Below are 57,671 nucleotides of genomic sequence, written 5' to 3'. Positions count from 1 at the left end.
TTTAGCTACTGTTTTGTATGGGTGTAACAAAGGTTCATCACCATCAATTAGTAAGATACCCTCATCCTGTAATCCAACTAATATTTCTGCTTTCGCCTTTGCTATACCTGCTCTTGATCCCAAGTTTTCAATATGTGACTCACCAATATTTGTAATAACTGCAATGTTTGGTTCTGCAATTTGACTTAAACGTTCCATCTCATGAAAATGATTCATGCCCATTTCTAAAACAAGCATCTCTGTGTCAGGCTTCATTGATAAAATAGTTAATGGGACACCAATATGATTGTTTAAGTTCCCTTTTGTTTGATGAGTTTGAAAAGATTCAGACAGGACTTTAGAAATAATATCTTTCGTCGTCGTTTTCCCATTTGATCCAGTTACTCCAATCACAGTTGGATCTACTGACTTTCGATATGCATGCGCTAATTGTTGAAGTGCAGATAACGTGTCAGAAGCAAAGAACACAGGAAAATCCGTTGGTAAAAATTCAGGCAACGGTTCATCCTTTTGCCAAATAGTAGCAATAGCACCTTGTTCAATTGCTTTATCTATAAAGCTGTGACCATTAAAATTTTCCCCTTTTAATGGCACGAACAACGCATGATCCATTTTCCCTCGACTATCTGTAGAGACTTGATTGATTTTAAATTGATCTTCTGCAGCCCCCTGTGTTTCAGGAAACAACTCCAACAGAAATGCTGTTGTAAATAACATAGTGATGACTCCTTATTTATCAATTTATATGTTTTCTTTTCTATAAATACTGTTTAATTGCTTCTGTTGCAACTGCTCGATCATCAAAATCTACAATCTCAGTTCCAATAATTTGATAGGTTTCATGCCCTTTTCCAGCAATTAATATCATATCATTTTCACTTGCGGATGTAATGCTTTTTTTTATCGCTTTTTCACGATCTATAATCACTTCATAATTCGTAGCCTCTAACCCTGTTACCATATCTGCAATAATACTATCTGGATCTTCCGAACGCGGGTTATCAGATGTGTAAAAAGCGTAATCGGCATATTTACTTGCAATTTGCGCCATTAATGGACGTTTTGTCCTATCGCGATCTCCTCCGCAGCCAACAACAACATATATTTTACCTTTTACAAATCCTTGCATCGTCTGTAAAACATTCTCAAGCGAATCCGGTGTATGCGCATAATCAACTATAACTCCAAAAGGTTGACCTGCTAACACCGGTTCAAACCTACCACGAACTCCTGTCGTATTTTCTAGCGCTTCTTTAACAGTTTCTAATGGCACACCTGCCAATAAACTTGCTGTTGCAGCAGCTAACATATTGTAAATACTAAACTTACCTATTAATTTGCTTTTAATAGTTATATTTCCATAAAAAGTTTCTAATATAAATGTCGTGCCATTTGCTTCTAACTTAATTTGAGAAGCAGAAACATCTGCTTTTTGTTCAATACCATATGTAACAACTGGTTGTGTTGTAGCATGAATAAAATTCTCACTATACGCATCATCAAGATTTATAACAGCATATTTAGGATTATCCGGGTCATAGCGATTCCCTAATTGTCGGAACAGTCGACTCTTCGCTTGAAAATAGCTTGGCATATCACCATGATAATCCAAATGGTCTTGTGACAGATTGGTAAAAATAGCTATATTGAAATCACATCCATTTACTCTCCCTATCTCTAAAGCATGAGAGGAAACTTCCATAATTGCTGTTTTAACACCTTGATCGACCATATTCCGGAAACTTTTTTGTAAGAAAGATGCTTCAGGGGTTGTATTACTAACCTCATGGATTGTATCTGCAATTTTCATTTGGATGGTTCCTATACTACCTGTCACGCGTTTGTCGAGTTTAAAAATATCATCCAATAAATTGGTTACACTTGTTTTCCCATTTGTCCCAGTCACACCGATTAATTGTAAGTCATTAGTTGGCATGTCATAATAGCTATTCGCTAGCAACGCTAATATTCTGACTGTATCACGCACATAAATAACAGGAATATTCGTTTCATTAAGGGCTTTTTGGGCTACTATTGCACACGCACCATTTGCTTCAGCTTGTTTAACAAAATCATGACCATCTACAGTATAACCTTCAATACAAATAAATAAATCTCCGCTTTTAACTTGTCGTGAATCAATTGTTAATCCATTCATTGATATATCGCTTATAGCTTGATTCACTTGATAAGTCGGGAGAATAGCTAGTACATCTACTAATCTTTTCAATGGTTTCATCCTTACTATGAGTTAAAATTAATTTTATGTAAGATACTTCCTAAAATAGGAAATATCAATTAGAAATGAATCATTACTATTATAACAAAGATTTGATTCATATTCATGAAAATTTACGTAGCTAGTTAACAAGCCGTTTTCTAAAAGACTATTGTTGACAATAGTATATAAACTCCGTCGTAAAAAAACTTTATTTCCTAACGTCGTTCCGGCAGAATACTTCGCTTTCCGCAGGCACGGCCTCAACTAATTTTTAGAAGAAGAGCGCTTCTAAAAATGGATTTTCGGCTCGCGCTGTTCCTGCAGGAGTCGAAGTATTCTGCCTACATTGGATAAAACGTACTTTGGAACGCGATTACTCGCCCCATCAAAAACATTTGCTGTTCTCACAGTAGTTTCCATGTATTTTTATATGTGGTGTAGTGGATTATCATTTAACTTTATTAAATCAAACAAACGCAACTAATTTTCAGATGTTGATTGGAGCTTAGGGTCAGTTGACTCCAGCGGGAAAAGTAACATCTGAAGATCCACTCGGAAGTGTTCTTTACTTCCGAGTTAGCTGAAGAGTTACCCGCGGAAAGCGACTGCCCCTACGCGTAAATCAAAGTTAATCTTACGACAGAGTTTCCATCTACTGCGTAATATACATTGGTTTAATTGTACGACTCGAGATACTTAGTCTGAGAAGTAAAGTCTTATTGTTTCGCCTTGTTTTAATTTTGTTCCCGCTTTCGGTGCTTGATCTATAATAGTGTCCCCTTCACCTGATGCTTCAATTGACAAATTAACCATATATTGGTGTAAGTCATTACGGGATACTCCGATTAAGTCAGGTACTTCTACAGGTGGTTGTTCTGGCCACTGGTAATCTTTTTCTAACCCTTCAGTACGTCGTTCGACCCCCATTGCCGGCATGCTGTCTTCTATAATATTTCCTACAATTGGTGCTACTACAACCCCACCAAATTGAACTGTGTTTTTGGGGTTATCTATCGCGACATAGACGACAATTTCAGGATCATCAGCCGGAGCAAATCCGATAAAAGAAACAATATGATTATTTTCCATATAACGACCGTTCTTACCTACCTTTTGTGCAGTACCTGTTTTCCCACCTACACGATAGCCATCTACGTAAGCCCCTCTTCCTGTTCCTTTAGCCACAACGCTTTCTAATGCTTCACGAATTTCAGTGGATGTCTCATTAGAAATCACTTGGTCCTTTAATACAGGTTCAATGGTTTCTACACTCTTTTGTGTAATCGGGTCTATCCATTCAGAAGCTAGGTATGGTTGATATAAATAACCACCATTAACGGCAGCTGATACAGCCATCACTTGTTGAATAGGGGTAACAGAAACACCTTGACCAAAAGAAGTAGTTGCGAGTTCTACTGGTCCAACTTGATCTAGTTTAAACAAGATACCATTTTCTTCACCAAATAAGTCTACTCCTGTTTTTTCACCAAAACCAAAATCTTTTATATATGAAAATAGTTTTTCTTTACCAATATTTTGACCTAGATTAACAAAGCCAGGGTTACAGGAATTTTGTACTACTTCTAAGTAGGTCTGACTTCCATGTCCTCCACTTTTCCAACAATGAAGTGTTGCACCATCCACTTTTATTGCACCATTATCAAAGTACTCATCCTCAGTTAGATCAACGACCCCCTCTTCAAGACCCGCTGCTAGGGTAATGATTTTAAATGTTGATCCAGGCTCATAAGTGCTCCATATTGGTAAATTACGATCATAAATACTAGAGTCCACTTCTTGATAATTTTCAGGGTCAAAATTTGGTCTAGATGACATTGCTAATATACCACCAGTATCTGGATCAACAGCTATTGCAAGAGCACCATCTGGATTATAAGTTGCTTCTGCTATATCCAATTCTCTTTCAATAATAGTTTGAACTTTTGCATCAATCGTTAATTGTAAATCAAGTCCATCAGTCGGGGCTTGATACGTGTCTGCCAAGTTAGGCAATCTTTTTCCTTTTGCATCAGAATAAAAAGATAAACTACCTTTTTCACCACTTAAGTTATCATCATAATATAATTCTAACCCCATCAAACCTTGGTTATCAATACCACTAAACCCCAGTACATGTGATAGGTATTCTCCATTTGGATAATAGCGTTTAGAATCCTCTGCAATATAAACACCGTCTAAACCTAAAGTTTGAATAGCATCAGCCTGTTCTTCAGAGATCTTTCTCCCAGCAGCAAAACGAACAATACTTGTTTGTTTAGTTACTTGTTCTAACATTTCCTCTTTGGTAATTCCTAATATTTTACCAAGAGCGTTTGCAGTTTCTTCTGGGTTAGTGACTTGTCTCGGAACAACCATCACAGTTGGTGCAGAGACATTTTCTGCTAAAATCATGCCATTCTTGTCCAGAATTTTTCCACGTTCCGCTTCAAAAGCAATGTCTCGACTCCATGAAGCTTGAGCCTTCTCCATTAATTCAGCACCAAGCACAAATTGTACATAGCCTAAGCGAATTGATATAACTACAAAAAAAAGAAAGGCAAAAAGAAATACAGTGACTATTCGTTTCCGCATCGTTACATTTGATACACGTTTCATGGTTCAACTCCTTAAACCCTAATAAACTTGTATCTAGTATATGAATGTGTATAACGAATAGAACACTGTATCTTTTTTAGCCTTCTTCTTCTGGAGAATCCTCTTGGGTTCTATCGATTGATTGATCAGGTGGAGAAAATTCAACTGTTACCTTCGTGTCTTTATTAATTGTCGAACCCTTCTCTATACTTTGGTTTACCGCATAACCATTTCCGCTAATTTCTACATTAAACCCAACTAATTCGCTAAGTTCTAATAAATCGCGAACAGACCAACCTGTTATATCAGGCATGGTAGGATTAGTCGTTGTAAGTAAAACACGTTGATTTGCGACTACTCTGTCTCCTATATCGATATTTGTTTTATTTATCTTAGCACCATCACCAATAACTGTAACTGTTAAGCCTTCATTGACTAATTGCTCTTTTACCTGAGTTGTTGCTCGCCCTATTACATCTGGAAATGTATATGTGCGAACAGCATTCTGTCTTTCTTTATCAGGTTGAATATTTAAATAATGCAAACTATTTTCCATTACATTTTTAAAAATGAATGAAACCGGAGCAGAACCAGCTTCTCCTGGTTCCAGTTTAGGCTGCTGTACCGTAATATACATAACTAGTTCAGGATCTTCCTTTGGTGCAATACCTAGAAACGAAAAGATATAATCACTTTCTCCTTCTAAATAACCACCCTGTGAAAATTGAGCTGTACCCGTTTTACCGGCAACAGAATAATCCGATAAATTATAAATATTGTGTGCTGTACCATGTTCAGAAGTTATAACTGTTTCTAGTGTATCTAAGACCTTCTGAGCAGTTTCTTCAGAAATTGGATTTCCAACTACTTCTGATTCTGTCTCTTCAACAATTTCTCTTGTTTGATTATCGACAATTTTTGATATAACATACGGTTTCATCATAACGCCATCATTTGCAATTGCAGTGGCAGCTTGAATTAATTGAATTGGTGCAACTGTTAATCCCTGCCCATAGGAAGCAGTTAGTTTTTCAATTGGCCAATTATAGAGTAAAATTCCCGCTTGTTCTCTAGGAAGATCAATACCTGTCTTTTGATCAAAATGAAATGCCTTTAAGTATTCTAAAAATATATCTGTTCCCATTTTTTCCCAAACAAGTTTTGATACAGCAACATTTGAGGAACGTTGAATTCCTTCTTCATATGTAATCGTGCCCCAGTCTCGGTTGTAATCGTGAATTGGTTTTGTTATCTCATCAATCTTATATCTGCCTGACTTGTATTCCTCATTTGGGTTATATACGCCCTCTTCAATCGCCGCGGCCAAGGTAAATGCCTTCATCGTAGAACCAGGTTCAATCGGAGTAGATACAACATCATTATACCAATTCTCAACCTGACCAAGATTATTTGGATTATAACTCGGGCGATTGCTCATCGCTAATATCTCACCCGTTTTGGGATCAATTACTGTGGCTGTTATCCGTTCTGGGTCATATTCTTCGACTACTTGTGACATCGCATCTTCCAAGAAGGTTTGGATTTTTTGATCCAACGTCAAGTAAACATCATTTCCGTCCTGCTCTTTTTGAATTACTTCATTAGGATCAAGAAGCTTCACATTATATTTATCTCTTTCGTAAGAAATGGAACCATTGGTGCCCTGTAGGTAATTATCCAATTGCGCTTCAATTCCTGTTAGCCCCGTTATAATAGAATCATCTTTTTTCTGAGCAAGCCCAACTAATTGAGATGCAAATGTTCCATTCGGATAATAGCGTTTTGCTTCCTCATCAAAATTTACACCCGGAAGATCTAGTGCTTCAATTTTTAGTTTTGTTTCTTGACTTAACTGACTTCCTTCAGTACCAAATTCAACTTGGAATCTATCCGAATCAATCCCATTTTGTAGTGTGGTTTCAATATCCGATACTTCCATTTCTAAAATAGGCGCTAACGCTTCTGCTGTAGCTTTTACATCAGCTACGTGATTCAGCTTTTTTTCCGGGTTTGTAGAATAGGTTTCGTCGACAATGGCAAATAATCGGTATGTAGCACGATCTTGTGCAAGTTCCATACCATTCCTGTCATAAATTGTCCCACGATCAGCTTTTATCGTGAAGTTATTAGTGCGACGATTATCAGCCCATTCTTGTAAATTAATACCCTGAACTTCACCAACTGCCTGTATGTATAAAAAACGTCCGGATAACGTTAAGAATATCCCAACAAATAAAATCATTAATACATTAGTCATCACGAGTGTTGTTTTATTTTTTTTCACTTCGTAATCACATCCTTCAAACTATTCTACAAAACTTGTTGTTTGTATTACCTTAGTATTTTGAATTTTTAAGCCATTTTCTTTTGCAATACGAAGAATGCGATCAGGATTACTATATTCTTGTACTTGATAACTCAAATTAGCATTTGTTGTTTCTTGTTTACTTATATTACTTTCCAAACTTTGAATATTTCGATTTAATGTATCTACCTCTGAGCTAAAAGAAACAACATAAATAAGTGCTGCAGCAGTAATTAGTGCAAACATAACATATAGAAATTTTTCACCTGGTGTAATCCAACGTTTATGGACATGTACCTTTACTTGTTTCTTCGGTTCAGGCTGACGATTTAATTCTCTATTACGTTCAGGTATTGCTTGCTGCCAACTTCTTGCTTCACTTGTATTCATGCTTGTCCCCGCCCTTCTTCATAAAAAAACTGATTGTTCCAAGGTTTCACTTTTTCAACAATTCGAAGCTTTGCCGATCTAGCACGGCGATTCCGTTCTAACTCATCCTCATTAGCCGTAATTGGCTTTTTCGTGATTTGCTTAAATGGTGGTTGACTCGTCTCTGGTATTACTGGAATGTTCTTTGGAAGTGGTGGTAGTGCACTCCACTTCTTAAACGCTTGTTTGCATATACGATCTTCTAGCGAATGGAATGTAATGACAGCAACCCTACCACCAACATTTACAACTTCTGCAGCTTGGTGCAGCACATCATAAAAGGCATGCAATTCATCATTCACTGCAATACGAATTGCTTGAAAAACCCGTTTTGCAGGGTGTCCTCCAGTTCTTCTTGTCGCTGCTGGTATTCCCGTTTTAATAATCTCTGCCAATTCAAATGTTGTTTCAATTGATTTTTCTGATCGAGCAGCCTCAATCTTACGAGCGATTTGTTTGGAGAATTTCTCCTCTCCATATTTAAAAAAGATACGAACTAACGCTTCATATGACCAAGTATTGACAACTTGATAAGCAGAAGTAGGTTGTGTTTGATCCATCCGCATATCTAGAGGTGCGTCATGTTGATAACTAAAACCTCTTTCACTGTGATCCAATTGTGGGGATGACACGCCTAAATCAAATAACACACCATCCACTTGTTCAATTCCTTTCTCTGCTAAAACATCTTGTAAATATCTGAAATTTGAATGTACAAACAAGACCTTATTATGATAACCTTTAAGCCTTTCTTTAGCAGCTGCTAAAGCATGTTCATCCTGATCAAATGCGATTAGTAAGCCATCTTCATCTAATTTTTCTAGAATCTTTTCAGAATGTCCACCAGCCCCTAATGTTCCGTCAACATATATCCCATTTGGGCGAATATTTAAACCTTCTACAGCTTCTTGCTGCAGCACACTATCATGTTCAAACATCTCTGTTCACCTTCTTTTCTTTAACTGTTAACTTGTCCCATTATGTAAACCTTTATTTTTAAAAATCAATATCCATCATATTCTCTGCAATTTCTGCAAAGGATTCTTCCGATTCAGTTACATAACCACTCCAAGCTTCATTTGACCAAATCTCAACTCGATTTGACACCCCGATTACCGCGCATTCTTTATCTATTACCGCATATTTGCGTAAAGCAGCAGGGATATTTATTCTACCCTGTTTATCGACTTCACATTCTACTGCTCCAGAAAAGAAGAAACGCGTAAAAGCTCGCGCATCTTTTTTTGTTAGTGGTAATTTTTTTAACTTCTCTTCTAAAAGGCGCCATTCGTTCATTGGATAAGCAAACAAACATTGATCTAGCCCGCGTGTAATCACAAAAATTTCACCAAGATCCTCGCGAAATTTAGCAGGAACAATGATACGACCTTTGGCATCAATATTATGTTTGTATTCTCCCATAAACATACAGATCGCCCACCTTTTTTTTCATCTTACCACATTCCCCCACATTCCTCCACTCATTTTTGAAATTATTTGAATTGTTTTCCTACCGCACTGCGTATTAGCAAATAAACCACTTTCACATGTGTTTAAACGTTCGTTTTTAAGCCATAAAAAAACACGAAAACAGTAGTGTTTTCGTGTTTTTTTCAATATGCTACTTAATAAGTGGTGGAGAGTGGGTAACTTTATAATTTCACCACGTAATGATCATGCTCGAAGGAATAGGTGTGATCAACCATTTCATTAATCCAACCATAACCATGTTGATTTATAATAGAAATAACGTTCCAACATCGTTCTTGCAAGCCATTTCCAGGGCGTAATTTTAAATGCAGTTCGTCAAACACCTCTAATGTTTTGTGATGTTTTATCTCTACATTTTTCTTCAGTGCTTCTTCTAAAAAGTCTATATGCTGATGGATATAGCTTAGGTTTTTCTTTGCAACTTCTTCCAGATCTGGTCCCATTGTCTTTGCAATATCCCTTAACGGTTGATGTATCTGCTCAATTGCAAGCTTAGTCTGTTCCGCAATAGAATCTAATGGCGGATTTGATTGAGCAGCTATCCAGTTCACCTTGTCCTCGAAAGCTCCTCGCTCCATAAGTTTATTTATATCTAAAGCATAGCGATTAATATTTTTTTCACTTTTACGGTCTAACATTGTAAAAGATAATCTTGGTAATACTGGTGGCATTTCAAGATCTAATGTATGAAATGCCGGCTTCAGAATCGACCAATAACCTAATTCACCTGGCCCAGCCATAAAAGCGAGGGTCGGAAACAAACACTCTTGCATAAGCGGTCTTGTTACCACATTATTACTCAACCGAGCAGGTGCCTCTTCGGCAATCGCTAATAGCTCATCAGTTGTAAATTGACATTCTTGATTTTTACCTTCCCAAGTATCAGGACCAGTTTTAACTAAAAGAATGCGTTCTCCATTCAAATGATAAAACAGATGCCCATCTCCTTCATTTACATCAACCGAAACGCTATAACCCGCTTGTCGCACTGCTTGTAATTGTTGGTATACGGCAGAACTTATTTCAGGTTGTTTTTTAATCATTTCTTGAAAATATTTTTTCTCTAATTGACGAACGGACGCATTACCTGAATCAATTAAAACAAGACCTTCCCCTTTAAATAATAGACTAATAAAAGAAGCAAAAAAATCAACGTATGTATCCGATTGACCTAGCGCTTGTTTTGTTTGTTCATATATTTCTTTCGTATTAATCGTTTCATTTAACTGACTAAAGAGCGTATCTAACCATTCACTAGTTATTACGTGATCAATTGGTAGTTCTGATACTGACCTCTTTTCTGTAACACGTTGAGAAATAGTATGCTTTTTCATTCTATTTTGTTCCGGGAACAAAACATGATTAATTTCTGCAAAATCATGATCTTCACCAGCAATCCAAAATACAGGAATGACTGGTTGTCCTAATGCCTTTTCTTGTTTTTTCGCAAATGCAATAATGGAAATAATTTTATGTATCGTATAAAGCGGTCCTGATAAAAGGCCAGCTTGCTGCCCACCAATAACCACAACACTATTTGGATCATTTAAGCGTTCAATGTTAGTAAAAACTGTTTTGTCTGTATGCCATTTTGCATTTAGGTTTTCTAATGTACTCACTAACGTCTGTCGATTGTAGTTTTGCTTTTGTAATTCAAGTGCACGCTGCTTCATTGCACCCATTTCAAAAGGATTGTAGTCAAATTTTTCAATAATTGATTTTTTTTGATGATAATAATCATTTATTAAGTTACTTCGCGAGATTGATATCGGATTTATGTACACAAGTACCTGCTCCTTTGATGATTGATTGTGATTGTATAGGGTATCTTTTAAAAACTGTAATTTCGTTAACAGTACGTACTATTTTTTTAAAATAAGGCTCTTTTCGAAAACATTGTCGCTTGTAAAAATTCGGACTTGATATAAAATGCGCATTAGTGAAAATTTCTTACCCGCTACACAAGTGAAATGGACTCGCTTTCCGGGGGCAGGGATTTATGATGGGGCGAGTAATCGCAGCCCCACGGCTTCAGCTAACTAGGAGGCAAAAACCACCTCCTAGTGGATCTTCAGCTCGCGCTGTTCCCACAGGACAAGGAATGCTTCAATGAATTAACATTGCACGCAGAAAATCGGTTTGTATTTTCAAGGAGTCTCGACCATTTCACTTGCTCCGCTAGATAGCGTATCTTTTTTCATATAGATTAATGTATTTGTTGCTAAATTAACTTGTAATTAAACATAATAAAGCACTTTACACTCTTCTTAATTTAGGATTACACTAGCGTATCAAATGAAATTGGTGACACTCCAGCAGGAACAGCGAATGTTTCCGATGGGGCGAGTAATCGCAGTCCCACGGGCCGAAAATCCATTTTTAGAAGTGATCTTCTTCTAAAAATTAGTTGAGGCCGTGCCTGAGGAAAGGGAACCAATTTCATTTGATTAGCGGTTTAGAAGAGCAAAGAGTTAATGTGCAGTTTATAAAAATTGTGTCATAAACAATAACTTTTTAAAAGAGCGTTAAATAACGATATTATTTTCCATATGTATATGTTCGGAAATTCGATCTTTTATTATCATAACAGAAACTATTTAGATAGGGTAGAATACAGCACCATTAGATGCTGGTATACTTATACTCCTTCCATTTCTAACGCCTTTATCGCATGATAATAATTATTTATCAACGGTTTAGGGTTATCACTATGTTGCAACAAATAACCTAAGATACCATCTATTTCTGTTTTTCTGTTATTTTCTATATCTGTTTTCATTGATGAATCATTTTCAGTTGTTTTTTCAATAATACCGCGAATGCGTTCCCATTGTTCTTGCTCATTTAATTTTAATTCATTCGCTACTTCCTTACAGAGTGATTGTGCCAGATATAATAGATGTGGGTTGCTAAGTAGCGCACCATTTTTCACTTGGAAAACAGCAGTTATTGGATTGATTACACTGTTAATGATTAATTTATTATGTAACATATGTCGCCAATTACCAGTAAGAACAATTGGAAATTTATTATCAGACACATGATTATTAAGATGTTCGAAATCCTTTTGATCACCTTTAAATAAGGCAAGGTTTAGTTTCCCTTCACCTGTATATCTCACCGTTGTAGCATTAACTTTTCTTGCTGCATGTTCACAAGTTCCTATTATAATTGTATTAGAATAATCGAAATGATCTAGTGCATCAATATGACTCATTCCATTCTGTAAAAATACTAATGTAGAACAGGAGTGTTCAAGCTTTGGTAACAACTTTTCTACATCATATTGTTTCACACAAATAAAAATAAGTTCTTCTTGTTCTAATTCATCTATTAATAATGCGCGAGGATTATATGTATTTTCTTCAGGTAGACAAATAATTCCTTTTTGGTTTATTTGATTTTTTTGTACTTCGTTCCTAACATAAAGTGTTACATCATGGGATTGCTCTGTTAATAATCCAGCTAGTAACAAACCAATTGCGCCTCCGCCGACTACGCCAATCTTCATTTTTACACCTCAACATTATAACAGCATTAGTTTTATAAGATTTTCTTTCTTTTAAATCATATAATAATGCTGTTTATTCGTCTAGTCACAGGACTTAAAACCAAATGAGAGACCTTGCAGGTTAGCTACAAGGCCTCTCATTCAGTATGTTAATTTGTCAAACCCACCCCATAATTTTTGCATTTCAGCAAGGGTTTCTTCATATTTAGCAACTTGTTTTTTTAATGCATTATTTTCTTCTACTAGAGAATGTAGTTGTTGATAATCAATTGTCTTCCTTTTTTCAAACACATCATAATTTCCCTTAACCTTTTCTAAAATAGAAATAGCCGCTTCCAATGTTAGTTGATGATTCATTTCATCAGCAGGAGCATAATTTATTTCACTAGCTTGCTTTTTTCGTTCTTTTTTTGCTGCATCTATTTCTTGTTGGTATTGCTTCCGAATGGATGCATTCCACCGAAAACCACAAGCAGCTGGAGTTCTTGCTAATCTTTTTCCAACCTCTTTGAAGGCTTCTAACTGGGTTTTACCATCATGAATGTAACGTAAAACAGTTTCTGCAAGTAAAATATCCTCATCATTTGTCCAAGCATCTTGCCTTATCGCACTCATTTCATTCCCCCTCCTAGTACATTTACTATTAATGTATGCAAACGCTAGGGGTACTAGAATAGAATATGTTTAATTTAATACCATCAAAACCCTTTTATTCTGCAATTACAAATAATTCAATACAAACATGAAAAATTTAAGAAATCGACGAATTTTAGGGCGGGCAGATAACGTTAATAACGGTCAAACGAAGAACATCTGATCACATTTAGGATCAACCTTTGTCATTAAATGTTCCCTCTATACAGCAAAAAGATGACAGAGAATCTCTGTCATCTTTTTGCTTATAGAAAGCATGAAATTTGTTTCATAACTTTCTACGTCTACCCTATTGTTCTACTACTTGCTTCCCATCATATTGTCCGCATGATTTGCAAACATGGTGAGGTTTAGTAAGTTCACCACAATTGGAACATTCAATCATTCCAGGTACATGTAATTTTTTATGAGTACGACGTTGGTTTTTGACTTTTTTAGATGTTTTTCTTTTTGGTACTGCCATGTCTTACACCTCCTTCACTAGCGAAACGAAAATCTTTTCCTTATCCTATTAACACATAAGGTAAGGAAGTGGCCTAAATGTACACTTTACCTTATTGATTTTCTTTCTTGTCATTATCTTCAAATAAAGATTGTAATTTTTTCATACGAGGATCAATCGATTCCTCTTTTTTTTCTTCAGAGACTACTTCCCAACCTTCACCGGCTGTTAATGCATGTTCTCTTAATTGTTCTTCACTTGCATAAACACGAAAAGGTATCTCCAATATTACATTTTCCTTTATATAAGGCTCTAAGTCAAGCACTTCTCCTGAAATAGGATGAATTTCTGACTCATCTTCTGCATTATAATACGGATTGGTGGAAAAAACCTCTACTGCTTCCAATTCAAATGGATATTCTACATCTATTAACGTCCGCGCACACGGTAAAATCATTTTACCTTTTATCGTAAATTGGCAAGTGATTTGATCCCCTTGCGCTGTCGCAATTCCTTCAACTTGCACAGGATCGATTTGTCGAATATCATTATTCCATGTTTCAATTTCTGAAATATCAACTTTCTCATCAAATTGAAATACATCAGAATGAGCTATTTTTTGAATGGAAATTTTCATTTCTATCACCTCAAGGCACAAAGTTTATTGTAAAAGGTATTTCACCTTTTGTCAACATTTTTTCTTTACAGTAAGTTTTTGTAGTTTTTTTCGATCAAAGCTATGGTACAATACTATCCAGAAGGAGTGGAATCTATGCAAGCATGCGGTATTATTGTAGAATATAATCCCTTCCATTACGGACATCAACACCACCTAAAAAAAGCAAAAGAAATATCAGGCGCAACCTGTATTATTGCTTGTATGAGCGGTAATTTCTTGCAAAGAGGAGAGCCTGCTATCATCGATAAATTTAAACGGACGCAAATGGCAATTGATCAAGGTGTCGATATTGTCATTGAGTTACCTTATGCACACACCGTACAACACAGTGATCAGTTTGCATATGGCGCAGTCAATCTCTTAAATGAATTAGGTGTTTCTTCGATTTGTTTTGGTAGTGAACAAGGAGATATATCCTCATTTTTTAAAAGTTATCAAGCTTATCAGGAAAACAAAGAAGATTTTGATTCAACCCTAAAGCAAGAGTTAGCTTTAGGAAAATCATTTCCTTTGGCTTCCAATGTTGCATTTGAAGCTATTGGATTAGGACATACCAACAACTCTCTTGATCTTAGTAAACCAAACAATATATTAGGATTTAGCTATGTGAAAAGCATTCATGCAATAGACCCATCAATTAAAGCTATCACAATTAAAAGGTTACAAAGTTCCTATCATGACCAAACGATTACATCGCCTTATGCGAGTGCAACTAGTATTCGTCATGAGTTAATCAAGCAACAAGCTTTTACTGCAACAGTAAGTCCAACTTTACCAGCTAGCTCTAAACATTATTTGGAAACATATAAACACGAAACAGGAATTTGGCATACTTGGGAAGCGTATTTTTCTTTACTCCAATATCGTGTACTAACTATGTCAGCTGAAGAATTACAAATGATCCATGGTGTAGATGAAGGTTTCGAACACCGCTTGAAAAGAACAGCTAAAGACGTCATGAGTTTTCAAGAGTGGATTGACATATTAAAGACAAAGCGTTATACACAAACCCGCATACAACGTATGTTTGTTCACTTATTGACAAATACATCAAAAGCAGCAATTCATTCTATACAGGTTGATAAAAAAGCACCCTACATCCGTTTACTCGGTATGTCACAACAAGGCAAAGACTATTTAAATCAAACGAAAAAAAATAGAACTGTTCCTATTATGACACAACTTAATCGAAATATCCCAATGATGATGACCTTGGATGAACGCGCAACTGATGCTTACTATGCAGTTATCCCAAGACATTTGAGGAAGCAATTACGCATGCAAGAATTTCAACCTCCATATCAAACATAACAACTTTAACATTAAATGCGAGCAGACATATTATTAATGCCTGTTCGCATTATCTATTTTACTGCAAGGTTTGTAAGTACGTAAGCGCATCCTGGAAAGTATCAACAGGAACAATCTCCATAGAAGTACCGATTTCTTCTGCAGTTTCAACCGCAATTTGATAATTCGAGTCTTCTATTCCATTTTGATAAGGTGCGAAAAATACATTGCATCCTTCTTCATGCGCTGCAACTACTTTTTTGTCTATTCCGCCAATTGGCAAAACATCACCTTCATAGCTAATTTCTCCTGTACCAGCAATTTGATAACCATTTGTTAAATCTTCCTCTGTTAATTGGTCATAAATCTCTAATGCAAACATCAATCCAGCACTAGGGCCGCCAATATCACCACTAGAAAAGGATAACTCTGGATCTACGGTTACCTCACGATTCGTTACAAGTTGTATTCCTATACCAATTTTTTCTGGTTTGTTCGGAAAAGGTGCTAAACTAATTGTTTCCGTCAAATACTCTTCTTCTCTTTCAATTGTAACTGTTATGTCCGTTCCTACTTCTTCCTCTTTTACTAAGGCAATCAATCCTTCTGCGTCTTTAACAGACTGATTATCAACCTCTGTAATCTTATCACCTGTTTGCAGTTTACCTTCAGCTGGCATACCATCTACCACTGAAACGACATATACGCCTTCATAAGAAATCTCAATCTCTTCACCTGCTGCTTCATATGCTACAACTTTTGAAGCTTGTTGTGAGCTTTCCATCATTTGTAATTGAACTTGGAAATATTCCTCTCGGCTAACCCCTTCAGGAAACACATCTTCTAATCTCTTAATGTCATGATAGGGGTTGAACATCGCCCAAAGGTAACCTATTGGTGTGGCTTGACCACCACTTACTGTCACAAGATGCATATCTCCTTCACTTTGATACCCATCATCAACTTGGACAACAGGGTTTAATGCATCCGCACCTCCTGGTTTATATATGTAATATGGCAATTGATAGGAAACCAGAAAAGAAAAGCTAATTATTAAAGCTAGGTAAGTAAAAAATTTCTTTTTATTCCACGTCATTTTTTTCCCCTCTTGTTGTTTATTTTTTCTCCTACTTTTGAGTATTTACCGGTCACGTTATTAGGAAAAGTAGTGTGTCGTACTACATTTATTTTATGTAAATAAATGAAAGATAGACTTTTTCCTTAATGTTAAGCATAAAAAAAAGCCTTGCTCGCGTATATTGATATAGTAGCTTGGACTAATAAACTACATTCATTTTACTATTTATTGAAATAGATGTACAGCAAAGAAACAAGAACTAGGGGGCAGAACATTGGATTCTAAATTTAAATCAGCTTTTTTAGCACTTATCGCATTATGGGTAGCTATCACACTAATATCTTTTCCAGAGAATACATTAGAAGCAAGTTTACGTGGCGTAGACATGTGGTGGGGAACTGTATTTCCTTCATTGCTTCCATTTTTTATAACAGCAGAATTATTAATTGGTTTTGGTGTTGTGCGTTTCATCGGTGTACTATTTGAGCCAATAATGCGCCCTCTATTCAATGTACCTGGTGTAGGAAGTTTTGTTTGGGCAATGGGAATGGCTAGTGGGTACCCATCAGGTGCCAAACTGACAGCTAGACTTAGACAAGAGAATCAATTATCGAAAATAGAGGCTGAACGGTTAGTTTCTTTTACAAATGCATCAAATCCATTATTTATTATTGCAGCTGTATCAGTTGGTTTTTTTCATGACGCAACACTAGGGTTTTTATTAGCTGTTGTACATTACACTAGCAATGCATTAGTGGGTGTTTGTATGCGGTTTTATGGAAGAGACAATGAAAAACAACAAAAAGGCGAGAAACGAAAGGTTACACTTAAAAAAGCTTTTCTTGAATTACATGAAACACGTTTAAAAGATAAGCGACCATTTGGTAAAATTTTTGGTGATGCGGTTATAAATTCTGTTCAAACATTATTAATGATTGGCGGATTCATTATTATGTTCTCTGTATTCACTTCTCTTTTACGCGCAGTCGGTATTGCTACATTTATCTCAGGTGGCTTTGCGGTTATACTGGAGGCACTATACCTTCCTAGCGAACTTGCCTTACCAATATTTTCAGGGTTATTCGAGATCACTACAGGTGCACAATTAATTTCTAATACCAATTTAGATAGTCTATTAGCACAAGCAATTGGGTTAAGTTTTATTTTCGCTTTTAACGGATTCTCTGTTCAAGCACAAGTTGCAAGCATTCTAGCTGAGACCGACATTCGCTTTCTCCCTTACTTTTTCGCACGTATTTTACACGGAATATTGGCAAGTGGATTAGTAATCTTGCTTTTCCCTTATTTATATACAAATCAAACGGATAATCCAACTATTTCTATACCAGCATTCTTAACCATTGAACCCACTTCTTCGTTCTCTTTATACATATTCTTACAAGAAACAGGCCCTATTATTACAATATCTACACTGTTCATCGCCAGCTTAATTATGATGCACAGATTAAAAAGCAATTTTAGATAGAATATAAAAAGCTAATCACCTGATTAGCTTTTACCAAATTATCTATACTTTTTTTGTAATGCTTCTTCAACTACTTTAGGAACTAAATCCGATACATTAGCTTGATACTTGGCTACTTCTTTTACCATACTAGAACTTAAAAAAGAATATTGATTATTTGTCATGATAAAGAATGTTTCAACATCCTCATTTAATTTGCGATTCATTGATGTTATTTGTAATTCATATTCAAAGTCACTAACTGCACGAAGACCTCGAACAATTGCTTCCGCTTTTTTTTCACGAGCGTAATCGACAAGTAACCCACTATGTGAATCAACAGAAACATTAGGCATATCTGCAGTTGCTTTCTTAAGCAATTCCATCCGTTCTTCTACAGTGAAGAGCGGAGACTTCGATTGATTATTAAAAACCGCTACCACAAGGTGATCAAATACTTTCGCACCTCTTTGTATAATATCTAAATGCCCATATGTAACAGGATCAAAGCTACCTGGACAAATCGCAAGCCTACCCATTTCTTTCTTCCTCCTTTTTATATAGCGTTACAGCTGTTGTACCCCCATAAGTTTCTGATTTCACCTTATTAAAACCAGCATGTTCATCAGGTAATGCTTGCCTTGCCTCGTGTTCACAAACAATTATCGTTTTCTCAGTTGTTAGTTGAAATGTTTGTAAACCTTCTAATAGCTTTTCATACGAAACCTTTTGATAAGGAGGGTCTAAAAAAACCAGATCAAACAACAACCCTCTTTTTCCAGCCGCTTTTAATGCACGAAATGCATCAGTACGAAATACTTCAGCACTGCCTTCTAAATCTAATGTTTTTAGATTCGTATAAATAGTTTGAATTGCTTTAGGTTGTTGGTCGACAAAAATTGAGTGATCTATCCCCCTACTTAATGCTTCTATACCCAAGCCGCCACTTCCTGCAAAAAGATCTAAACAATTTCCGCCTGAAAAAAATGGGCCAATCATTTGAAATAATGCTTCTTTCACCTTGTCCGTAGTTGGACGAGTAAGTTTATTCGGGACAGCCTGTAATCGATGACCTTTATATGTACCTGCAATAACTCTCATAAAACGACACCTCTAATTCCTATTAATCGACTACTATCGTATCATATAATCTATTTTTCACAAACATTATTGCTATTTATCCCTCACCTCAATAAATAGTTGATGTTTATCTTAAAAGGGGACTAGGTGCAGTATTAACAAAGTTTGAAATAATGGATTCAAGTGCGATCGGCATTTGCCTCGACACTTATAAAAATTCAATTTAATCCACGTATAGAATTTACTTTCTCGTCCATACTAGGCTAGTGAGGTGGCTAAACTAGACTTTGGTTACTTCTTGAAGACGGAGAAGGCTTACGTTTCCCCATAAGTTCTTCCTCCGGTTTCTCCTCTCCCTTTGCCTTTTTGGTTTCTATGAAATCAAAAAGGGCCTGCAGACAAAAATCTGCAGGCTTTTTTTATAAGTATTTTTATAAATTAGATACCCATTTTGTACTCATATTCCTTTTCTTTTGCATTATCTTTTTGAGCATTTTCGTACTCTGTTTTGATAAACGGTTTAAAAGAATGCTCTACTTTTGTGATGAATGGAAGCTTTTGTAGTTTTACTAACTTATCTTCCGCTTCTTCTTGATCCACATACACAACAGCATATTTTAGATTTCTTGAAACGTAAATTAAATGACCATATCGCTTAATTTGTTTCATGTTTTTCATATGTTGAAACCAAACAATTAACCCTTGTCTTTTTATGCGCATGTTGTTAGTCCTCACTTACTTATATGATATCTTCCTTAATTAAAAACAAAATTAGATATGATGCTTAACAACCGCATGAGCCGCCAGAACCACAACCACTATCTGTTAATAGAGCACCATCTTTTGGTACTTTAACTTGTTTACTGACACTATAAGCAATACGTTCGCTAACTTCATCTAATAAACCTTGTAAGCTTCTTTCTGCTATTTTAAAAGCAGCAACTTTATCATTCATGTCCATCTCACGCTTAGTTGTACGAATGGTCTTCATAACAACACTGTAATCGGGATGATAACGACCAAATCGCTGAACTTCTTCATACTTTTCCTTTTCATCGTGAAAAGCTGTAATAAGGCTTTGAGCTTCCGTATCATTTGCTAATGTATTTTTTGCGTCTATATAATTAAACATGACATCTGACTTTAAGATCATTTGACCAATATATTCAGATTCATCTAATAAATCAACTACTTCAGTTGTAGCTAACAACATCATCACCTCCACTTAGAAATATCATACCAGTAATACTGTAAAAAAAAAAGGCTAAGCGCTAATCTTTCATTGCACTTGCCATTTGAAATAACATAGCCATCATTTGCATTTGATCTGAAACTTTTTCTACTCGTTGTGGAATTGTCCTTCCGTGGAATCGTTTTGCCTGTTTTTCAAACAAATCTAGTTTACTTGGATCTCTAGTTAATGTCCGGTACCACGATGGTTCATGTCGCAAATAAAATAATAGCATTGGTTTTGTCCTCAAATAACTATACACAGATGGATCCATATTTACCTCCTCTAATCTTGGTTAAAATAAAAAGGACGTCTCATTGGTGGTGGGTTCGTTGATTTAGAGGGAATTTGTTTTTTGACATCTTGATATTGTGCTACTAACGATTGAATATTTGTTATTGCGCCGTTTAATTGTTCAATATGACCTTCCATTTTATTGAGGTCTACTTTTTCCATCATTCCTGCCACCTGTTTCATCCAATCTTTATTTTTCTTGTTTTCTCCTGTGGAGGTTTTGTTAGATGTTTGATCATCTGAAATTTGACGATATTTTTCCCAACTTGGATCATCCTCGCCTAGCAAGACCCACTCTTCGTAATAATGCTGCCATTTATGATTTCCATTTCGAACTTCCTTAACCAAGCCTGGATGATCTTGAACAAATGCTTTAAATTTCTCAACATTTGGATGCAATTCAGGATTAGACATAATCGTATCACCTCTTATCCCTATTCTCTATCAGAATAGCTTATGTCTGAATAGGCTAAATGGTGACTTATCATCATATCCTAATGTTTTATTGTTTATTGTTTTAAAAAGTTTTGAGTATAATAATCTTGATATACACCCACACCTAAATCCGTGTAATCAGCTTTAATTAACGCTTGTCGATGCCCTTTACTATTTAACCATCCTTCTACAGCAGCAGGACCATCTATGTGCTGGGCAGCAATATTTTCTCCAGCAGCTTTATAATATGTATGATTTGACTCTAATCTTTCTTTTAAACCATCACCAGTTTGTGAGTAATGGGAGAAATAATTATTAACCGCCATATCCTTGCTGTGTTTGTAGGCAACTTCCCGTGCTTGTTGATTCCAAGTTAATTGTTTTTGGTTAAAACGTTTTCTAATAACATTCGTAATGTCAAAAATCTGCTTTTCTGCACCTGTTTCAACAATTCGCCATTGCTTGGTTGAAATTATAGGCGGCTCAGGTAATTCCCCACGATAATAAAGTTCATAAGGTTGTTGTACCAATAAGATATCTTTTGTCATTAATCGAAATGATGACAATCTGTCAGTATGGGAGTCAAAGTAAAATTGAATAAACAGATTTTCACTAAGCTGTTTTAACGGTTTAATTTCTTTATCCAAATCCGTTAATTTAAATGTATATGTAGAAAAGGAAACGTTATCCTCAAATTGATAGTGATCTTGCAACTCTCGGTAAGAAGCTCCTAATTGGATCGGGTCAAAATTATATGCATCACCAGTAGCAAATACAGTAACAATTTTGTCTTCCTTTATGCCAAATTGAATATAATAATCAACTTCATTTTGATATATCCACCATGTATAGCCATAACCGCTTAGATCTTTACGTATCGGTTCACCATATTCCTCCTGCAAACTACCTGTCGTTCGGTCAATCCAATCTAAAAAGTTTTTTTCATGCCCCTTTTTTTCCACTGGATTTTGGGAAGAAAGCTTCAAATCCTTTGCAGATTCGTTTTGAATCAACCATAACTCTATGTTAGATACTATTTTATCTGTTCCTGACTCTCCTTGGATTATGTATATTAAACCAAAGATCATCAAGAAGAGAAAAAGTATATTTTTCAGCATATTCATGCAAACTTCCCCTTTATGTACATCCAGAAGATCACTGATCATTGTATCTCCTTATCCTCATTATAGTTTGCACCTATCTACATGAAAAGACTCTTTACTAAAATAAGTAAAGAGTCCTAATTCTTTATAATTAATGAACTTCAGGGTGTTCAGATATCTCTTCTAACGCATGTCCTGCAGCCAAGTTTGATTTTTCTTCTAAAGCTAAATCACCTAAAGCCACGATACCGACTAGCTTTTTTTGTTCTACAATTGGCAAACGACGAATTTGATGCTCTGCCATTATTGCACTTGCTTCTTGCACGCTTGTTGTTGGCTCTGCAGAAACAAGATGATCCGTCATCACTTCATTAATTTTTGTTGTTCCAGGCTTATCTTTTGCATATCCTCTTACAACTAAATCTCGATCAGTTACCATACCACGCAATTCTTGATTTTGCTCGCAAACAGGGATAGCTCCGACGTTATTTTCCGTCATCTTTTTTGCTGCATCTATTAACGAATCATTGGACGTACAATAAACAACGTCCTGAGCCATTATTTCTTTAACTGTTTTCATATGTTTTCCTCCTTTTCGATCATTAATGATGAATGACCTTTTCATCACTTGTTATTATGACCGAATTTGTTGAAAACTTGCAGATTGTAAAGAAACAACTTGCATGAAATTTGCACCAAATTATAATAAGTATTATTATTAAATTAATATTTTATTTTAAATATTTAGCTATTCAAATAAACTGCTTCGTGCTATATTTTGTATATAGATTAAACACACAGATGGTCATTAGGAAGGGGTTTCATAAATAAATTGTTCCGTTATATTACTAAACGTCATTGGATATTTATCTTATTACTATTGTTAGTTGCTTTAGCTGGTATTTTTATTTTACCGGTATCTATTCCTTTAATCTTAGCTTTTTTTACTGCGTTATTTTTGAATCCAGCAATACGCTGGTTCCAATTCCGATTTAAAATCAGCCGGAAGTACGCAGTAACTATTATTTTTGTTTTGTTTATCGTACTTGCAGGTGTGATTGGAACTTACTTTGTCACAAAATCTTTCACCCATATTGTAAATTTTGTTGAGAATGGTCCTACATATATCAATCAAATCAATGAACAATTACTTGAATGGCAAACTGATTTAGAGGATGTTATGGAAGATTTACCAGAGGAATTTATTGAACAAATTAATGATGGCATTGCAAATAATGTCACTTCATTAAGTGACACTATTAAAGAACAGTTACAAGTGGAAAAGTTAGCTGGTATGGTTGCTGCTATACCGCAATATTTAGTTAGCCTAATTGTATACTTAATTGCTTTGTTTTTATTTATGATTGAATTACCACTTTTAAAAGCAAGTTTTTATAAATACTTAACAGAGGAAACAGCTGAGAAAGTTCGATTTATGAATGCACGATTATCGTATGTTGTATTAGGTTTTCTAAAAGCACAGTTTTTAGTTAGTATTTTTATTGTTATAGTCACTTTTCTTGGCTTATTGTTAATTGTACCGCAATATGCTTTTATCATGTCCTTGATTATTTGGGTTATTGATTTTATACCAATTATAGGTTCGATTGCAGTGTTAGGTCCTTGGGCGCTCTACATGTTTATAACTGGTGATGTTGTTATGGGAACCCAACTTACAGTTCTTGCTGTAATATTGCTCATAATTCGTAGAACTGTAGAACCAAAAATAATGGGACAGCATATCGGTTTGTCCCCTTTGGCAACATTAATTGCCATGTATGTTGGTCTGCAGTTAATAGGGTTATTAGGATTTATTTTAGGCCCATTACTTGTTATAGCCTTTAATTCTGCTAAAGAAGCAGGCATTATAAAGTGGAAGTTTAAATTATAAATTAGTAAAGAGCTTGGAGAAATCTCCAAGCTCTTTTTTTCTTAGAATAAGTTATATTGTTCACATCGTATTGACTTAACATTTTTTTCGAATTTTATAATATCTCCAGTCACCAATTTGATTTGAAAACCATTTTTTCGCAAGATCTGCTGCGATACTTTATTTAATCTTCCACACATAGCTGTGACCTTGTCAATCTCTTTGTTATTAACTAGCCATTCACACACATATCTAACTGCTTCAGTAGCAAATCCTTTGTTTCTGTATTGAGGATATATGCGATAACCAATCTCTGTCGTTCCATCAGTTTTTTTAAAGTTAAATTCACCAATAATTCTATTTGAGTCTTTCTGCTGGATCATACAAGGGCCATAAGTATACGTAAGATTATTGTTAACCAACCTCTCATAATGTAAAGGAAGCATAATCTTTATCGCATCTGACGGCCAATTGGGCTCATTTGGAATGTCATATAAAGTATGAAATCTTTCTTTTGATTGTAATAAATGCACAGTATGATCCAAAGAAAGTGATGTAATATAGATCTGTTTTCCACTAATTAGCATCACAATCACTCCTAAGCAAAAATGTACGACGTCAATTTCTCATCATTTATAAAAACCTTGTACTATTGATTAATTACTATATCATAATAGTTCTTGTCCAAAATTTGTGTTGAATAATAATATTTTTCATTCACCTTAGCAGAGATGAAATCGATATAGGCTTGATCTGGATTCTCACCAGAATTTGACATAAACTCTCCTGTTGTTGCATTATACTTCCCTTTTACAGTAATAAAACTTTTATCTTCAAACAAAACAAGTGGTTCTTTATTTGAAAATACATCTCTTCCCATTAATAACCTTGAATCATACTCTAAACCTAAAAGATTTGAAACTGTTGGTATAATGTCCAAGCTAGATACCGGTTCATCTATCACCACTTCTTCCATTCCTTTAGCATATATAATTAAATCACTCTTATAGATGCCAAAGTTTCTGTCAACAGATTTACCAGTTAACTCATCAATTGTTTCATATTCAAGCCCGTATGGATAGTGATCAGCACTCAAAACAAATAATGTATTATCCATTACACCAGCTTCTTCTAATTGATTAATTAAATACTCTAATGCTCGATCTAATTCAATTTGGGTTGCTACATACGCTTTTGCTTGACTTGAATAATCCAAGTGGTCAACTTTGCTTTTGTTTTTTAGTGCCATATTATTTCCACCAAAGTTATACTCCAAGTGACCACTCATCGTCATATAATAGGCATGAAATGGTGCATCATTAACATATTCATCAACCGTTTCCTCCATCATTTCAAGATCTGATCCAGGCCATATCTTCTTTACGTCTAATCCATTTCCAATTCCTTTGTATTCATACCCCATGTTCGGATGGGATAAATCTCTATCATAATAGTTAAAAGTGTGATTGTGATAAGCTACCGTTTTATAATCAAGCCTTTTAAATTGATTCCCCATCACAAAAGGAAGATGATTTTTACTTGATTCAGAAAAGCTCCATACACCCTTTTTAGGAATTAAACTTGTAAGAGCGACATACTCCCCATCAGATGTTGAAACACCCCATAAAGGCACATAAAAATCAGTGAATTGATAACCTTGATTGCTCATTTTATATAGAGTTGGTGTTAACTCTTCACTAACAGCATATGGCGCAAAACCTTCTGCTGTAAGCATGATTAAGTTATACCCTTTAAATTTTCCAGTATATTCATTTTTCTCAGTTGGTTTTACATTTTTAAAATACTGATGCATCATTCGAAGCGTTTCATCTTCTGTATTCTCTATAAGTGCGTCAAAATCAATGTCTAACACATTATATTCAGGCTCTATTTCAGGTTCTGTTTCTTTAGATTCATTATTATTTCCATCGTCAACCTCAACATCTTCTTCTACTTCCTCAGAAGGGACGTATGTATTACCAACTGCTATTGACGGTGGCTCTATAACAGGAGACCAATTGGTAAGTTGTCTTTGCAAATCAAGACGCATCGTTGTTAGTAAGCCCAATTTCTCAACAGAAAGAACGGGAGAACTACTATTATAATATAAATCATAAGCACTATTTTGCTTTTCATCTTCATATGTAATAACGAATAAACCTAATAAGTGCACAAAAATGAAAGAGATTGCAAAAGCCACACTATATACGATAGGAATTCTTTTATTGGATAGAACCTTTTTGCCAAACACGACAAATAAAAGAGGCGGTATAAATAGTATAAGTATCCAAACTATATTACTACCTATAGTATTTAATATCGTGTCAAAAAAACCTAAAGCTTGTCCCACGTTAGCGGCAGAGTAAAAACTATAAAATGTTCTGAATACATCATGATACACTAATTGGCTAGCGTAGATAATACCAAAAAACAATAAAAACAAACTGCCCAATAATAACTTAACCTTCTTTTTAAATAAATTGCTAATTGCCACAAAAAGAAAAGAAATTGACAAGGAAAATAACGAAAATACAAGAGCACCTCTTGAAAAGACATGGATTACATGTTCTTCAATAGCAACTCGTAAAATAAGTTCCATGAAAAGTAATGATAAAAAAATGTAACTCATATAAACAACTATATTTCGAATTGTATTCACCACCTCAAACTTAAAATTGTCCAGTTCAGCATTTTAAAAGATTTTGTAAACTTTATTAGATTATAGCACTCTTCTATTCATTAAAAAAAGCCTTTTTCTATTTTAAGAAAAAGACCCGTTTTAGATATTAAAGTTGCTATTTAAAAACCTAATATTGCTTTAATCATACTTGTTGTCTCGCCACCATCAAAGAAAACGTATAATAATAAATATACGATTAAACCACTAATAGCGGTAAAAAACCAAATGATACTTGTTATCGGTCCAAGTTTTTCATGCTTCTTAATCTTTCGTCGAAAAGCCAAGGTGAGCGTAACTATTCCAAAAACGGCACCAATTGTTGCCAAATTAATATGAAAGATTAAAAAGATGGTATAATACAGTTTTAAATCATCAGGACCACCAAAACTTGTATTTCCAACAAAAATGGTTCTTGATGCATAAATAATAAAAAATAAAATTGCACTAATAGCAGCGGCAATCATTGCGTATTTATGTGCTTTGTATTTCTTTTTAACAATTAAGATCCAACCAACTGCAACTAGAATCGCACTTAACATGATAAAAACAGTACTAAGTGTAGGTAAAAAAGGCATACGAAGATTCTCCTTCTTGTTTATTTTTCAGATCATATTACAGCTGGTAACGTAAAAATAACCATACTAACAAATATAACGGTTAGATATAACAAAGAATAAACAAATAGTTGATTCGCCCATCTTAAGTCATCTTTTTTATTAAAATCTTTAAGCGCAAGTCCGAGCCAACCAACATTTAACCCACTAGCTAGTAACATAAAACCAACGCCTAGTGAACTTAAAAATAAAGGTAACGGGAACAAACAAATAATATACATGACAATCTGACGTTTCGTAACCGCAAAACCATGAACCACAGGAAGCATCGGAACATTAGCAGCACGATACTCTTCTGTTTTTTTCATGGCTAATGCCAAGAAATGTGGCGTTTGCCATACAAACATAAGAGCAAATAAAGCAAGAGCTGGTAATGAAAGCTCAGGTTCTATTGCTGCCCAACCTATTAATGGTGGAACAGCACCAGATAAACTGCCAATTGCTGTATTTAAGGTGTACCTTCTTTTCGACCACATTGTGTATAACACAACATAAGCAAACCAGCCCAAAATACCTAACAAAGCTGCTTGCCATGTAGTAAATAATAATAAAATAACGCCTAGAATAGACAGAGCTACCCCTAACCCTAGTATCACAGGTAATGGTATTGACCCGGTTACAGTTGGACGTTGTTTTGTGCGTGACATGACCGGATCAATATCGCGATCATAATAATTATTCAGAATACATCCACCAGCAATAATACCTGCTGTCCCAGCTAAGGTAACGAGTAATAACAACCAATGGTTCTGCACTTGTAAATTATTATAAAATAATGCAACCCAAAACCCAGCAAATGCCGTCATGACATTGGATTGAATTATACCAGTTTTAAATAATGCTTTTAAATCGGATGAAATGCTTTGCCTATCTTGAACATCAATTTTTTGAAATACTTCTGTAGACGTTACTTCCATTTTACTCATCCAAAATTCACATCCCATCCATTTGATATGAAATAGTTTTAAATCACAAATAGGAAATAGTATTTTTTTTCGTAATACAAAAAAATTACCCTTATTAGTTTTAGCAAATAATTACGAAATTTGCAAGGTTTTTATACCTTTTAGTGTAATAAGTTGATTGTAAAGTCTTACTATTTTTTGATAGTAAACATTCAGGCTTGATAGAAAATCCCCATTAGTAAGTAACATAAGTTACTGAACCGCTTCCCCGCTCTGTCAGCAAGTGGTTTTGATGGGGCGAGTAATCGCAGCCCCAAATGGATTCCCTTTCCGTGGGCACTGCTTCCGTAGCGAGTTAACTTAATACGTAGTTTATTTAAATTTAGTCTCAACAATCTTTATTAATTAAATCTAGTTCCAACAGAACCGAATTTATTTTCATCAAAGTTAGGTTGATAATCTTTTTCGGAAGCTGGGTCAATTGTTGCTCGTTTGGCATGCCGGGCGACATTATTAAGAATCCCCATAGAAATCATCAATACTAATAATGATGACCCGCCGTAACTGACAAATGGTAAAGTAACCCCAGTAATAGGTAATAAACCACTTATTGCGCCTAAATTAATAAAAGCTTGTACCCCAACCATCGAAGAAATCCCAATTGCCAACAAAGAACCAAAGCTATCTTGACAAATTTTAGCCATATATAATCCCCTTAACACAATAAGTGCTAATAGACCAATTACAATTACTACACCTATAAAACCTAATTCTTCTGCAATAACGGCCATAATAAAATCATTGTACCCTTCTGTTAGGTACCCTAGTTTTTGCACACTTTGACCCAAACCTAATCCATCTAACCCGCCTGTACCTATCGCAATATACGATTGGATTAATTGATAACCCCCGTCTTCAGGATCAGTAAAAGGTTGATAAGCTCCTGTAAATCTTGATAAACGCTCTGATGTGAATATATGTGCCCCAGCTACTATAAGAAAAACTGCGCCCGCTAAAATTAAAATGGATAAGTGTTTAAATTTGATGCCGGAACTAAAAATAACAGAGCAAGCGATAAGAAATATGATCGCTGCTGTACCAATATCTGGTTGAAAAAAGATTAACCCTAGCAAAATACCCGTCATTATTAGTGGTGGTAAAACCCCTGAACTAAAATGATCGAGATAGCTTTGTTTCTTTGAATATACGGATGCTAAATACATAATCAAACCAATTTTAACAAACTCAGAAGGCTGAATTGAATAAGATCCAACTGAAAGCCATGATCTTGCCCCTTTTATAGGTTCTTCAAACAGAACCATTACTAACATGATAATCAACCCAAAAATAATGAACTTCATTAGTTTTTGGTAATGACGATAATTAAAAAAACAACAAAAAATAAACAAAACTAAACCAATAATAAACCATTGTATTTGTTTCATCATGTAATAATCTGGTGGTTTTTTATCCATAACAGCAATAACCATGCTTGAACTGTATATCATGACAATACCAAAAATAGTTAAGATCAGTGGTGTAAATACAAGTATAAAGTCGAATGTTTTTAATTTATTTTTCATTATTTCCCCCCTTGTGTTCATATGTTTGAAATAAAAAAACCTTGCCGATTTGGCAAAGGCTTTATCTAGAGTAGATGCACACACAAATCCATGTTCCTTATGTTTGCTGTGCAGCTTCATGTAGTAAATTCAATTGTCTTTCTAAACTCTCTAGAAGTTTCTTACCATCTTCATCTTCTATTAAGTTTAAACGAACTGCAAAATCAATTTCCCTTGATAAACCGTACATTTGCGTATCTAAGACTTCTTCATATAGTGGACATTGAGGCATTGTCAAATTGTCCATCTGAACCTTAATAAGCTTCAGAATTTTATCAGCATCAGCCTTTAGAAGGGCATAGGCTTTCTCGGTATCATTAACAGCCACTTCAGGTATCAAAGTAAATCCCCTCCGTTAAACAAACTTCTTTATTCCATATTAGCGTTAATAGTGAAAAAATGCAAGATGATTAGATAGATTTCCTTCGTATTTAATTCAAAAAAATTTCAGTAACTCCTATTCGTTTTTAATAATTTGCATAACTTTATTTATTTTACAAAAACTAAGCAATAATTAACCTTACTAAAGGAGGAATATACAATGAAACTGTTCACCATGATCCTATTATCTTTCATATTCATACTAGGTGGTTGTCAAGCAAATAATGAAGAAAAAAATTTAGTTGAACAAGGAAATGAAAATGATGATCACATTCTTCAAGTTAGAGATTCTGAGTTAACTGAAGAGACTCATGCATCAAACCAAGAAATAGCGGAACATTTAGCGAGCTTAGCAAATAGAGTACCAGACGTTGAAGGGGCAACTGCAATAATTGCTGGACCCTATGCAGCGGTTGGGATTGATGTTGATGAGAAGTTAGATCGTTCAAGAGTAGGTACAATAAAATTTGCAGTTACAGAAGCATTACAGGATGATCCGTACGGTAAAACCGCAATTGTTATTGCAGATGCAGACGGAACAGAACGCATAAGAGCAATGGCTAGAAATGTCCGTTCCGGTGATCCAATTCATGGTATTACAGAAGAACTGGCAGCAATTATTGGGCGTTACATGCCAGAATTTCCTATAAACACACCAAAAGCAACCGATGAAGAAGATTTAAATAAAAAGACAATAAATGAGAAAGAAGAACAAAAACTAGAAGAAATTGAAGAAGAACAATCAAATCATCACCTTAATAATGAAGAATAGACAGTGTCTATTCTTCATTTTTCACTTTATTATAGTACGTAACCCCGTATTGGGAGCCTTCGTCAACCATTTTGGCGTTCTCTGGATTATCAGTCTCTGGCTTTCCAGCCTCTTCAATTGGAAATCCTTCTGATTCATCAGATGATGTAATTGACTTAGCTGTTTTTTTAAATTGATCAATATATTGTTTCCGTTTCCCTTTATCTGTAAATAAATAAGCAGCAATTCCTGCCATAGCAACTCCAGAAATAATCCTTTTTTTCATTTCAACCAACCTTTCGTAATAATCCTCATTTCTAAAATTTTACCCTTTAACTGATTTCTTTAAACACTGGTTTTCCTGTCCAATAGTGGATAATAACATGAATACACCATTGCTTATTTCAAATAATTTATCAATTTATGTAAAGCTATGTTACACTATTACTGTATATTTAAAAAATATCATGATGAAATAGAAATCAGATATAACTATAGAGGTGGTAAGATGCAAGTAAAATGTCCAATATGTGATACAGTTGATACAATTGATACAGATTCACCATTAGCAAAACGACTACGTAATCGGCGCAAACATTTATATCTATGCCCAACTTGTTCAGACCGGATTGGTGAAAACACTAAAAAAAGGCATGCGACTGGTAATTTTAAAATTTTTAAGGAAAAGAAACAAGAAGATCCTTATATCCAATAGTGGATATAGGATCTTTTTTCTTCTAATAAAGTTCAATATAGTTTTTTATAATCTCTTTGGTTACTTGTTTGTTCCCTGAAAAAACTGTGTTTTCGGTTATAAAATTTAGTGGGCTTCCATCAGCCTGCGTTGTCTCCCCACCAACTTCATTTACTAAAATCACACCCGCCGCAAAATCCCACGGATATAACTTCATTGAAATATAACCATCCAAAATACCTTCAGCTACGCCCGCGAACTCTAATGCAGCAGACCCATACGATCGTGTCCCTCTCACTTTCCGGACAAGCTCTTGAACTTTTTTATGATTAATTCGTTTGTTTTCCCCACTCCATGTACTATTAATCAATAGTATACTGTGTTCTAACGTAACGCCGTTATCTAGTTGTGGTAATTGTACGTCATCTTTGTATGCGCCTTGTCCTTTTTTCACATGATATAAAACATCTTCCATGACATTATAAATAAAACCTATTTCCCCTACCCCATCTTGGTATATACCAACTGATATAGCGAAGTTTCTTTTTTGATGAACAAAATTCATTGTCCCATCAATTGGATCAATGATCCAAACCGTGCCATCCATCGTCTCTAATTTGTCGCCAAAACCTTCTTCAGCCAATATATTATGGTTCGGAAAAGTAGATCTGATTTTTTTGGTGAAATATTTTTCTGTATTTCGATCCATTTGTGTTACTAAATCGTTTGGATTTGATTTAATATCAACTGTCAATGGTTCATCAATTACATCACGTATCTTTTGACCCGCTTCCAAAACCCACTCTTTAGCATATGTATATATATCATCTCTTGCTTTTACGTCCAAATAATTACCTCCCATTCATTTATAGTTTTGTTCATAATAGCAGAAAAATACATGAAATGCATCCATACGTGCAGATTAATACAAGAGTTCCTTATTTTGTGCTAAACTATAAACTACACAAAACAGCAAGAAAGGTGGTATATTATGTCGTTCAATGGCTTTGAAAAAAGAGACTTTGAGACATTTCAAATTGATGGTTTGGAAAATAGAATGGAGGCAATTCAAAAGAGAATTCAACCGAAGTTCCACGAGATTGGTGCCGAATTGACCGAACATCTATCAGCAACGATGGGAAATGAATTCTTCTTACATATTGCAAGACATGCACGCCGCTCAGTTAATCCACCTAACGATACATGGTTAGCAATTGCGGAGAACAAAAGAGGTTACAAAAAACATCCTCATTTTCAAGTAGGATTATTTGATGACCACATTTTCATCTGGCTTGCTTTTATTTATGAATTACCAAGCAAAGAGAATATCGCAAAACAATTTCTAGATCAACTTACAGATTTAAAACAGTTACCTAATGATTTTGTCTATTCTTTAGACCATATGAAGAAAGATGCTTCCCCTATTACTGACCTTTCAGAAGAAGACCTAGAGCGTTTTCGTGACGTAAAGAAAGCTGAGTTTTTAGTAGGGCGTCATATTGGGGTATCCAAAGCAACCAACCTAAGCGGTGAGGCATTTATAGAGCGGGCAAAAGATACATTTGATACATTGGCACCCTTCTATCGTGCTGGCTTATCCGCGATATAGGATTAAAATAAAGCTATCATGAAGTGAAACTCCTTTTAGGATTTCACCTCATGACAGCCTTTTTAACGTTTAAATATTAAAACGTCTGTTTACAAAAAAACTTTATTATTTAACTACAATTATTTGTATTTAATCTTTAACTTTTCTCCTTGTTTCAACTCTTGCGCTCTTTTAATTGTTTGGTAGATCGAAAACCCAGTTTCTTTTTCAAACTTCTTCCCAATTTGCTTCTCTTCACTTTTGGATGGTACGATTTGTTTGAATTTGGTATAAGCTATTAGTAGGTCATCTCTTCTTATTCCATCTTCATGTGCTTTCTCAACAAGTGATAAAAAATTTACAACCTTAATTATTTCGTCTGTACTCCATGAATCATCAATCGGGTAACTATATTGCAACTCTTACCTCTCCTTTTCTAAATTAATTAAAATTCATAACTAGCTATTTCTGCTTTATTTTGCTATAATTCTTGTGTTTTCTATCTATCAACACTACTTATATAAAGAGGAGTACCATCTATGTATGCACAAACAGATACACCTTTATTTACAGGTTTACGCGAACATGCCGACAAGAATCCAGTCCCATTTCATATACCCGGTCACAAAAAAGGTGCTGGTATGGATGCAACCTTTCGTGACTTTTTAGGCGCTGACGCCTTAAGCATTGATTTAATTAATATTGAGCCATTAGACGACCTTCACCATCCACATGGTATGATTAAACAAGCACAAGATCTAGCTGCTAGAGCCTTTGGTGCTGATTATACCTTTTTCTCTGTTCAAGGTACAAGTGGTGCAATTATGGCTATGGTATTAAGTGTATGTGGTCCTGGTGATAAAATTATTGTACCACGTAACATTCATAAATCAGTAACAACTGCACTAATTTTTGCAGGTGCTATCCCCATATTCATTCATCCAGAGCTAGACAAGAAGCTTGGTATTGCACATGGCATTACCCCAGAAGCAGTTGAAAAAGCTTTGCAAAGGCACCCAGATGCAAAAGGGGTATTTGTGATTAACCCTACTTACTTTGGGATAGCTGCTGATTTAAAACGGATCGTTTCAATTGCGCACAATCATAACGTTCCTGTATTGGTAGATGAAGCACATGGCGTTCATATACACTTTCACGAACAACTGCCATTATCCGCTATGCAAGCAGGTGCAGATTTGGCTGCAACAAGCGTCCATAAGCTAGGTGGATCTCTAACACAAAGCTCTGTTCTTAACTTAAAAGAAGGAATTGTATCACATGAGCGTGTGCAAAGTGTATTATCTATGCTAACAACAACATCAACATCCTATATCTTATTGGCTTCATTAGATGTTGCGCGTAAACATTTAGCAACCAGAGGGAAAGAACTATTAGATAAAACAATTGAATTAGCTGAACAAACTCGTAAAGAAATAAACACAATCCCGCATATTTACTGTGCAGGTTCAGAAATGTTAGGTAGTGAAGCGACTTATGATTTTGATCCAACTAAGTTAATTATTTCAGTGAAACAACTTGGTATAACTGGCTACGATGTCGAAGGATGGTTACGAAAACACTACAATATTGAAGTAGAGTTGTCTGATATGTATAACATTCTCTGTATCATTACACCAGGAGATACTATAGAGCAAACAAATCTATTAGTACAAGCATTACGTCACTTAGCTGAGACGTATAGTAAATCCGCTACAGCCAAGCAAATAGATGTGACCATACCTGCTATTCCTTTATTAAGTTTAACGCCTCGTGATGCATTTTATGCGGAAACAGAAAGCATTTCCTTAAATGAAGCAGCAGGTCGCATTAGTGCCGAATCAATTATGGTTTATCCCCCTGGCATTCCAATCTTTATTCCCGGGGAAATCATTACAGAAGAAAATTTGATCTATATCAAACAAAACATAGCGGCAGGTTTACCTGTTCAAGGTTTAGAAGACGATACACTTGGATCCATCCACGTTATTAAAGAAATGAAACCAATCACATAATAAAACAGAGCTGAAAATCAGCTCTGTTTTATTTTTTTGATCGCATCAGGATCCACCATTTCATAACCTTTTTCTCGAAGCCCTGTCACAATTTCTTCTAATGCTTCTGCTGTCCATTCCCGATCATGCATTAAAAGGTTTGCACCTGGCTTAAGTAATGAATAAGGAACATCAACTTCAGGTCCTTCACCAGTAATCATTGCAGTTGCTAATTTCTCAGCATCCATATATGGTTTAAAGTAATCATAGCCGTATGTCCAATTCATTACGACCATACCTTGCTCTTCTGCAATTTTTGTAGCATAATTCGTATTTGCTCCATGTGGTGCTCGGAAGAATTGTGGACGTTCGCCAATAATTTCCTCAATTAAATCGCTTAAGCTAACAATCTCTTCACGTTGCTGGTCTTCACCAACCTGTTTTAGATTCTGATGGCTATAAGTATGATTACCAATAGCGAACCCCATTTCATGAATCTCTTTTAGAATTTCTTTTTCCTTATCTGTATCTAGAAAATGTGCATTCACAAAAAAGATTGCTTTTGCATCAAGTGACTTCAAAGTTTTAGCCATTTCTAGCGCATTGCCGTCTGGTGCATCATCAATGGTTAATAACACTACTTGATCGTTAACATCATCTGATAGCGGTTCAACACTCCAATTATTTGGATTGATCTGATATTGTACTTCCACTTTTTCAGGCTCGTCCACTTCAATTGGTTCCTCTTCAACTTCATTGTTCTCTTCATTTTGTTGATCTGTTGTTTCATCATTTGTAACTTCTTCAGTCACTTCAGTTTCTTCTGGGACATTTTGTTCTGCATTGTTATTTTCTTCTTGCTTTTCACTTTCATTACTGCAACCTACAAATAAAAATAATACACTTACTAGAATTATCAATAATATCTGCTTCATATGCATGCCTCCTGTTGTTATCCTTGTCCACTATTATACTGGAAAAGACTAAAAAAATCTTTCTATTTATAAAATATTTACAAATAGAAAAAGTCTGCGTTTTAAAAACACAGACTCTTTCATGTACTTACTTATTCACAACGTGTATTGGTGTTCCCATTGCTACTTCAGCAGCTTCCATTGTGATTTCTCCAAGTGTTGGGTGTGCGTGAATTGTTAAAGCTAAATCTTCAGCAGTCATACCTGCTTCAATCGCTAATCCAAGCTCTGAAATCATGTCACTAGCATTAGCTCCTGCAATCTGAGCACCTAATACTAGGCCATCTTCTTTTCTTGTAACAAGCTTAACAAATCCATCTCCACTACCTAGAGATAATGCACGACCGTTTGCCGCAAATGGGAATTTAGAACCAACTACTTCGAATCCTGCTTCTTTTGCAGCTTTTTCATCATAACCAACTGTAGCTAATTCTGGTTCTGAGAATACAACAGCTGGGATACCATTATAGTCAATTTCTGTTTTATGTCCAGCAATTGCTTCTGCTGCAATTTTTCCTTCATACGAAGCTTTATGAGCTAATGGAGGTCCAGCTACAATATCACCAATAGCATAAATATTGTCGATATTTGTACGACATTGTTTGTCAATTTTAACTAATCCTCTGTCGTCAACTTCAATCCCTACTTGCTCTAAGCCAATTTCAGCAGTATTTGGTCGTCGGCCAACTGTTACTAATACATAATCCGCCTCAATTGTTTCTTCTTTACCTTTAGCTTCATACGTAACTTTAACACCATTTTCTGTAACTTCAGAACCTTTAGCCATTGCTTTCGTGACAATCTTGACGTTTTTCTTTTTCAAATGACGTTTTACTAATGAAGACATTTGTTTTTCAAAACCACCAAGGATATCGTCTGCACCTTCTAAAATAGTAACTTCAGTACCAAAGTTAGCATAGGCAGTACCAAGTTCTGTACCAACATATCCGCCACCAACAACAACCAATTTCTTAGGAATCTCTTTTAAGTTCAAAGCACCAGTGGAATCAATTACACGGTCTGAGAATTTAAATGTTGGTATTTCAATTGGCGTTGAGCCAGTTGCGATGATACAGTTATTAAATGTGTAACTTTGTGAATTCTTTTCATCCATAACACGCACAGTGTTTTTATCAACAAAGAAAACTTCACCTTTAATAATTTCAACTTTGTTACCTTTTAACAGGCCTTCAACACCGCCTGTAAGTTTATTAACTACCCCTTGTTTCCATTCTTGAACTTTTGAAAAATCAACAGTTACATTCTCTGCAGATATTCCCATTTCATCTGCACCATGTGCATGTTCATAACGGTGACCAGCCTGGATTAGTGCTTTTGAAGGAATACAACCAACATTTAAGCAAACACCACCCAATGTTCCTTTATCAACTATCGCTACTTTTTGGCCAGTTTGTGCTGCGCGTATTGCTGCAACATATCCGCCAGGACCAGCACCAACTACTAGCGTATCTAATTCAATCGGAAAATCTCCTACTACCATAATTTACGCCTCCATCATGATCAATTGTGGATCGTTTAATAAACGTTTGATTTGATTCATTGCCATTTGAGCTGTTGCACCATCAACAATACGGTGATCAAAGCTTAATGATAATGCTAAGACAGGTGCTATAACAATTTCACCATCTTTTACAACTGGTTTTTCAGCAATTCGGCCAATACCTAAAATACCTGCCTCTGGATAGTTAATAACTGGAGTAAACCACTGACCACCAGCCGATCCGATATTAGATATAGTAGATGATGCACCTTTCATCTCACTTGGAGAAAGTTTACCATCTTTTGCTTTTCCTGCTAATTCATTGATCTCTTGAGAGATAGCAAAGATTGACTTATGATCAGCATTTTTAACTACGGGTACAAGTAAACCTTTATCCGTGTCTGCTGCAATACCAATATTGTAATAATGCTTATGAATAATCTCTTCTGTGTCATCATCAATAGATGCATTTAACATTGGGTATTGTTTCAATGCTGAAACAAGTGCTTTAACAACATATGGAAGATATGTTAACTTAATATCTTTTTCAGCTGCTACAGCTTTAAATTTCTTTCTGTGTGCTACTAGTTCAGTAACATCAACTTCATCATGTAATGTTACATGAGGTGCTTTTTGTTTCGAATTAACCATTGCTTTTGCAATAGATTTTCGAATATTAGACATTTTTTCGCGCGTTTCAGGAAATTCACCTTCTGGAACAGTTTGTTTTGCTGCTGCAGGTGCTTTCTCATCTTTAATAACTGTTTTACCTTGATCAGCTTTTGTATCTTCTTTAGGAGCTTCTGTTTCAACAGCTTGATCACCGTTTAAGTAAGCATCAATATCTTCTTTTAATACGCGACCATTTTTACCAGATCCAGCAACATTGCCAATATTAACATTGTTATCACGCGCATGTTTACGAACAGAAGGCATTGCAATCACACGGCGGCTTGGATCAACTTCAACATCCTCTTTAGCTGCTTTAGGAGCTTGGTTTTCAGCTTTTTCTTCTTTTGCAGGAGCTTCTTCAGTAGCTTCACCTTCATAACCAACCGCATCGATCGTTACAATTGTTTGACCTACCGTTGCTACTGATCCCTCTTCAAAGTGTACTTCTTTTACTGTACCTTCTACTGGAGATGGTATTTCAACTACCGCTTTATCATTTTGTACTTCACATAGTACATCGTCTTCTTTAATCTCTTGACCGGCTTTTACAAACCATTTAACGATTTCGCCTTCATGAATACCTTCACCAATATCTGGTAGTTTAAATTCAAATGCACCTGTTTTTTCAACTGTAGATTCTGTTTGAGCTTCTTGTTTTGGCTCCTTAGATTCTTCAGACTCATCATTTGCACCTTCGTTTTCGTATCCTTCTGCATCAATCGTTATAATTGTTTGACCTACTGTTGCTACAGATCCTTCTTCAAAGTGTACTTCTTTTACTGTACCTTCTACTGGTGATGGTATTTCAACCACTGCTTTATCATTTTGCACTTCACATAGTACATCGTCTTCTTTGATCTCGTCTCCGGCTTTTACAAACCATTTGACGATTTCTCCTTCATGGATTCCTTCACCAATGTCAGGCAGTTTAAATTCAAATGCCATTTCTTTTACCTCCCATCATAAGTCTAATTAAAAGTTAATTACTTTGTTTACTTTTTCAACGATATCATTATAGTTTGGTAACCATACTTCTTCTGCTTGTGTAAATGCATAGACTGTATCCGGAGCAGCTACACGTAAAATTGGAGCTTCTAAATGTAAAATTGCGCGCTCTTGGATTTCAGTTGTAATGTGTGAAGCCATACCAGCTTGACGTTGTGCTTCTTGCACGACAACTACGCGGTTTGTCTTCTCAACAGATTTAATAATAGTATCCATATCTAATGGCATAACAGTTCTTAAATCAATAACTTCGGCTTCGACGCCATTTTTTTCTAACTCTTCAGCTGCTTTCATAGAAGCTTGAACCATTGCTCCATAAGCAATAATTGTTACATCTGTACCTTCACGTTTAACATTTGCTTTACCTAATTCAACTGTATATTCTTCTTCTGGTACTTCTTCACGGAATGAACGATACAATTTCATATGCTCTAAATAAACAACTGGATCATTGTCACGAATAGAAGAGATTAACAATCCTTTCGCGTCATATGGGTTAGAAGGAATAACTACTTTCATACCTGGTTGTTGTGCAATTAAACCTTCTAATGAATCAGCGTGTAATTCTGGTGTATGCACACCGCCACCAAATGGAGCGCGAATTGTGATTGGTGCGTTCATTGTGTTACCAGTACGATAACGCATACGTGCCATTTGACCATTAATTGCATCCATTGCTTCATAAACGAAGCCAAAGAATTGAATTTCTGGTACAGGACGATACCCTTGTGTTGCTAGACCGATTGAAATACCTGCAATTGCAGATTCAGCAAGCGGAGTATCGAATACACGCTCTTCGCCAAACTCAGCTTGTAGTCCTTCTGTCGCACGGAATACACCACCATTTTGACCAACGTCTTCTCCAAATACTAACACGTTTTCATCATTTTTTAGTTCGGTGCGTAAAGCATCAGTTATTGCTTGGATCATTGTCATTTGAGCCATGATTTACTTCGACTCCTTTGCTTTATATTCTTCCATTTGTTCTTCTAAATGAGCTGGAAGTGTCTCATACATATTTGAAATTAAATCTGTTACTTTTTGTTTTGGTTGTTGATCTGCTTTTTTAATTGCAGCTTTAATTTCTTCTTTTGCTTTTTCAGTCACTTCATTTTCTTGTTCTTCTGACCATAAACCTTTGTTTTCTAGGAATTTACGGAAACGAACGATTGGGTCTTTTTTCTCCCATTCTGAAGTTAATTCATCGGTACGGTAACGTGTTGGATCATCACCAGCCATTGTATGTGCACCATAACGATAAGTTAATGTTTCAATTAGTGTTGGTCCTTCTCCATTTACTGCACGGTCACGCGCATCTTTTGTTGCTGCATAAACAGCTAGAATATCCATACCATCTACTTGAATACCTTCGATTCCCGCAGAAACAGCTTTTTGTGCTAATGTTTTAGCAGCTGTTTGCTTTTCGACAGGCACTGAAATTGCAAAGCGGTTATTTTGTACAACAAAGATTGCAGGTGCTTTGTATGCTCCAGCAAAGTTCATACCTTCATAGAAGTCACCTTGTGAAGTACCACCATCTCCAGTGTATGTGATTGCGACAGATTTCTTACCGCGCTTTTTCATTCCCATAGCTACACCAGCAGCTTGTGTGTATTGAGCACCAATAATAATTTGTGGACTTAGTGCGTTTACACCTTCAGGCATTTGGTTACCATGATAGTGTCCTCTTGAGAATAAAAATGCTTGATACAATGGAAGGCCATGCCAGATTAATTGTGGCACATCACGATATGCCGGTAAAATAAAGTCTTCTTGTTCTAAAGCATATTGCGTTCCTAACTGAGAAGCTTCTTGCCCTGCAGTTGGCGCATAAAAACCAAGTCGTCCTTGGCGATTCAAGGCTATAGAACGTTGGTCTAAAATTCTTGTATAAACCATTCTAGTCATTAATTCTTTTAATTCATCATCTGAAAGTTCTGGCATTGCATCTTCATTAACTACTTCGCCATCTTCGTTCAGAATTTGAAACGTTTCAAATTCGTTTTCAACATTTTCAAGTGTACGTTTCAAAATGTTCACCTCTTCCTTTCTATTCCTTCTTAATATTTAACTGCTCAAGTTTTTGTATTTTGAAAATTGAACAGAATTGCACTTGTTTATACATTACCCTAATGTAACTTTTTTTAATCTTATTTATTTCTATGTAGAAAACTGTTACATAGTGAATGCATGTTTTCATTAGTACAATTTTGAACTATCCTTAGTTTAGCTCAATATATTATCTTGGTCAATTACTTTGCTCAACATTGTTAAATTTATTTAACTTTTAAGTGTGAAAAACACATTCTCTGTATACTGTATTAGTGAGAAGCACACATCTGTATCATACAGATCACCTGGCTGTATCAGCTAAAAAAACTTAATTTTTCACCCATAATCGCTTATAATCTTCGGCAAAACTCCTAAATGTTGTTGGTTTTCGTTTTAATATCTGCTCGATATCATTTGTTACTTTTTTTGCACTCCCCATTCTTGTGATGAAATAAAGCATCGTCATTACATTTGCGAAATTTTTATTTACACCTTTTTCAATTGTTTCTTTTCTAAATTTCATATAATTTATTTTGCGATATTGTATCGACCTTTCCAACACTTCGGATAGTGCCTCAGCCACTGTATAATAATCAATTGCTACATCCCCGGTTAATGTATAAATGTTATTTTGATCAGGATCCTGATTAGCTATTACTTCTGTTGCAACATCTGCTATATCTCTCGTGTCAACAAAACTAGTTATCGCATTACCAACTGGGACCGCAATCTCATCTCGGTATAAAATATCGTTGCGATGTGTTGTACTTAAATTTTGCATAAAAAAACTCGGGCGTAAGAATGTATAGGTAATATGTAAGTCTTTTATCATTTCTTCAATTTTTCGATGTGGTGCAATTGGATTCTTTTCAACACCCAAAAGAGACACAAAGACAATATGCTTGATTCCTTTTTCCTTAATGTATTTTAAAAAGGGATACATATCCTTTTTAGGCGAGGCTAGTTGTGGTGGTCGAACCAGAAATACTCTATCGACATCTATTAATACTTCATTAAAAGTTTCACTATTAAGAAAGTCGAACGGAACTACTTCTTGCAATTCCGAAATAGACTCTCTTTTATCAGCCTTTCTACTTGCGCAGACTATTTCAACACTTTTATCTAACAACCCCTCTACAACATACCTTCCGATATTACCCGTATATCCAGTAATCAAAACCTTCCCCATTAAAACACTCCCTTTTTTATTTTTTATTGTTTTCGTAATATTTAAATTGACTATTTATATAGACTACTACGCAAAATATATAAAGTGCGCAATAACTTACCCGCTATGGAAGCAGGTGGTTTGGTGGGGCGAGTAACCGCAGCCCCACGGGCCAAAAATCCATTTTTAGAAGTGCTCTTCTTCTAAAAATTAGTTGAGGCCTTGCGTGCTGAAAGTGAGCCAATTTCATTTGAGGAGCGGATAAGAAAGTTTCACCATGTCACATCATATATCAACTACGACATTACAATGTTACAAACCAAGGAAATGTGCTTACTTTTTTGACTTTTCTATAATTTTCTTCAGAACGTTTCTTGCTATTTCTTTTTCACTGCTATCTAAATCTTCAACTAAAAAATTAATTGTTTGACTCGCTTCTTTTTTTAATGGCTCTATTAAGGGCTTCGCTTGATCAGATAATGCAATAAATGATGAACGTCCATCTTTAGGATTTGGTTTTATTGTAATGTATCCCCTTAGATTTAATCGTTTTATTATATTAGTGATGGTTGGCCGATCACTATCCAACTTTTCTGCAATATCTTTTGGTTTTACTTGCTCATCACCATCCTGACCTCGGATATACAAATCAAATAATACTGCCCATTGTGTAGCTGTTATATCATATTGATTTAACCGTTCATTTAACAGTCTTTTAGCAGATAAAGAAGCTTTTGAGAGTAAATAACCTAAATCTTCATCCATTAACCTTCCCCCCCCTAACGTAATATAGTTAGCGCACTAACTATATTACCATGATAATAGCTTATTGTCGTCTTTGACAAATAAAAAAAAGCTTTCAAATGAAAGCTTTTTACTCGTATGTAACATTGAGATCAGTTGATTCATAAAAAGTTTTTTTGGCCTGATTAAATGCTTCTGTTTTTTCATTAAAGGTATCATTTGCCTCAATTACTAGTTGATACTGGGCATTGATTTTTTCAATTTGATCTGATATTGCATCTTCTTCTACATCTTCTTGTTTTAACATATTATATAATTCTTCATCATATTCCAATGATGTTGCATAAGCGTCATGAAGTGTTTGATAAGCTTCATATCTTTCGTCCATCTTATCAACAAGTTCTCTAGCCTTTTCTTGCAATGACTCATCTTCTAACTCTTCAATCATTGGCTCAATTTTATCAAATTCTTCCTTAGCACTTTCTATACTCGATGCTTCAGTTTCAAGAATTTCTTTTCTCTCTTCAATCGATGCTAAAGCTTCATCTGCTAAGCTAGAAATTTGATCAAACTCTTCCATACTTAATTCACTGATTTCTTGATACAGTGCTTGCTCTTCTTCTTCTAATTCAGTTAATGGTTCTTGCTGGGCTACAAAATCACTCTCAAGTTCAACAGCTTCTTCTAAGTGAACATACATATCATCTATAGTTGATTCTCCCGAACATGCAGCTAAAAATGTGACACTTAAAATCCCAATAATAAATAATTTTAATCGCATAATATGCCTCCTCCTCGTGTTGCTCTATTATATTTTTTACATTTGTGAAAATAGTATAACATATCTTGTTATATTACTAATACCAATTTTATAAAAGTTCTGTTGATTCTTAGGAAAAACTTTTTTGTACCATTATATAAATTAATTATGTTACACTATGTAACAGTTAAAACACTTTCAAGGAGCGTGACACAGTTGATTACCATGGATGATATTGTGCGTGAAGGTAACCCAATTTTAGAACAGGTTGCACCAGAAGTTGAACTTCCCGCAAATAAAGAAGACAAAAGTACATTGCAAGAAATGTTACAATTTCTTAAAAATAGTCAAGATCAAGAACTTGCTGAAAAGTATAAATTACGACCGGGTGTTGGTATTGCCGCACCACAAATTGGCATTTCAAAACGAATGATCGCACTTCATTTTGAAGATTTTGATGGAAATTTATATAGCGAGGGGTTATTTAATCCAAAAATCATAAGCCATTCTGTTGAAAAGACATATCTTTCTAGCGGCGAAGGATGCTTATCTGTAGATCGAGAAGTTCCGGGTTACGTCCCTAGATATGCACGGATTACTGTTAAAGCATTTAATCTAGATGGGGAACCTGTGAAGTTTCGTTTGCGAGGTTACCCCGCTATCGTTATGCAACATGAAATTGACCATCTAAACGGGATCATGTTTTATGACTATATTAACACTAACAACCCGTTTGCTGAACCTGAGAACGCAAAACCATGTGATACAGAATAGACTTAACGTTACGTAAATAGTAAGCTTTAAGTACACATTCGGTCTTTAAGTTTATATTTTTACTGGCTATATATATTTTTATTTGATAAGAAAACACACTCCTTTCGTATAAGTTTCGTCAAACAGGCGAAAAATAACTAATAATCGTACTTTTATTAAAATTTTTGTATTAGTTAGAACGTTTCTGTTTCCAAAATGGCAATTCCATACTATACTAATAAGTAAGAGGGATTGGATCGGTTATTTGTTTATGCTTTTCTTTAACTAATCGAAAGGAGCTGTGCAGCTAATGTTGAAGCGGCTGAGAGAAAAGCTTAGAAAACGGTGGAAAAAACTACTAGGTCAAAATCGCGTTCCGAATGCTATTAAGAAAACTGTCGATAAGTAAGGACATCATTATCAGATTTGCATTCCACATCTTAAACAATGCTATGTAATAAAAGATGTACTCTAAAAACAACAGAAATAGAATTAAGGAGAGATTGAATGATTTACAAAGTTTTATATCAAGAATTATCTAATGAAATACCAGTAAGAGAAAGAACAGCAAGCCTTTATTATGAGGCAGAAACCGAAAGACAAGTAAGAGAAGAGTTAGCGACTCGCAATCTTAATATTGAATTTATCCAGCCATTAAATGATGCACACCTAGATTATGAAAAACAGTCTGCTCATTTCGAAGTGGAGAACGTATAACTTATGAAATTCGTAAAAAATGATCAATCGGCTGTATTTGCATTAGGTGGATTAGGAGAAATCGGAAAGAATACGTATGGTATTCAGTTTCAGGATGAAATTATTTTAATAGACGCTGGTATTAAATTTCCTGAAGATGAACTATTAGGCATTGACTATGTCATTCCTGATTACACCTATCTTGTGCAAAATCAAGATAAAATTAAAGGGCTTTTTATCACACATGGTCACGAAGATCACATTGGTGGTATTCCATACCTATTAAGAGAAATCAATATTCCAATTTACGCTGGAAAACTTGCACTTGGATTAATTAAAAATAAACTAGAGGAACATGGTTTATTGCGAAACGCTAAGCTTCACGCTTTTCAAGAAGATGATATTATTAAATTCAGAAAAACATCTGTAACATTTTTTAGAACAACACATAGCATACCTGATTCATATGGAATAGTAGTAAAAACACCACCTGGAAATATTGTTCACACTGGTGACTTTAAATTTGACTTCACACCAGTAGGAGAACCTGCTAACATTGCTAAAATGGCTGAAGTAGGAAAAGAAGGTGTACTTTGCTTATTGTCTGACAGTACAAATAGTGAAGTGCCTGGCTTTACAATCTCTGAAAGTGTAGTAAGTGATAGCATTAATGAGATTTTTACACGCGTTGACGGAAGACTCATCTTTGCAACATTTGCTTCTAACATTTATAGATTACAGCAAATAGTTGATGGCGCCGTTAAAAATGGTCGTAAAGTTGCGGTTTTCGGAAGAAGTATGGAAGCATCGATTGCGATTGGACGTGAACTCGGTTATATTAAAGCACCTGAAAATATATTTATTGATGCACATCAAATCAATCGTCTTCCAGCCAATGAAGTAACAATTCTATGTACAGGCTCTCAAGGTGAACCAATGGCGGCCTTATCAAGAATTGCAAATGGAACACACCGACAAATCCAAACAATCCCTGGCGATACGGTCGTATTCTCATCTTCACCAATTCCTGGAAACACAGTAAGTATTAATAGAATTATTAACAAGCTTTCACACAATGGTGCAGAGGTTATCCATGGTGCTTTAAATGATATTCATACATCAGGCCATGGTGGACAAGAAGAACAGAAGTTAATGTTACGTTTATTACGTCCAAAATTCTTTATGCCGATTCATGGTGAGTATCGTATGTTAAAAGAACATACAAAACATGCAGAAGCTTGTGATGTGGCACCTGGCAACTCATTCATCATGGATAATGGTGATGTATTAGCACTCGGTAAGGAAAAAGCTGCTGTTGCTGGCAAGATTCCTTCAGGCGCTATATATGTAGATGGTAGTGGTATCGGTGATATCGGTAATATAGTATTACGTGATCGTCGTATTCTATCAGAAGAAGGGCTTGTAATTGTTGTTGTGAGCATTAATATGAAAGAATTCAAAATTGCTTCTGGACCAGATATCATTTCAAGAGGTTTTGTCTATATGAGAGAATCTGAAGACTTAATTAATGAAGCACAAAAGCTTGTATCTGCTCATCTGGATAAAGTAATGGAAAGAAAGACAACACAATGGTCTGAAATTAAAAATGAAATAACAGATACCATTGCACCATTCTTGTTTGATAAAACAAAGCGTCGTCCGATGGTTCTACCAATTATTATGGAAGTTTAATATTTGTGTAAAACAAAAAAACCGGGGATCCCCCGGTTTTTTGTTTATTTATTCATCATCTACGACTAAATGTTTTTCAAATCGAGAAATATCTTTATCTGCCCCTATTACAATTAAAATATCTCCTGGTTCAATTACTTCTGTTGCCATAGGTGAAACATTAATTTCATTTGTTTTTCCATGTTTAATTGCTACAACGTTACATCCATAATTAGCACGGATATCTAAATCAACTAAATTCTGTCCAATCATTTTAGTGCCGGCTTTTACCTCAACAATGCTATGGTCATCAGACAATTCTAGGTGATCTAATATATTATTGGATATGATACTGTGCGCGATCCTTCTTCCCATATCTCTTTCCGGATGCACTACTTGATCAGCACCAATTTTATTTAGAACTTTTTCATGATAATCATTTTGAGCTTTCACCGTTATTTTTTTTATTCCTAATTCCTTTAACATCAATGTTGTTAAAATACTTGCTTGAATATTATCACCAATAGCAACTATAACATGGTCAATATTTCGAATACCCAATTCCTTCAACACTTTTTCATCTTGCGCATCTGCTATTACCGCATGTGACGCTATTTCCTTAAATTCGTTAACTTTCTCTTCTTGTGTATCGATTGCAAGCACTTCCATGCCTTCTTCGCTTAATTCTCGGCAAATGCTACCGCCAAAGCGACCTAATCCTATTACTGCAAACTCTCTTTTCATGGTTTTCCTCCTCGAACAACAATCCTGAGCATAGTCTATCATATTTTTCAAAAAATAGGGAGTACTGACTCTAATATTTTGTACAACTACACCTATTCATTACCCCTTACCTATCTGCACAGTTTATATAAATACGCATTAAGAAACTAAACCGTTTAGTCAGTGAATAGAATATAAGTTACCGCTCCTCAAATGAAATTGACTCCCTTTCCGCAGGCACGGCTTCAGCTAACTCGGAGGCGTTTTTTGCCTCCGAGTTAGGTCGAGTAAGCGGGAACACTTCTTGTTCCTGAAGTGTTCCTCACTCCTCACAGAACCGTGCGTGCGCTATTTACGCACACGGCTCTTCCTACCACCTTTCACAGAGTATAAGATATATGTTGCCTAAGATTATAGATGCTACCTTTTATTGTCGGCTTAGGTAATGGATATCTCTGAAGAAACAGTCGAAATTTATCCCAACTAAAGGATTTCCGTTGACTCCTTCGGTTCATCCATTTGAATAGCAGCAGTTCCACATGATACAGGAAGTACTTGACTGCTTTATAATTATCCGTAATACAATAATAATTATAGTATCCTACTAGCGATTGATGTATCCTAAGCATTATATTCTTTATGTCCATTGTTCGATGTGCTTTTAACCAGGCTTTATGTTGCTTCAATTTTGCATCCACTTTCTTTTTACTACTTTTCCGCTTTACTCTAAAGTTTCCTTTCTTGCTTTCCCCACAATAGTGTGTGAATCCAAGAAAATCGAACGTGGATGGTTTCTTCTTTCCATTCCGATTTGCATCTCTCAAAGCAAAGGGACCGAACGAAATAATCTTCGTTTTCTCTTCTGCAATTTCTAGTTGAAATTTGCTTAACCTTTGAATGAGCTCATCATAGAATAGGTTGGCGTCTTCTTTATACTGAAAGCAACACACAAAATCATCTGCATAACGCACCATATAAGCTTGTCCTTTGCACTTTTTCTTTACTACTTTTTCAAACCAGAGGTCCAAGACATAATGCAAGTATATATTCGCTAGAATAGGTGATATAACGCCGCCTTGCGGCGTTCCTTTGTCTGTATCAAAGTACTTTCCTTCTTCCATATAGCCACCTTTTAAGAATCTGGCTATAATACGAAGTAGTTTTGGGTCATTGATACGGTGACGAAGAAATTTCATCATCCAGTCGTGGCTTACATGATCAAAAAATCCTTTAATATCAGCATCTACTACATAATTCGTTTTTCTTCTTTCAATGTATACATTTAGAATCTTTAATGCATCATGACAGTTTCTCTGCGGTCGAAAACCAAAAGAGCAATCTAGAAAATCATTCTCATAAATAGCGTTTAAGATTCTAGTGATGCCTGATTGTACGATTTTATCTTCAAATTCCGGAATACCTAACGGTCGTTTCTTTATTGATCCTGGTTTTCCGATATAGGTACGCTTCACCGGTACTGGTCGATAGGCCATTTTCTTCAGTCGCTCAACTAGGTTCTCAATATTATTCTCTAGATTCTCTTCATACATTTGTTTTGTCGTGCCGTTTACTCCTGCTGCTTTACCTTTCGGTAATTGGTGATGGCATTGTTTTAAGTTGTCCTTATTTAGTAGATGGACTAATGATGTAAACACAAGGTTTTCATCTGTTTTAGCTAATTCTGTTATCCTATTAAGTTTCGTTTCCATAATTATACCCACCTCTGTGTATGGATTATGTTTCTCTATCAAGGTTGATGACAGGTAACAGCCTTTCCTCCATCAGAATTACCTGACTTCATTGGTACTATGCCGTTATCCGACTTCCTTTAAGCGTTTGGCAGCCCTCACTTTGTTATCGCTTGTTCGCCATTACTCTTCTGAAAGAGTTCAATCAGAGAGACCTAAAGGATCTCCCGAGTTGCCGTAACATATCAATGTGTAACGTGCCAAGGTCTTCGACTCCGGGGAAGTTATCCTTCTCTCACCATATACGAGAAGAATAATATTGTCTTCTGTGTCTCAGAACACATCGACCTTCCCAGTTTTGGGCACTTTTCGAAGCTCTATCCCTTCAACCATTTGGTTTTCGGCCCATTACCTAGCTGTCTACGCTTAAAGGCAGTATGTTACCATCTGCCCTCCAAGACTCGCTACAAGTGAATGGTTAGTTCTTACTTGACGGGAATCACACCCGTTATATGTTACGACCTATGCTCGGCCGCACCTGAGACTGAGCCCACGGAAAGAGAATCCATCTGATGACGTAGCGGGTAAGTAACTTACGTTACTAGTTAGCTAATGCGCATTTTATATCTAATACGCAATAAAAACCATCATAAAAATAACTGATATTAGTCAGTTAAAGGACCTAGACTCAAAGAAATCCCCATTACAAATTTGTAATGGGGACTATTCTATAATTCTTCTAGCATTTCAAATTGTGATTTAACTAAACCGTAATATTCGCCACGATGTTTCATTAATTCATCATGGTTTCCTTGCTCTAAAATTCTACCATGTTCTAATACAATAATATTATCTGCCTCTCGAATCGTTGATAGTCGGTGAGCAATCATAATAGCTGTACGTCCATGTAATAATTTTTTGAGTGCCTTTTGGATCTTAACTTCTGTTTCCGTATCAATACTTGCTGTTGCCTCATCAAGTATTAAGATACGCGGATTTGCTAATAAAGCACGTGCAAATGATAATAATTGTCTTTCACCTGCAGATAAAATGTTACCTCTCTCTTCCACTTCAGTCTCATATCCATCAGCTAATCTCAGAATAAAGTCATGGGCACCCACAACTTTTGCCGCTTCTTTCACTTCTTCATCAGTAGCTGTTGGTCTACCAAATCGGATATTTTCTATTATGGATCCTGAGAAGATAAACGTATCTTGTAAGACAACACTAATGTTATTCCTTAAGCTATCAAGCTTCATATCTCGTAAATCATTGCCATCGATTTTAACTGTACCTTTTGTCGGATCATAAAATCGGCTAATTAAGTTTGCGATTGTTGATTTACCTGAACCAGTGTGCCCCACCAGTGCGACTGTCTGACCAACTTTCATCTCTAATGAAATCTCATGTAAAGCAACACGATCATCGTCGTAAGAAAATTCAACATGATCAAATTCGATATGACCCTTCATATCAGTAAATTCTCGTGCATTTGCTTTTTCTTCAACATTCGGTTGTTCATCTAAAAATTCAAATATACGTTCAGATGAAGCCATCGCTACCAACAACTGATTATAAATTTGACCAAGACGTGAAATTGGCTCCCAGAACATTCCTAAGTAAAAGGCAAACGAAACAAAATCACCTATTTCTATTGTATTGTTAAGAATTAAATGCGCTCCAAATGAGATTAAAATAACAGTACCAATTGCATTACTCATCTCTACAAATGGTCCAAAATACGCACTCTTTTTCATGGCTAGACGTTCTGTTTCAAAGTTATCAGTGTTTACACCATCAAAGTATTCCGTATTTTCGCTCTCCTGTGAAAAAGATTGTGTAATCCGAATTCCTTGCATACTTTCATTTAAGTGTGAATTCAAGCGTGACTTTTGTATCCGAACATTTTGCCACGATCGACGAATATTTCTTCTAAGTTTAGTCGAAATATAAAACATAAGTGGTAGAATAATTAACACTGCCAGGGCAAGTTGTGGACTTAACGTAAATAATATTACAATAATACCTACCAACATCACTATATCCATCAATAAGTTAATAATCCCGTTTGTAAATAGCTCCTGTAGTGAATTAACATCATTTAGAATCCGAACTAAGATTGATCCAGCAGAACGCTTATCAAAAAAGTTATGCGACAAGCGTTGAACATGTGAGAATAATTGTCTACGCAGATCATGGATAACTTTTTGTCCTAAAATATTAACCCATTTTATCCTGAAATGGTTTCCTAGATAACTTAATACATACATAACAGAGATGATAATGATTAAATAGGTTAATAGTGTCACATTCTCATCTTTAATTGCTACATCTATCACCAATTGTCCGATTAAAATTGGTACTGCTAAACGAACCAGTGTAGTTATAAGCATTGCTAGCATTGCACCAGGTAGCAGTGTTTTTGCATATGGTTTTACATACAGCAATAATCTTGTCATCTGCTTCCAATTAAACGGCTTTTCCACAGCTCGATCTAATGGATAATAGAACCTTTTCAAGTGTGGACTTTGATATTTTTCTTTTTCTTGTTTAGCCAAATTACTCCCCCCTTTTTAATTTGTCATGATTGCTTTTTTATCTTGATATTGAATGTCATATATACGTTGATATGGTCCACCATTATCAAGTAATTGCTCGTGTGTACCACGTTCAACAATCGCTCCATCATCTAAGACTAGGATCTCATCCGCATGTTTTAAAGACGAAATACGGTGTGCGATTATAAATGTTGTTCGCCCTTGCATCACTTTCTTAAGTGCTTTTTGAATCTTAAATTCTGTCTCCATGTCAACAGCAGAAGTAGCATCATCTAAAACTAAGATACTTGGATCTATTAAAATTGCTCTTGCAATAGCTATCCGTTGCTTCTGACCACCAGATAAGCCCATACCTCTTTCCCCAAGCATCGTGTCATACCCTTGAGGCATTTCCATAATAAAATCATGCGCTTGTGCACCTTTAGCAGCTGCAATAATGTCATCCATTTCTGCTGTTGGATTTCCGTATGCAATATTGTCTCTAATCGATGTTGAAAATAAAAATGATTCTTGTAACACAAACCCGATATGACTACGTAATGCTTTAATGTTATAATCACTCGATGGTTTACCATCAATTAATACTTGACCAGACTGGGGTTCATAAAAACGCGTCATTAGTTGCGTTATACTTGTTTTCCCCGATCCTGTTGCTCCGATCAAACCGATAATTTTTCCAGGTGGTGCATCAAAAGTTATATTTTTTAATGCTACATCATCATCTTCTGTGTATTGTAATGTAACATTTTCAAAAGAAACATGCCCTTTAATCGAATCAGGTATAATAGCATCTTCTTTTTCATGGATATCTTCATCAGCTTCTAGAATTTCTAATAACCTTTCACCTGCTGCTTTCGCTTGAGAAAATTGGTTAACAATAAATCCAAGGTACATCAAAGGTCCTAAAATATAACTAACTAAACTAAAAAATGCAACTAATTCCCCTAGTGATAATGAATCATTGATAACAAGATAGCCACCAAAAATTAATAGAGCTACCATACAGAAGTTACCGATAAACTCCATAAAAGGAAAGTACTTTGCCCATAAATTAGAAGTCTTAATATTCACTTCTCGGTATTCTTTGTTATTCGTAGTAAAACGATCAATTTCAAAATTCTCTTTTGATAATGATTTAACCGTATTAATACCACTTACATTTTCTTGGATCCGTGTATTTAAGCGACCAAGCGTTTTACGTACTTTACGAAAAGCTGGGTGTACCTTTTTATCAAATCTGCGAACTACTACTGCTAAAAACGGCATAGCTGCCATTGTGACAAGTGCTAATGGCACAGAGTAGTAAAACATAACAGACAAACTAATTACTATCAGTAATACAATACGAACGAATTCTTTCAATCCAGCGGCTAAGAAAAATTTAAATCCTTCTACATCCATCGTAAGACGAGACATTAAATCCCCAGTTCTGGCATTGTCATAATACGTAAAAGAGAGACGTTGTAGTTTCTTATAAAGACCATCTCGTAATTTATAAACAGATGTAACGCCAAAAAGATCACCTAAGTATTGTTGTGAGAAATTAGCAATTCCCTTTATAATCATTAGTAAAAAGAAGCCAATAGCTAAATAAGGAATAAGTCCATATTCTCCATCTAATACAACATTATCAATTGTCTGTTGCAAAATAATTGGATATACTACTGTGATTGCCGTAACAATAATGACAAAAAATAAAGAGCCAAAAAAATATTTTTTAAATGGCCAATAGTATTGTTGTAATTTTTTAAACGTTTCCAATCAAAATCCCCTCCCCTTTTTTCTTTTTTCGTAACTATAAATATATCGGTTTCCGAAATAAATTACCACCATTTTGCTTTATTTTTTTAAAAAATTTTAAAAATCAGTCTTTAGACGGAAACATGATTTTTAATTTAATAAAAAAGATGCTCCTAAATTTCTGGAGCACCCTGTTTGTTATTTTTCATTATTTCCCAATACACGATTTACACGTTTACGAAGCATTTTCATGCCGCCACCGCCTGCTTGAAAATGACGAAGATTACCTTCTTCATCAAATACATAGTAAGCAGGAACATATTGATTTTCAAAGTTATCTGTTAAGGTATGTTTATTATCCACATAAATTGGTTGTGTAATGTCATGTTCAGCTGCAACTTCTTTGACCTGTTCTAGGTCTAAATCTTTTTCAGAACGCGGCATATGCACTGCGATTACGTTTAATTGATCTTTATATTCATCACGGAATTCATTTACATTTGGCATTGCTTCTTTACATAAACCACAACTTACAGACCAAAAATGTATAAGTGTTGGTTTATCTCCAACAAGATCTGCTTTCGTTACCTCTCCATTTAACCATTCTGTCGCGCCATCTAATTCTGGCATTGGGGTTCTTAATTTCATTACTGACAACTCCTTGATCTTTTATTAATTGGTTGCTTGTTTTAAAAAGGCCTAACATTTAGTTAGACCCTTTCATCATTTTTTTATAAAGTTTCTTGGCCTGGTTTCCAGTTAGCAGGGCAAAGACCACCAGTTTGAAGCGCTTGAAGAACACGTAATGTTTCATCAACATCACGTCCAATATTATTGTGGGTTACCACTTGGTATTGTAATTCACCTTCAGGGCTAATGATAAACAACCCACGAAGAGCAACTCCTTCTTCTTCCACTAACACACCATATTGTTCAGATACTTTATGATTCGTATCTGCAGCTAATGGGTAAGCAAGGTCCCCTAGTCCATTATCATCACGAGATGTTTTAATCCATGCTAAGTGTGTATGAATCGTATCTGTTGATACACCAATTACCTCAGTGTCTAAATCCTCAAATTCATCATAACGATCTGACAACGCTGTAATTTCTGTTGGACATACATGCGTAAAATCCATTGGATAAAAGAACAACACCGTCCATTTATCTTCTTTCATCAATTCTTCTAAAGATACTTTGCCAAATTCCTTGTTAGCAAGCACTGCTTCCATTTCAAAACGAGGTGCTTGTTTTGCTACCATACGTTCAGCCATTTCAAAATCCTCCTCTATTTGTATATCTATGTAAATTAATTTCTTTACTTAACTCACATGTTTAGAATTAACAACTAAATAAAAATTAAGTTTACTACATATAGTCTATACAACTTAGCAGAAAAATATAAAATTTCATGCTTAAACTTTTGGATTAAGGGGTATTATTTGATTATTACGTCATAATTCTTTAAGCTATAATGTGACAATTAGAAAGGGGTATACATATATGAGTTTATTCGGATTTGATCTTAGTAACTTTACAGAAACATATCCATTTTTGGCTGGCGCAATAAAAATTATTTTTCTAGTGATTATATTTGTAATTGTTGCACCGCTTGGGAAGAAAATCATCTCTAACACATTAGCAAAGGCAGGGAACAGAGAAAATATCTCCCCCGCTAGAACAAAAACTTTAGAAAAGCTGATCCAAAATATTTACACTTATGTCTTATTGTTTATATTTATCACAATGGTATTCGGTGTTTTTGAAATTGACCTAGCTCCATTAATTGCTGGTGCCGGTATTATTGGTCTTGCAATTGGTTTTGGTGCTCAAGGGCTTGTTAGTGATGTTGTGACTGGATTCTTTATTTTATTAGAAAAGCAGATAGAGGTAGATGAATATGTAACTACTGCAGGTTACAGTGGCATTGTTGAAGAGGTTGGCTTGCGAACTACTAAAATCAGAAGTTTTGATGGAACTTTAAACTTCATTCCAAATCGACAATTAGAAGGAATCAGCAATCATTCACGTGGTACAATGCGCGCATTAGTTGATATTGGTATTAGCTATGACGATAATATCGACCAAGCAATGGCTGTACTACAAAAGATTTGTGATGAATTTCAACAAGATCAGCGTTTTGTGGAAGGTCCAGATGTATTAGGAGTACAAAGTTTTGGTTCATCTGAAGTTGTGCTACGTGTCTTAGGGCGCACCGAAAATATGGAACAATGGGCAGCCGAACGTGATATCCGCAAACGAATTAAAGAAGAATTTGATGCGTCTGGTATTGAAATTCCATTCCCACATCAAGTAAATATTACGAAAGAAAATAATTAAATCGTAACGAAAAGAAGCACCCTTTATGATAAAGGGTGCTTCTTTCATTACTAGATTGAATCAACTTGTTGACAAACTTCATCTGCTGACATGCCATCCGCATTGATTACCTTACCAGCGAAATTGGTTGTTTGCATTCCCATTACATCCTTATCTTGACCTGATATTACACAACAATCACAATTTGTTACGTCTTGTTCTTGCTTTAAATCAACAACATCATAGCCTTTTTCCTGCAAAGCACCTTTAACATCAGATAATGTACCTTCTACTCCAACACGTCTCATTATAACTTCCTCCACTTCTTACTTAATTTCAAAAGTTAGTTTATGCACCGTGTTAAAATCTATACAAAAATTTGAGTCACAATTGACGCAAAGCGGCTTCTACTACTTCTACTCCCACTAATATAGCCTTTTCATCTGGATTAAGCTTACTATGGTGTAAGCCAAATGGTGAATTAACACCTAACCAAAACATAAACCCTGGAATGTCGCGTAAGAAATAACCGAAGTCTTCTCCAGTCATTGCAGGTGCCGCATCATGCCAATTTGCATTTGTATTACGTATTACATGTCTAAAGCGATCAACATAGTCTTTGGTATTATAGACTTGATAATAATTTGAGCCATAATCAATAGTAATTTCACAATGATGGCTACGCTCAAATCCCTTCGCCATAAGTTCAATTGTCTCTTTGATTTCATTAATAACAGCTGCATTCGCTGTTCGAATTGTGCCTTCTAATCTCGCGTTTTCTGCAATTACATTTTGCACAGTGCCACCAGTTATCTTACCAATTGTTACAACAGCACTTTCCAAAGGATCCAATTTCCTAGCTACTACTTGTTGTAATTGTGTAACAAAATTACTAGCAGCAACTACCATATCGTGTGTTAGATGTGGATAAGCAGCATGCCCACCTTTCCCTTTAAAATCAATAAATAATTCACTAGTATTAGCAAATAAAAGTCCTGCTCTAGTAGAAACAGTTCCAACTGATAGTTCAGGAGCAATATGTAGTGCCATAATCCCATCTGGTTTGAATGATTTAAAACTTTCCGATTCAACCATTGGTAGTGCACCACCTGGTCCTTCTTCTGCAGGCTGAAAAACAAAGACAATATCATTTTCAGCAGGTTTTTCTGCTAATTGTGCTAATACACCAAGTGCTATTGTCATATGTAGATCATGGCCACATGCATGCATCTTACCTGTATGTTGTGA

General features: G+C 35.4%; 57 protein-coding genes (2 of these 57 running past the window's edge). 11 read left to right on the top strand and 46 right to left on the bottom strand.

The window, feature by feature from the left end; genetic code table 11:
* The 12 genes from D2K40_RS03435 to D2K40_RS03380 all read right to left on the bottom strand — a co-directional run.
* Positions 1 to 717, bottom strand: the 5' portion of a protein-coding gene (locus D2K40_RS03435) for a UDP-N-acetylmuramoyl-tripeptide--D-alanyl-D-alanine ligase (RefSeq protein ID WP_117153013.1). It extends 642 nt beyond the left edge of the window; the window shows 717 of its 1,359 coding nt (coding positions 1-717); the start codon lies at positions 715 to 717; the stop codon falls past the left edge of the window.
* 40 nt (positions 718 to 757) lie between these two features.
* Entirely contained in the window at positions 758 to 2,239 is a 1,482-nt protein-coding gene (locus D2K40_RS03430) for a UDP-N-acetylmuramoyl-L-alanyl-D-glutamate--2,6-diaminopimelate ligase (protein ID WP_117153012.1), read from the bottom strand.
* 678 nt (positions 2,240 to 2,917) lie between these two features.
* The gene (locus D2K40_RS03425; RefSeq protein ID WP_117153010.1) at positions 2,918 to 4,837 is read right to left on the bottom strand and encodes a stage V sporulation protein D; all 1,920 of its coding nucleotides are present in this window, start codon (positions 4,835 to 4,837) and stop codon (positions 2,918 to 2,920) included.
* A 76-nt stretch (positions 4,838 to 4,913) separates the two neighbouring features.
* Positions 4,914 to 7,100: a penicillin-binding protein gene (locus tag D2K40_RS03420; RefSeq protein ID WP_308422889.1), complete on the bottom strand. Its 2,187-nt coding sequence runs from the start codon at positions 7,098 to 7,100 to the stop codon at positions 4,914 to 4,916.
* Between the two features lie 21 nt (positions 7,101 to 7,121).
* Positions 7,122 to 7,511 carry a cell division protein FtsL gene (gene ftsL, locus D2K40_RS03415; RefSeq protein ID WP_117153008.1) on the bottom strand — a complete coding sequence of 130 codons (390 nt, stop codon included), beginning with the start codon at positions 7,509 to 7,511 and terminating at the stop codon, positions 7,122 to 7,124.
* Entirely contained in the window at positions 7,508 to 8,488 is a 981-nt protein-coding gene (gene rsmH / locus D2K40_RS03410) for a 16S rRNA (cytosine(1402)-N(4))-methyltransferase RsmH (RefSeq protein WP_117153006.1), read from the bottom strand. The genes ftsL and rsmH overlap by 4 nt, the downstream gene beginning before the upstream one ends.
* Before the next feature lie 58 nt (positions 8,489 to 8,546).
* On the bottom strand, positions 8,547 to 8,978 hold the full coding sequence (gene mraZ / locus D2K40_RS03405) for a division/cell wall cluster transcriptional repressor MraZ (protein WP_117153004.1): 432 nt from the start codon (positions 8,976 to 8,978) through the stop codon (positions 8,547 to 8,549).
* Positions 8,979 to 9,202: 224 nt separating this feature from the next.
* Positions 9,203 to 10,825 carry a bacillithiol biosynthesis cysteine-adding enzyme BshC gene (bshC, locus tag D2K40_RS03400; protein ID WP_117153002.1) on the bottom strand — a complete coding sequence of 541 codons (1,623 nt, stop codon included), beginning with the start codon at positions 10,823 to 10,825 and terminating at the stop codon, positions 9,203 to 9,205.
* A gap of 854 nt (positions 10,826 to 11,679) precedes the next feature.
* On the bottom strand, positions 11,680 to 12,552 hold the full coding sequence (locus tag D2K40_RS03395; protein ID WP_117153000.1) for a 2-dehydropantoate 2-reductase: 873 nt from the start codon (positions 12,550 to 12,552) through the stop codon (positions 11,680 to 11,682).
* A 141-nt stretch (positions 12,553 to 12,693) separates the two neighbouring features.
* Entirely contained in the window at positions 12,694 to 13,167 is a 474-nt protein-coding gene (locus tag D2K40_RS03390; RefSeq protein ID WP_117152998.1) for an RsfA family transcriptional regulator, read from the bottom strand.
* A 328-nt stretch (positions 13,168 to 13,495) separates the two neighbouring features.
* Positions 13,496 to 13,669 (bottom strand): 50S ribosomal protein L32, encoded by a 174-nt coding sequence (rpmF, locus tag D2K40_RS03385; protein WP_117152996.1) that lies wholly within the window; start codon positions 13,667 to 13,669, stop codon positions 13,496 to 13,498.
* A gap of 91 nt (positions 13,670 to 13,760) precedes the next feature.
* Positions 13,761 to 14,285, bottom strand: a complete 525-nt coding sequence (locus D2K40_RS03380) for a YceD family protein (protein WP_117152994.1) — start codon at positions 14,283 to 14,285, stop codon at positions 13,761 to 13,763.
* A gap of 135 nt (positions 14,286 to 14,420) precedes the next feature.
* Here D2K40_RS03380 and D2K40_RS03375 point away from each other — a divergent pair, with 135 nt between their 5' ends.
* Positions 14,421 to 15,638: a nucleotidyltransferase gene (locus D2K40_RS03375; RefSeq protein WP_117152992.1), complete on the top strand. Its 1,218-nt coding sequence runs from the start codon at positions 14,421 to 14,423 to the stop codon at positions 15,636 to 15,638.
* A 58-nt stretch (positions 15,639 to 15,696) separates the two neighbouring features.
* On the opposite strand, the gene D2K40_RS03370 is transcribed toward D2K40_RS03375, so the two are convergent.
* Positions 15,697 to 16,713: a SepM family pheromone-processing serine protease gene (locus D2K40_RS03370; protein WP_117152990.1), complete on the bottom strand. Its 1,017-nt coding sequence runs from the start codon at positions 16,711 to 16,713 to the stop codon at positions 15,697 to 15,699.
* Between the two features lie 256 nt (positions 16,714 to 16,969).
* Here D2K40_RS03370 and ylbJ point away from each other — a divergent pair, with 256 nt between their 5' ends.
* Complete coding sequence (gene ylbJ, locus D2K40_RS03365) at positions 16,970 to 18,181, top strand: sporulation integral membrane protein YlbJ (RefSeq protein WP_117152988.1); 1,212 nt, start codon at positions 16,970 to 16,972, stop codon at positions 18,179 to 18,181.
* A gap of 38 nt (positions 18,182 to 18,219) precedes the next feature.
* Here the strand turns inward: ylbJ and coaD are convergent, their stop codons facing one another.
* From coaD to D2K40_RS03325, 8 genes are all read right to left on the bottom strand, one after another.
* Positions 18,220 to 18,699: a pantetheine-phosphate adenylyltransferase gene (gene coaD / locus D2K40_RS03360; protein WP_117152986.1), complete on the bottom strand. Its 480-nt coding sequence runs from the start codon at positions 18,697 to 18,699 to the stop codon at positions 18,220 to 18,222.
* Entirely contained in the window at positions 18,692 to 19,261 is a 570-nt protein-coding gene (rsmD, locus tag D2K40_RS03355) for a 16S rRNA (guanine(966)-N(2))-methyltransferase RsmD (protein ID WP_117152984.1), read from the bottom strand. The genes coaD and rsmD overlap by 8 nt, the downstream gene beginning before the upstream one ends.
* Positions 19,262 to 19,678: 417 nt before the next feature.
* Positions 19,679 to 19,960, bottom strand: a complete 282-nt coding sequence (locus D2K40_RS03350; RefSeq protein ID WP_117152982.1) for a YlbG family protein — start codon at positions 19,958 to 19,960, stop codon at positions 19,679 to 19,681.
* Positions 19,961 to 20,024: 64 nt separating this feature from the next.
* On the bottom strand, positions 20,025 to 20,450 hold the full coding sequence (locus D2K40_RS03345) for a YlbF/YmcA family competence regulator (RefSeq protein ID WP_117153115.1): 426 nt from the start codon (positions 20,448 to 20,450) through the stop codon (positions 20,025 to 20,027).
* Positions 20,451 to 20,511: 61 nt separating this feature from the next.
* Positions 20,512 to 20,745 (bottom strand): YlbE-like family protein, encoded by a 234-nt coding sequence (locus D2K40_RS03340; RefSeq protein ID WP_117152980.1) that lies wholly within the window; start codon positions 20,743 to 20,745, stop codon positions 20,512 to 20,514.
* A gap of 11 nt (positions 20,746 to 20,756) precedes the next feature.
* The gene (ylbD, locus tag D2K40_RS03335) at positions 20,757 to 21,179 is read right to left on the bottom strand and encodes a YlbD family protein (protein WP_117152978.1); all 423 of its coding nucleotides are present in this window, start codon (positions 21,177 to 21,179) and stop codon (positions 20,757 to 20,759) included.
* Between the two features lie 95 nt (positions 21,180 to 21,274).
* The gene (locus D2K40_RS03330) at positions 21,275 to 22,324 is read right to left on the bottom strand and encodes a CAP domain-containing protein (protein WP_162879123.1); all 1,050 of its coding nucleotides are present in this window, start codon (positions 22,322 to 22,324) and stop codon (positions 21,275 to 21,277) included.
* A 130-nt stretch (positions 22,325 to 22,454) separates the two neighbouring features.
* Positions 22,455 to 22,883, bottom strand: coding sequence for a CBS domain-containing protein (locus D2K40_RS03325; protein ID WP_117152974.1), 429 nt, complete (start codon positions 22,881 to 22,883; stop codon positions 22,455 to 22,457).
* Positions 22,884 to 23,135: 252 nt separating this feature from the next.
* Between D2K40_RS03325 and ytvI the strand changes: the two genes are divergently transcribed.
* A complete protein-coding gene (gene ytvI, locus D2K40_RS03320; RefSeq protein WP_117152972.1) occupies positions 23,136 to 24,194 on the top strand; it encodes a sporulation integral membrane protein YtvI in 1,059 nt (352 codons plus the stop codon).
* A gap of 41 nt (positions 24,195 to 24,235) precedes the next feature.
* Here the strand turns inward: ytvI and D2K40_RS03315 are convergent, their stop codons facing one another.
* From D2K40_RS03315 to D2K40_RS03290, 6 genes are all read right to left on the bottom strand, one after another.
* Positions 24,236 to 24,760, bottom strand: a complete 525-nt coding sequence (locus D2K40_RS03315; protein ID WP_117152970.1) for a GNAT family N-acetyltransferase — start codon at positions 24,758 to 24,760, stop codon at positions 24,236 to 24,238.
* A gap of 62 nt (positions 24,761 to 24,822) precedes the next feature.
* A complete protein-coding gene (locus tag D2K40_RS03310; protein ID WP_117152968.1) occupies positions 24,823 to 26,802 on the bottom strand; it encodes an LTA synthase family protein in 1,980 nt (659 codons plus the stop codon).
* A 170-nt stretch (positions 26,803 to 26,972) separates the two neighbouring features.
* Positions 26,973 to 27,428, bottom strand: coding sequence for a DUF420 domain-containing protein (locus tag D2K40_RS03305; RefSeq protein ID WP_117152965.1), 456 nt, complete (start codon positions 27,426 to 27,428; stop codon positions 26,973 to 26,975).
* A gap of 32 nt (positions 27,429 to 27,460) precedes the next feature.
* A complete protein-coding gene (gene cyoE, locus D2K40_RS03300; RefSeq protein WP_117152963.1) occupies positions 27,461 to 28,393 on the bottom strand; it encodes a heme o synthase in 933 nt (310 codons plus the stop codon).
* Between the two features lie 380 nt (positions 28,394 to 28,773).
* On the bottom strand, positions 28,774 to 29,955 hold the full coding sequence (ftsW, locus tag D2K40_RS03295; protein WP_117152961.1) for a putative lipid II flippase FtsW: 1,182 nt from the start codon (positions 29,953 to 29,955) through the stop codon (positions 28,774 to 28,776).
* 97 nt (positions 29,956 to 30,052) lie between these two features.
* Positions 30,053 to 30,334, bottom strand: coding sequence for an Fpa/YlaN family protein (locus D2K40_RS03290; protein WP_117152959.1), 282 nt, complete (start codon positions 30,332 to 30,334; stop codon positions 30,053 to 30,055).
* Between the two features lie 201 nt (positions 30,335 to 30,535).
* On the opposite strand from D2K40_RS03290, the gene D2K40_RS03285 reads away from it, so the two are divergent.
* Positions 30,536 to 31,147, top strand: coding sequence for a YhcN/YlaJ family sporulation lipoprotein (locus D2K40_RS03285; RefSeq protein WP_117152957.1), 612 nt, complete (start codon positions 30,536 to 30,538; stop codon positions 31,145 to 31,147).
* 7 nt (positions 31,148 to 31,154) lie between these two features.
* On the opposite strand, the gene D2K40_RS03280 is transcribed toward D2K40_RS03285, so the two are convergent.
* Positions 31,155 to 31,412: a hypothetical protein gene (locus tag D2K40_RS03280; RefSeq protein WP_117152955.1), complete on the bottom strand. Its 258-nt coding sequence runs from the start codon at positions 31,410 to 31,412 to the stop codon at positions 31,155 to 31,157.
* 222 nt (positions 31,413 to 31,634) lie between these two features.
* Between D2K40_RS03280 and D2K40_RS03275 the strand changes: the two genes are divergently transcribed.
* Positions 31,635 to 31,841: a YlaI family protein gene (locus tag D2K40_RS03275; RefSeq protein WP_117152953.1), complete on the top strand. Its 207-nt coding sequence runs from the start codon at positions 31,635 to 31,637 to the stop codon at positions 31,839 to 31,841.
* Positions 31,842 to 31,863: 22 nt separating this feature from the next.
* Here D2K40_RS03275 and D2K40_RS03270 read toward each other — a convergent pair whose 3' ends face one another.
* A complete protein-coding gene (locus tag D2K40_RS03270; RefSeq protein ID WP_229666582.1) occupies positions 31,864 to 32,667 on the bottom strand; it encodes an inositol monophosphatase family protein in 804 nt (267 codons plus the stop codon).
* A gap of 144 nt (positions 32,668 to 32,811) precedes the next feature.
* On the opposite strand from D2K40_RS03270, the gene D2K40_RS03265 reads away from it, so the two are divergent.
* On the top strand, positions 32,812 to 33,429 hold the full coding sequence (locus D2K40_RS03265; protein ID WP_117152949.1) for a YktB family protein: 618 nt from the start codon (positions 32,812 to 32,814) through the stop codon (positions 33,427 to 33,429).
* Between the two features lie 119 nt (positions 33,430 to 33,548).
* On the opposite strand, the gene D2K40_RS03260 is transcribed toward D2K40_RS03265, so the two are convergent.
* Positions 33,549 to 33,827: a UPF0223 family protein gene (locus D2K40_RS03260; protein WP_117152947.1), complete on the bottom strand. Its 279-nt coding sequence runs from the start codon at positions 33,825 to 33,827 to the stop codon at positions 33,549 to 33,551.
* A 120-nt stretch (positions 33,828 to 33,947) separates the two neighbouring features.
* Between D2K40_RS03260 and D2K40_RS03255 the strand changes: the two genes are divergently transcribed.
* Positions 33,948 to 35,420 carry an aminotransferase class I/II-fold pyridoxal phosphate-dependent enzyme gene (locus tag D2K40_RS03255; RefSeq protein WP_117152945.1) on the top strand — a complete coding sequence of 491 codons (1,473 nt, stop codon included), beginning with the start codon at positions 33,948 to 33,950 and terminating at the stop codon, positions 35,418 to 35,420.
* A 17-nt stretch (positions 35,421 to 35,437) separates the two neighbouring features.
* Here the strand turns inward: D2K40_RS03255 and D2K40_RS03250 are convergent, their stop codons facing one another.
* The 8 genes from D2K40_RS03250 to D2K40_RS03215 all read right to left on the bottom strand — a co-directional run bounded on the left by D2K40_RS03250 (position 35,438) and on the right by D2K40_RS03215 (position 44,296).
* The gene (locus D2K40_RS03250; RefSeq protein ID WP_117152942.1) at positions 35,438 to 36,334 is read right to left on the bottom strand and encodes a polysaccharide deacetylase family protein; all 897 of its coding nucleotides are present in this window, start codon (positions 36,332 to 36,334) and stop codon (positions 35,438 to 35,440) included.
* A gap of 127 nt (positions 36,335 to 36,461) precedes the next feature.
* Positions 36,462 to 37,874, bottom strand: coding sequence for a dihydrolipoyl dehydrogenase (gene lpdA, locus D2K40_RS03245; protein ID WP_117152940.1), 1,413 nt, complete (start codon positions 37,872 to 37,874; stop codon positions 36,462 to 36,464).
* A gap of 3 nt (positions 37,875 to 37,877) precedes the next feature.
* Positions 37,878 to 39,491: a dihydrolipoyllysine-residue acetyltransferase gene (locus D2K40_RS03240; protein WP_117152938.1), complete on the bottom strand. Its 1,614-nt coding sequence runs from the start codon at positions 39,489 to 39,491 to the stop codon at positions 37,878 to 37,880.
* 27 nt (positions 39,492 to 39,518) lie between these two features.
* Entirely contained in the window at positions 39,519 to 40,496 is a 978-nt protein-coding gene (locus D2K40_RS03235) for an alpha-ketoacid dehydrogenase subunit beta (RefSeq protein WP_117152936.1), read from the bottom strand.
* A gap of 3 nt (positions 40,497 to 40,499) precedes the next feature.
* Positions 40,500 to 41,582: a pyruvate dehydrogenase (acetyl-transferring) E1 component subunit alpha gene (pdhA, locus tag D2K40_RS03230; RefSeq protein WP_117152934.1), complete on the bottom strand. Its 1,083-nt coding sequence runs from the start codon at positions 41,580 to 41,582 to the stop codon at positions 40,500 to 40,502.
* 349 nt (positions 41,583 to 41,931) lie between these two features.
* On the bottom strand, positions 41,932 to 42,792 hold the full coding sequence (locus D2K40_RS03225; RefSeq protein ID WP_117152932.1) for an NmrA family NAD(P)-binding protein: 861 nt from the start codon (positions 42,790 to 42,792) through the stop codon (positions 41,932 to 41,934).
* Positions 42,793 to 43,104: 312 nt separating this feature from the next.
* On the bottom strand, positions 43,105 to 43,536 hold the full coding sequence (locus tag D2K40_RS03220) for a MarR family winged helix-turn-helix transcriptional regulator (RefSeq protein WP_117152930.1): 432 nt from the start codon (positions 43,534 to 43,536) through the stop codon (positions 43,105 to 43,107).
* A gap of 109 nt (positions 43,537 to 43,645) precedes the next feature.
* Positions 43,646 to 44,296: a YkyA family protein gene (locus tag D2K40_RS03215; protein WP_117152928.1), complete on the bottom strand. Its 651-nt coding sequence runs from the start codon at positions 44,294 to 44,296 to the stop codon at positions 43,646 to 43,648.
* Between the two features lie 195 nt (positions 44,297 to 44,491).
* Here D2K40_RS03215 and def point away from each other — a divergent pair, with 195 nt between their 5' ends.
* The 3 genes from def to rnjA all read left to right on the top strand — a co-directional run bounded on the left by def (position 44,492) and on the right by rnjA (position 47,416).
* Complete coding sequence (gene def, locus D2K40_RS03210; protein ID WP_117152926.1) at positions 44,492 to 45,049, top strand: peptide deformylase; 558 nt, start codon at positions 44,492 to 44,494, stop codon at positions 45,047 to 45,049.
* A 486-nt stretch (positions 45,050 to 45,535) separates the two neighbouring features.
* Positions 45,536 to 45,745 (top strand): DNA-dependent RNA polymerase subunit epsilon, encoded by a 210-nt coding sequence (locus D2K40_RS03205; RefSeq protein WP_117152924.1) that lies wholly within the window; start codon positions 45,536 to 45,538, stop codon positions 45,743 to 45,745.
* Between the two features lie 3 nt (positions 45,746 to 45,748).
* Positions 45,749 to 47,416, top strand: coding sequence for a ribonuclease J1 (gene rnjA, locus D2K40_RS03200; RefSeq protein ID WP_117152922.1), 1,668 nt, complete (start codon positions 45,749 to 45,751; stop codon positions 47,414 to 47,416).
* 48 nt (positions 47,417 to 47,464) lie between these two features.
* On the opposite strand, the gene D2K40_RS03195 is transcribed toward rnjA, so the two are convergent.
* The 6 genes from D2K40_RS03195 to D2K40_RS03170 all read right to left on the bottom strand — a co-directional run bounded on the left by D2K40_RS03195 (position 47,465) and on the right by D2K40_RS03170 (position 55,378).
* Positions 47,465 to 48,139 carry a potassium channel family protein gene (locus D2K40_RS03195; protein ID WP_117152920.1) on the bottom strand — a complete coding sequence of 225 codons (675 nt, stop codon included), beginning with the start codon at positions 48,137 to 48,139 and terminating at the stop codon, positions 47,465 to 47,467.
* 359 nt (positions 48,140 to 48,498) lie between these two features.
* Positions 48,499 to 49,827: a group II intron reverse transcriptase/maturase gene (ltrA, locus tag D2K40_RS03190; protein WP_117152918.1), complete on the bottom strand. Its 1,329-nt coding sequence runs from the start codon at positions 49,825 to 49,827 to the stop codon at positions 48,499 to 48,501.
* Positions 49,828 to 50,534: 707 nt separating this feature from the next.
* Entirely contained in the window at positions 50,535 to 52,364 is a 1,830-nt protein-coding gene (locus D2K40_RS03185; RefSeq protein WP_117152916.1) for an ABC transporter ATP-binding protein, read from the bottom strand.
* A gap of 15 nt (positions 52,365 to 52,379) precedes the next feature.
* On the bottom strand, positions 52,380 to 54,125 hold the full coding sequence (locus D2K40_RS03180; RefSeq protein ID WP_117152914.1) for an ABC transporter ATP-binding protein: 1,746 nt from the start codon (positions 54,123 to 54,125) through the stop codon (positions 52,380 to 52,382).
* Between the two features lie 177 nt (positions 54,126 to 54,302).
* Entirely contained in the window at positions 54,303 to 54,752 is a 450-nt protein-coding gene (locus D2K40_RS03175) for a TlpA family protein disulfide reductase (RefSeq protein ID WP_117152912.1), read from the bottom strand.
* Positions 54,753 to 54,835: 83 nt separating this feature from the next.
* Positions 54,836 to 55,378 carry a peroxiredoxin gene (locus tag D2K40_RS03170; protein WP_117152910.1) on the bottom strand — a complete coding sequence of 181 codons (543 nt, stop codon included), beginning with the start codon at positions 55,376 to 55,378 and terminating at the stop codon, positions 54,836 to 54,838.
* Positions 55,379 to 55,607: 229 nt separating this feature from the next.
* Between D2K40_RS03170 and D2K40_RS03165 the strand changes: the two genes are divergently transcribed.
* Positions 55,608 to 56,444, top strand: a complete 837-nt coding sequence (locus D2K40_RS03165; RefSeq protein WP_117152908.1) for a mechanosensitive ion channel family protein — start codon at positions 55,608 to 55,610, stop codon at positions 56,442 to 56,444.
* Between the two features lie 50 nt (positions 56,445 to 56,494).
* On the opposite strand, the gene D2K40_RS03160 is transcribed toward D2K40_RS03165, so the two are convergent.
* Positions 56,495 to 56,731, bottom strand: coding sequence for a YkuS family protein (locus D2K40_RS03160; protein WP_117152906.1), 237 nt, complete (start codon positions 56,729 to 56,731; stop codon positions 56,495 to 56,497).
* A 76-nt stretch (positions 56,732 to 56,807) separates the two neighbouring features.
* A protein-coding gene (locus D2K40_RS03155; protein ID WP_117152904.1) for an N-acetyldiaminopimelate deacetylase crosses the window boundary here: on the bottom strand, positions 56,808 to 57,671 show its 3' portion. Its footprint extends 252 nt past the window's final position; the window shows 864 of its 1,116 coding nt (coding positions 253-1,116); its start codon lies beyond the right edge, outside the window; the stop codon is at positions 56,808 to 56,810.

This window comes from Paraliobacillus quinghaiensis (assembly GCF_003426025.1).
In the GTDB taxonomy this organism is placed as follows: Bacteria; Bacillota; Bacilli; order Bacillales; family Amphibacillaceae; genus Paraliobacillus_A; species Paraliobacillus_A quinghaiensis.
The sequence above is the reverse complement of the archived record's forward strand: the minus strand, read 5'-3'. Positions and strand labels throughout refer to the sequence as shown.

Bases quoted from the DNA above. Each gene is read 5' to 3' on its own strand.
- rnjA (WP_117152922.1), top strand. From the start codon at position 45,749: ATGAAATTCGTAAAAAATGATCAATCGGCTGTATTTGCATTAGGTGGA.
- D2K40_RS03280 (WP_117152955.1), bottom strand. From the start codon at position 31,412: ATGAAAAAAAGGATTATTTCTGGAGTTGCTATGGCAGGAATTGCTGCT.
- cyoE (WP_117152963.1), bottom strand. From the start codon at position 28,393: ATGAGTAAAATGGAAGTAACGTCTACAGAAGTATTTCAAAAAATTGAT.
- D2K40_RS03285 (WP_117152957.1), top strand. From the start codon at position 30,536: ATGAAACTGTTCACCATGATCCTATTATCTTTCATATTCATACTAGGT.
- D2K40_RS03425 (WP_117153010.1), bottom strand. From the start codon at position 4,837: ATGAAACGTGTATCAAATGTAACGATGCGGAAACGAATAGTCACTGTA.
- coaD (WP_117152986.1), bottom strand. From the start codon at position 18,699: ATGGGTAGGCTTGCGATTTGTCCAGGTAGCTTTGATCCTGTTACATAT.
- D2K40_RS03310 (WP_117152968.1), bottom strand. From the start codon at position 26,802: ATGAGTTACATTTTTTTATCATTACTTTTCATGGAACTTATTTTACGA.
- D2K40_RS03330 (WP_162879123.1), bottom strand. From the start codon at position 22,324: ATGAATATGCTGAAAAATATACTTTTTCTCTTCTTGATGATCTTTGGT.
- D2K40_RS03160 (WP_117152906.1), bottom strand. From the start codon at position 56,731: ATGAGACGTGTTGGAGTAGAAGGTACATTATCTGATGTTAAAGGTGCT.
- mraZ (WP_117153004.1), bottom strand. From the start codon at position 8,978: ATGTTTATGGGAGAATACAAACATAATATTGATGCCAAAGGTCGTATC.
- D2K40_RS03215 (WP_117152928.1), bottom strand. From the start codon at position 44,296: ATGCGATTAAAATTATTTATTATTGGGATTTTAAGTGTCACATTTTTA.
- D2K40_RS03325 (WP_117152974.1), bottom strand. From the start codon at position 22,883: ATGAAAACAGTTAAAGAAATAATGGCTCAGGACGTTGTTTATTGTACG.
- D2K40_RS03390 (WP_117152998.1), bottom strand. From the start codon at position 13,167: ATGAGTGCGATAAGGCAAGATGCTTGGACAAATGATGAGGATATTTTA.
- ftsL (WP_117153008.1), bottom strand. From the start codon at position 7,511: ATGAATACAAGTGAAGCAAGAAGTTGGCAGCAAGCAATACCTGAACGT.
- D2K40_RS03250 (WP_117152942.1), bottom strand. From the start codon at position 36,334: ATGAAGCAGATATTATTGATAATTCTAGTAAGTGTATTATTTTTATTT.
- D2K40_RS03175 (WP_117152912.1), bottom strand. From the start codon at position 54,752: ATGAAATTAAGAACCCCAATGCCAGAATTAGATGGCGCGACAGAATGG.
- ltrA (WP_117152918.1), bottom strand. From the start codon at position 49,827: ATGGAAACGAAACTTAATAGGATAACAGAATTAGCTAAAACAGATGAA.
- D2K40_RS03380 (WP_117152994.1), bottom strand. From the start codon at position 14,285: ATGAAAATTTCCATTCAAAAAATAGCTCATTCTGATGTATTTCAATTT.
- D2K40_RS03370 (WP_117152990.1), bottom strand. From the start codon at position 16,713: ATGACGTGGAATAAAAAGAAATTTTTTACTTACCTAGCTTTAATAATT.
- D2K40_RS03165 (WP_117152908.1), top strand. From the start codon at position 55,608: ATGAGTTTATTCGGATTTGATCTTAGTAACTTTACAGAAACATATCCA.
- rpmF (WP_117152996.1), bottom strand. From the start codon at position 13,669: ATGGCAGTACCAAAAAGAAAAACATCTAAAAAAGTCAAAAACCAACGT.
- D2K40_RS03240 (WP_117152938.1), bottom strand. From the start codon at position 39,491: ATGGCATTTGAATTTAAACTGCCTGACATTGGTGAAGGAATCCATGAA.
- D2K40_RS03255 (WP_117152945.1), top strand. From the start codon at position 33,948: ATGTATGCACAAACAGATACACCTTTATTTACAGGTTTACGCGAACAT.
- D2K40_RS03350 (WP_117152982.1), bottom strand. From the start codon at position 19,960: ATGCGCATAAAAAGACAAGGGTTAATTGTTTGGTTTCAACATATGAAA.
- D2K40_RS03225 (WP_117152932.1), bottom strand. From the start codon at position 42,792: ATGGGGAAGGTTTTGATTACTGGATATACGGGTAATATCGGAAGGTAT.
- D2K40_RS03220 (WP_117152930.1), bottom strand. From the start codon at position 43,536: ATGGATGAAGATTTAGGTTATTTACTCTCAAAAGCTTCTTTATCTGCT.
- ftsW (WP_117152961.1), bottom strand. From the start codon at position 29,955: ATGAAAAATAAATTAAAAACATTCGACTTTATACTTGTATTTACACCA.
- D2K40_RS03265 (WP_117152949.1), top strand. From the start codon at position 32,812: ATGTCGTTCAATGGCTTTGAAAAAAGAGACTTTGAGACATTTCAAATT.
- lpdA (WP_117152940.1), bottom strand. From the start codon at position 37,874: ATGGTAGTAGGAGATTTTCCGATTGAATTAGATACGCTAGTAGTTGGT.
- D2K40_RS03170 (WP_117152910.1), bottom strand. From the start codon at position 55,378: ATGGCTGAACGTATGGTAGCAAAACAAGCACCTCGTTTTGAAATGGAA.
- D2K40_RS03375 (WP_117152992.1), top strand. From the start codon at position 14,421: ATGCAAGCATGCGGTATTATTGTAGAATATAATCCCTTCCATTACGGA.
- D2K40_RS03315 (WP_117152970.1), bottom strand. From the start codon at position 24,760: ATGCTAATTAGTGGAAAACAGATCTATATTACATCACTTTCTTTGGAT.
- D2K40_RS03430 (WP_117153012.1), bottom strand. From the start codon at position 2,239: ATGAAACCATTGAAAAGATTAGTAGATGTACTAGCTATTCTCCCGACT.
- D2K40_RS03305 (WP_117152965.1), bottom strand. From the start codon at position 27,428: ATGCCTTTTTTACCTACACTTAGTACTGTTTTTATCATGTTAAGTGCG.
- D2K40_RS03235 (WP_117152936.1), bottom strand. From the start codon at position 40,496: ATGGCTCAAATGACAATGATCCAAGCAATAACTGATGCTTTACGCACC.
- rsmD (WP_117152984.1), bottom strand. From the start codon at position 19,261: ATGAGAGTTATTGCAGGTACATATAAAGGTCATCGATTACAGGCTGTC.
- D2K40_RS03395 (WP_117153000.1), bottom strand. From the start codon at position 12,552: ATGAAGATTGGCGTAGTCGGCGGAGGCGCAATTGGTTTGTTACTAGCT.
- ylbD (WP_117152978.1), bottom strand. From the start codon at position 21,179: ATGTCTAATCCTGAATTGCATCCAAATGTTGAGAAATTTAAAGCATTT.
- rsmH (WP_117153006.1), bottom strand. From the start codon at position 8,488: ATGTTTGAACATGATAGTGTGCTGCAGCAAGAAGCTGTAGAAGGTTTA.
- D2K40_RS03275 (WP_117152953.1), top strand. From the start codon at position 31,635: ATGCAAGTAAAATGTCCAATATGTGATACAGTTGATACAATTGATACA.
- D2K40_RS03195 (WP_117152920.1), bottom strand. From the start codon at position 48,139: ATGAAAAGAGAGTTTGCAGTAATAGGATTAGGTCGCTTTGGCGGTAGC.
- D2K40_RS03205 (WP_117152924.1), top strand. From the start codon at position 45,536: ATGATTTACAAAGTTTTATATCAAGAATTATCTAATGAAATACCAGTA.
- D2K40_RS03340 (WP_117152980.1), bottom strand. From the start codon at position 20,745: ATGGATCCATCTGTGTATAGTTATTTGAGGACAAAACCAATGCTATTA.